Raw genomic sequence first — 57,671 nt, forward strand, 5'->3', positions numbered from 1 at the left:
GTCCCTCAAAAAGTGACTCGCTGTAAGAGCGAAACCATAAGCGGCCGTTACCGCAGCAACGGATATGTACTCAGACTCACCAATCAGTCCAAGTCACTCGCATCATGCCGCTCCCGCAACTGCTCCGAAACCTCCCCAGAAACCCGATTCACCCGACGCCCCCGCTGCACCGCAGGCCTGGCCTCAATCGCCTCCGCCCAACGCACCACATGCTTATACTCATGCACCGACAAAAACTCCGCCGACGCCCCATACAACCGGCCTTTGACCAACCCACCATACCAAGGCCAAATCGCAATATCGGCAATCGTGTACTCATCCCCCGCGATGTACTCACTCACCGCCAAACGCTGATCCAGTACATCCAGCTGCCGCTTGGTCTCCATGGCAAACCGGTTAATCGGGTACTCCATCTTGCTCGGCGCATACGCATAGAAATGCCCAAACCCACCCCCCAGGTAAGGCGCACTGCCCATCTGCCAGAACAACCACGACAAACACTCCGCCCGCGCCGCCGGTTCAGTCGGGAAAAACGCCCCGAACTTCTCCGCCAGGTACTGCAAAATCGCCCCCGATTCAAACACCCGAATCGGCGTATCGCCACTGCGATCCAGCAACGCCGGGATCTTCGAATTCGGGTTCACCGCCACAAACCCACTGCCAAACTGATCACCGTCGCCGATCTTGATCAGCCACGCATCGTATTCCGCGCCAGTATGTCCCAAGGCCAACAGCTCTTCCAGCAGAATAGTGACCTTCTGCCCATTCGGCGTGGCCAGGGAATACAGCTGCAACGGGTGCTTGCCGACCGGCAATTCCTTTTCATGGGTGGCGCCGGCAATCGGCCGGTTGATACTGGCAAAGGTGCCGCCGCTTTCGGTGTCCCAGGTCCAGACTTTCGGGGGTACGTACTCGGTCATGCTCACTTCTCCTTGGTTTCAGTAGGGGTCGATGCCGCCAGTTGAGCCACGTTCCAGCCGCCGCCCAGCGCCTTGATCAGGCCCACATTGGCGCTCAATTGCTGAGTTTGCAATTGCAACACACTGCGCTTGGCTTCCAGCGCCGCCACTTGGGCGGTCACCACATCCAGATACGCCACGGCGCCCTGGCGGTAACGCGAGGTCGACAGGTCTTCGGCGTATTGCGCCGCCGCCGCCGCATCGCGCTGATCATCCAGGGCCGCACCCAAGCCGGCGATTTGCGACAGGTTGTCCTCCACCTGCTCGAACGCACCCAATACCACGCCGCGGTATTTGGCCGCCGCCTCATCGGTGGTGGCCCTGGCGATGTCCACCTGGGCCTGGCGCGCGCCGCCATCAAACAGCGTGCCCACCAGTGACGGGCCGATGGCCCAGAACAGGTTCGGCGCGCTGAGCAAGCGGGCAAACTCGTCACTCTGATAACCGCCTTGGGCGCTCAACGTGATCTGCGGGAACCACGCCGCCTTGGCCACGCCAATCCGCGCGTTGGCCGCAGCAATGCGACGTTCGGCGGCGGCGATATCCGGCCGGCGCTGCAACAGGCTCGAAGGCACGCCGGTCGGCACATTCGGCAAGGCAATCGGCGCCACGTTCACGGCGACGCTGTAGGTCGAGGCCGACTCGCCGAGCATCGCCGCCATCGAATGCTCCAGCAGCGCCCGTTGCACCTGGCTCTGGCTGAGCTGTGATTTCACCGTCGACAACTGCGCGCGCGCCCGCGCCACATCGAGGCCGGAGACGATCCCGCCGCCGTGCAGGCCTTCGGTCAGGCCCAAGGCTTTGGCGTACGCATCGCGGGTCTGCTCCAGCAACTGGTTCTGCCAGTCGATACCGCGCAGGCGGATATAACTGTCGGCCAATTGCGCCTGCAGGCTCAGGCGTACTGAAGCCAAATCGGCCTTGGCCGCCTCGGAGTCGCTGGTGCCGGCCGCCACGGTGTCGCGCACGCGGCCCCACAGGTCGACTTCATAATCCACCTCCAGGCCCAGCGTCGCCGAGTTGTAGACATCCGGCGAAGTGGCCGAACGCAACGGTTTGGTGTCCGACTGGCGAATGCGCTGGCCGCTGCCGATGGCGGAAATTTTCGGGAACAGGCCCGAACGGTCTTGAGCCAAAAACCCTTGGGACTGCTGATAGTGCGCGAGTGCCGCGCTCAAGTCGGGGTTGTTTTTCAGCAACTGCTGCTGCATCGCGTCCAGTTGCGGGTCGTTATAAATACGCCACCAGCCATCCCGGTTGGCCTGGTCGTTGGGCGCGCCGACGGTCCACGGGCCTTGGGTATGAAACTGCGCGGCAATCGGCGTTTCCGGCACCTTGAGCGGCGGCGCCAACGAGCACGCGCCCAAGCTCAAGGTGGCGAGCAGGCCCAGCAGGTTGCGCTTAGCCATGGGGTTTGACCTCGGTCGCGGCGACGGCCAACTGCACCGAATCATCATCGGCCAGGCCGTCCGGCGGCGTGTCGATCACGCGGTCGGTGGCTTGCAGGCCGCTGGCGATCTCCACGCTGTCGCCGAAGTCGCGGGCGATGCTAACGGTCTTGAAGTGCACATGGTTGTTCGCATCCAGGGTGGCGACGCGCATGCCCTTGTCATCGAACACCAAGGCGCTGGACGGCACGCGAATCACATCGGCCTGCACCGGCAGGTCGAACTGCACGCTGGTATAGCCACCCGGCAGCAGGCGGCCACCGGGGTTGTCCACCAGCAACTGCACAAGGGTGCTGCCGGAGGCGGCGTTGACCGCATCGGCGGTGGCGATGACTTTGCCGGTGAAGGTCTCACCGCGGTATTCCGGCACGCTGAGGCGCGCCGTGGTGCCTTCGCGAATCTGCGGCGAGAAGGTCTGCGGCACCTGCACATACACGCGCAGGCGGCTGACGTCGGCCACCGCAAACAACTCTTTACCGGCCGTGCCGCCAGCGCTGATCAAGGCGCCGACGTCAGTGCTGCGCGCAGTGACCACACCCGCGAACGGCGCGACCAGATGCTGGAAGCCCTTGGTCGCGACCAACTGCTCGACATTGGCCTTGGCCGCCGTGACCTTGGCCTGCTTGGCGGTCAGGTCGCCGGTGCGCTCGTCCACGTCCTGGCGCGACACCGAGTCGTTCGCCAGCATCGCCTGCCAGCGTTTGGCGGTGGTTTCGGCCAGGTGCTCATCGGCCTGGGCCGAGGCCAGGGTGGCGCGCGCTTGCAGCAGTTGCTGGTCGAGTTCCGGGGTGTCGATTTCGGCCAGTACTTGCCCGGCTTTGACGCGGGTGCCGATGTCGACATTCCAGGATTTGAGGTAGCCGTTGACCCGCGCAAAGATCGACGCGCGGGAATACGCCTCCAGGCGTCCCGGCAGGTTGAGCACCGGGCCCTGGGCTTGCACCACCGGTTTGATCAGGTTGACGCTGGGCAACGCCTGCGCGTCGGTCCAGGTCTTGAGGTCGCGCGATTCACTGGCGCGCACGCCGATGCCGACACCAACAATGACAACCACCACTGCCGCGCCCACGATCAGCCACAGCAGGCCACGGGAAGACTTGGATTTAGAAACAGAAACGGACATGTCAAACCCCTTGGGAAACGGTGGTCGCCAGCGTGGCGTGCTGACGACGCCCGTGGACAAGACTGAAAATCAACGGAACCAGAATCAACGTCGCGATGGTGGCAAACGCCAGGCCGCCGATCACCGCGCGGCCAAGCGGCGCGTTCTGCTCGCCGCCCTCGCCCAGGCCCAAGGCCATGGGCGCCATGCCGATGATCATCGAAATGGCGGTCATCAACACCGGCCGCAGCCGGGTGAAACCGGCCTCCAGCGCGGCCTGCACCGCATCGCCGTGCACCGCCAGGCGCTCGCGGCAGAAACTCACCACCAGGATGGCGTTGGCGGTGGCCACGCCCATGCACATGATCGCCCCGGTCAACGCCGGCACCGACAGCGGCGTATGGGTGACAAACAGCATCCACACGATGCCCGCCAGCGCCGCCGGCAATGCGGTGATGATCACAAACGGGTCGGCCCAGGACTGGAAGTTGACCACGATCAGCAAGTAAATCAGCACCACCGCGCCGAGCAGGCCGAACAACAAGCCACTGAAGGCCGCGTTCATGGTCTGCACCTGGCCCTGCAGGATCACCTTGGAGCCGGTCGGCACCTCGCCGGCATGAGCGGCGATGATCTTCTGGATATCGGCGGCGACGCCACCGAGGTCGCGGTCCTGGATCGCCGTCAGCACTTCGACCACCGGCTGGATATCCGACTGGGTAAACACCGAGTTGCTGTGGCTGCGCTGGATATTCGCCAGGCCGCCCAAGGTCTGGTCGGTGGCCGCCCCGCTGCTGCCGCTGAGCGGCAGGTTATGCAGCGCCGCCAGGCTTTCGAGGCTGTACTGCGGGGTTTGCATGACGATGGGGTAGGAAATGCCGTTGGCCGGGTTCAACCAGAATGTTGGCGCTACCTGGCTGGAACCGGCGAGGTTGACCACCAGGCTGTTGGTCACGTCGCGCTCGGTCAGGCCGACCAATTGCGCACGGGTGCGGTCCACGTCGATATTGAACGTGGGCAGTTGCCGCGACTGCTGGATGCGCGCATCGACCACGCCCGGCACGCGGCGAATATCGCGCAGCAACGCACTGGCGTACGTGAAGTTGCCCGCCAGGTTATTGCCGCTGATTTGCAGGTCAATGGGCGCCGACGAGCCGAAGTTGAGGATCTGCCCGACAATGTCCGAGGCCGGGAACGAGAACACCGCACTGGGGAATTCCCGTGGCAGGGTTTCGCGCAGTATGCGCATGTATTCGGCGGTCGGGCGGTGGCCCTCGTTGAGGCTGATCTGAATGTCGCTGTCCTGGGAACCCACAGTGCCGGTGTTGTTGTACACCACGTTGATACCGCTGATGGACAGGCCGATGTTATCCACCAAGGCCTTGAGCTCATTGGCCGGGACCTTGCGCCGAATCGCGTTTTCGATGTCGGCGATCAGGTGCGCGTTGCTTTCCACCCGCGTGCCCACCGGGGCGCGCACGTGCAGCAGGATCAGCCCGGAATCGACCTCGGGGAAAAAGTTGCGGCCCAGGAACGGCACCAGCGCAAACGACACTGCGACAAACGCCAGCAGGCCGATCACCACCGTGCGGCGATGGTGCAAGGCACTGTCCAGAACGCCGTGGTAACGCTCGCGAAACCCTTCAAAACGCCGCTCGAAACCGCGCTGGAACTTCACCAGCGGATTGCGCGATGGCGCGTGCCCGTCCTCGCCGTGCACATGGGGTTTGAGCAGGTAGTTGGCCAGGGTCGGCACCAGCGTGCGCGAAAGGATGAACGAGGCGATCATGGCGAAGATCACCGCTTCGGCCATCGGCACGAACAGGAAACGCGCCACGCCGTCGAGGAAGAACATCGGCACAAACACGATGCAAATACACAGCAGCGACACAAATGCCGGGGTGACGATTTGCGCCGCGCCGTCGAGGATCGCCGTTTCCACCGGCTTGCCCTGCTCCAGGTGCCAGTTGATGTTCTCGATGGTCACCGTGGCGTCGTCCACCAGGATACCGACGGCCAACGCCAGGCCACCGAGGGTCATGATATTGAGGGTTTCACCGAGGGCCGACAGCGTCGCAATCGAGGCCAGGATCGCCAACGGAATCGAGGTGGCGATGATTACCGTCGAACGCCAACTGCCGAGGAACAGCAGGATCATCAAGCTGGTCAGCGCCGCCGCGATCAAGCCTTCACGGGCCACGCCGCTGATGGCCGAGCGCACGAACAGCGATTGGTCGCCGATCAGGTCGATATTCAAGTTGGGCGGCAAGGCGGCCTTGTTGTCGGCGAGTTTGTCCTTGATCCCGGCGATCACGCCGAGGGTCGACGCCGAACCAGTCTTGAGCACCGGCAGCAGCACCGAGCGGTTGCCGTTGACGTGCACAATGTTGGTTTGCGGCGGGTTGCCGTCGCGCACCGTGGCCACGTCGCGGATCAGCACGGTGGTGCCATCGGCGGTCTTGATCGGCAGGTTTTCCAGGTCATGGAAATCCGACGGCGAGTTGTTCAGTTGCAGGTTGAATTCGTAGCTGCCGATCTTCTGCGTGCCCACCGGCGTGATCAGGTTCTGCGTGGCCAGGGCGGTCGCCACGTCCTGCGCCGACAGGCCGCGCGCCTGCATGCGCGCCGAATCGAGGTCAATCTGCACCTGGCGGCTCTTGCCGCCAAACGGATATGGCAGCGCCGCACCCGGCACGGTGGTGAGCATCAGGCGGACCTGGTTCAGGCCGATATCGCCCAGGCGTTGCTCGCTCAAGCCCGGCCCCGACAGCGCGAGCTGCACGATCGGCACGGTGGAGGCGCTGTAGTTAAGCACCAGCGGCGGCACGGTGCTCGGCGGCAGTTGGCGCAAAATCGCCTGGGACACCGAGGTCACTTGGGCGTTGGCCGTGCTGATGTTGACGCCGGGCTGGAAGAAGATCTTTACGATCCCGTAGCCATTCATCGACTGCGCTTCGATATGGCGGATGTCGTTGACGGTGGTGGTCAGCACCCGCTCAAAAGGCGAAGTGATGCGCCCCGCCATCTGGTCCGGCGGCAAGCCGGTGTACTGCCAAATGACGGCGATAACCGGGATGCGGATTTCCGGAAAGATGTCGGTGGGCGTGCGCCAAGCCGCCAATGGGCCAATGATCAGGATGAAAATGGCCAATACCAGAAAGGTATAAGGGCGCCGCAATGCGATGCGCACGAGGCTCAGCATAGGAGGTGATCCAGACAGAGTTGGATGTTCAAGCAGGCAGAGCCGTGCCGTTTTCCCGCCTCGCCCCACACGCTTCCTGGGGATTTTGCAACGACATCCGGGTCACAAAGAGGCCTATGCCACGATATCGAATTTAGTGGCATACGCAACTAATTTGTTTCAAGCTGTCTCAGTATTCATCTACACGGCTTCTTCGGTCTGAAAGGCCTTGTCCTGACAGGTCGCGCAGGCATAATCACCGGCGTCGTGTTTTGTATCAGAGAGTATCTGCCCTTGAAATCTGCCCCGCCTTGCTCCGATAGCCCCAGCGCCTGCGTCAACGGTGCCGTGCGCCGCACGTCCCGCCGCCTGGGCCAGATCTATGACGAGGCGTATGCGCCGTGCGGGTTGAAAGCCACCCAATTCGCCGTGCTCAACCGTATCGCCAAAGCCGGTACGCCAAAAATGGGCGAGCTGGCCCAGGCCCTGGTGATGGACCTGTCCGCCCTCGGCCATACGCTCAAGCCGCTGGTGCGCGATGGGTTGGTGGAACTGCAGGTGGACGAACTCGACCGCCGCACGCGCCGCGTGCTGCTCACCGAACACGGCAAGCGCACCCACGCGGCTGCCAAGCGTATTTCGAACAAAATGGCCGAGCGCTTTGATCAGGCGTTCGGCCGTGAAGCGGCAGCGCAGTTGCGCCAGACATTGGACTTTATCGCCTCCGACGAGTTTGCCAAGACGTTGCTGGCTAACCTGGAAGACTGAAAGCGGGGCTTTTGAGTACATATCCGTTGTTTGGGTGATGTCGGATATGGGTTCCGCCCTTACGGCGGGTAGATGTGTGTGTACGCGGTCAATGTGGGAGCTGGCTTGCCTGCGATGGCATCCACTGGGTTTGCCTGATGTACCGAGGTGCCTGCATCGCAGGCAAGCCAGCTCCCACAGAAAAGCAGCTCTGCTTTTGCCCTGTGTTTGCCGATATCCGCCTTCTCGCAATTAATGGATATGTACTAAAACCTACTCGCCCAGCCCCCAGGCACCCGCACCCGCCACGCAATCAACAAAGCTGCCAGCAGCATCAAAACCCCAGCCGCAATAAACACACCGCCAATCCCACTCAAGCTGAACATCGCACCACCACCCGCAGCCCCCGCAGCAATGGCCGACTGCACCGAAGCAACCACCATGCCACCGGCGCTTTCCGCCTGATCCGGCACAGCACGCGCCACCCAGTTCGACCAAGCAACCGGCACGCCGCCAAACGCCATGCCCCATAACGCCAGAAGCAACGCCTGCCCCGGCAGCGACGCCGGTAGCAGCACCAACGCGAGTGCCGCAATGCCCACCAACACAGGCATCAGCACCAACGTGCCACGCGGGTTGCGCACCAGCATCCAGCCGGCCAGCAGCGTGCCGACGAAATTGGCCACGCCAAACCCCAACAGCATCAACGCCAACCCTTGGGCGCCAACACCGGTGGTGCTTTCCAGAAACGGGCGAATATAAGTGAACAACGCGAAATGCCCGGTATGCACCAGCACACAGCCGAACATGCCCATGGCGATGCCGGGGCGCAACAGCACCTCAAGCACGGTGCGCAAGCGCGCGGTGCCGGTCGGCGCCAGGCGCGGCAACGTGAACAGCTGAAACACCAGCGTCACCACCCCCACCGCAGCGGCCGCGACAAATGCACTGCGCCAGCCATATACACCGCCGAGGTAGCTGCCCAGCGGCACCGCGACGACTGTACCCACCGCAATCCCACTGAAAATAATCGACAACGCCCGTGGCAGCAGTGCAGCGGGCACCAGGCGCATCGCCACGGCCGCTGCCATGCTCCAGAAACCGCCAAGGGCAATGCCCAACAGGATGCGCATCAACAGCAATACGGCCAGGCTGGACGAAAACGCCACCAGCAAGTTCGACGCAATCATCAGGCTGGAAAAACCCAGCAGCACCACGCGCCGGTCGATGCCACGGGTCAAGCCCGGCACCAGCAAGCCAGCGAATAATGCCACCACCGCCGTCACCGTGACCGCCTGGCCGGCCAATGCCTCCGAGACCCCAAGGTCCACAGCCATTGGCGTCAACAGGCTGGCCGGCAAATATTCCGCCGTCAGCAGGCCGAACACCCCCATTGCCAGGGAGAACACCGCCATCCAGGCCGGGGTGGCCGGCTGCGCGCTGGCACCGACATGGGCTGCACAATCATTCATTACAAAACATCCTCTGGAAATGAGCGAGGGCCCAGTCTAGGTTCGCCCTCCGGGATGATCTATGATGCAAACCCTTGAGTTTTTGATCGAAACCCCGAGCATGACTTCAGCTGACGCGTTTACCGTCTCTTCCGACCTCATCAATGAACTGCTGCAGGGCATGCGCCTGCGCGGTGTGCAGTACCGTCGCATCGAAGCCGGGCCCGTGTTCGGCGTCAGTTTCGAGGCCAAGCCCGGGCACGCGTATTTCCACTTCCTGGCCTCGGGTTGCGCCACGTTGCGCCTGGACGACGGCAGCCTCTACGAACTGTCGGCCGGCAATGCGGTGTTCATCTCCCATGGCGGCGCTCACCAGTTATTGTCGAGCCCGGGCGAAGCGGTTCGGGATATCGGCAGCTTCGATGCTGCCTCGCTCGGTGACGCGGTGTGTGCCGTGAAGGCCTCCACCGACGCTGACGGGTCAACTGGCAGCTTGCTGTTCAGCGCGTGCATGGCGTTCGAATTGGGCAGCATCCAAGGGCTCGGTCGCCTGATGCCGGCGATGATGCTGATCGATGCGCGGGGCCAGCGTTATCCTGGGCTGATGCCAATTCTGGCGACCATGGAGCGCGAAGTCTGCAGCGCCCGTATCGGCTACGCGGGCATTCTGGCGCGCCTCGCTGATGTGGTGGCAGCGATGATCGTGCGCGGCTGGGTCGAATGCGCCTGTGGTAATGCGTCAGGCTTGGTGGCCGCATTGCGTGACCCGCGATTGGCACGCGCCCTCCTCGCCTTGCACCAGCAACCGGGCCGTGACTGGAGCGTGGCCGAACTGGCGGCGCAGGGGAACACTTCACGGTCGGTGTTTGCCGACCGCTTCCAGGCGACCCTCGGCATCCCGCCACTGCGCTACGCCACCGAACTGCGCATGCGCCTGGCCAGCCAGTGGCTGACCCTGGAGCGGTTGCCGATCGAAGAAGTCGCGCAGCGCCTGGGCTATACCTCCCAGGCCGCCTTCAGCCGCGCCTTCAAGCGCATCACCGGGCAACCGCCTGGGGCGAGTCGTGCCAGGAGCCCAGCATGAGCGACCGCCTCGACGACATCCTCGCCGACCACCTGCACGTGGTGTTCTGCGGCATCAACCCCGGCAAAGGCTCCGCCGCCCTCGGCCAGCACTTTGCCAATCGCAGCAACCGCTTCTGGCGCACGTTGCACCTGGCGGGTTTTACCCCGCATGAAATTCGCCCGGAGGACGGGCGCACCCTGCTCGACTATCACTGCGGCCTGACCACCTTGGTGGAACGCCCAACGGCGAGCGCGGGGGAATTGGCACGGCATGAATTCAAGAACGCGGCGAGCGCGTTTGAACAGAAGGTCCGCGACTGCCGGCCGCGCTGCGTGGCGTTCCTTGGCAAGCCCGGCTACAGCGCGTTGTGCGGCCAGCGGCAGATTGAGTGGGGGCCGCAACTGCAGGCGCTCGGCGGCGCCACGGTATGGGTGCTGCCCAACCCGAGCGGGCGCAACCTGGCGTTCAGCCTGGCGCAACTGGTAGAGGCTTATCAGCAACTGCGCGAGGCGATTGCGCAGCCCGGCCCCGTGCCCTTAATCTCATGAGCCCAACACCGTATGAGCAATGGAGGCTTCATGAAACTGGTCGGCATGCTGGACTCGCCTTATGTACGTCGCGTGGCAATTTCCCTGGAGCTGTACGGGGTGGATTTCGTGCACGAGGCGCTCTCGGTGTTCAGCACCTACGCTGAATTTTCCGCGATCAACCCGGTGGTCAAGGCGCCCACGCTGGTGCTGGAGGATGGCACGGTGTTGATGGATTCCAGCCTGATCCTCGACTACTTCGAACGCTTGGCGCCAACCGACAAGAAACTCCTGCCACCCAACCCCGACGCGCTGGCCAAGGACCTGCAAGTGCTCGGCCTGGCCCTGGCGGCGTGTGAGAAAACTGTGCAGATCGTCTACGAGCACCTGCTGCGCCCAGCCGAGAAACTGCACGAGCCGTGGCTCGACCGCGTGACCGGGCAGTTGCTGACCGCTTACACACTGCTGGAAAAACACGTGCCCCAGCCCTGCGGCGAACGCCCGAGCCAGGCCGCACTGACGGCGGCCGTCACGTGGTCGTTCACCCAGCTCAAACTGCCGTCAATGCTCAAGGCCGAGACCTTTCCCAAGCTGCAGCGCCTTGCGAGTCAACTGGAACAACACCCAGCCTTCAAGAAGTACGCCCTCGAATAACCGGCCTACACCCAACCGCCGTCCACAATGAAGTTCTGCGCCGAACACATCGCCGATGCGTCCGAGGCAAGAAACAACGCCATATTGGCGATGTGTTCCGGCAGCACACTGCCGGGCAGGCACTGGCTGCGGCTGATCAGCTCTTTGGCCGCATCGTCGACCCACATCGCCAGTTGTTTTTCAGTCATGACCCAACCCGGCACCAAGGTGTTCACCCGAATACGGCTGGGGCCCAATTCCCGTGCCAGTGCGCGGGTCATGCCGTGGGCGGCGGCCTTGCTGGCGGCGTACACCGGGTAGCCGGCGGAGGCCATCATCCAGCCGACCGAGCCGAGGTTGATGATGGCCCCGCCGCCCGCGCCTTTCATCATCGGCACCACGGCCTTGGCCGCGAAGAATGCGTGCTTGAGGTTGACCGCGATCAGCTTGTCGAACATGTCCGAATCGACTTCTTCCAACGCGTGACGCACATCGTTGGCGGCGTTGTTCACCAGCACAGTGATCGGCCCCAGCGTGTGTTCAAAACGCGCTATCGCGGCCTTGTAGGCGATTTCATCGGTGATGTCGCAGCACACAAACTCGATGCTGTGCCCCTGGGCACTCAACAACGCCGCCAGCCGCTCGCCCTGGCTTTGCGCGCGGTCCACGAAAGCCACCTTGGCGCCCTGCGCGGCGAAGGCGCGCACCATGAATTCACCAATGCCCGAGGCACCTCCGGAAATCAATACGGTCTTACCCTTCAGGTCCGGATAAACGGCGTGTGCAGTACTCATATAACGTGTGCCTCGATCAATTAGTCTTATTTTATTTGGCGTATCTGGCGTTTAAGGCTATAAATTCGCTGTCAACTCGACGAAATATCGCACATTAGTAGAACTATTCCACTCAAAACAACAAAAGGAAGTTCGACCATGAAGCACCCTCGACACCTGCTTTCGGGCCTCGCCTTATCCATGCTGATCGCCAGCGGCGGCGCCCAGGCGGCCGGGCTTACCAGTGAACACAAACCGTTCGGCAAAACCAATGACGGCACCGCCGTCGAACAATACATCCTGCGCAACAGCCATGGCATGCAAGCCACGGTGATCACCTACGGCGGCGTGTTGCAGTCGCTGAAAGTGCCGGACAAACACGGCAAGGTCGATGACGTGGTCCTCGGTTTCGATGACGTGCAGGGCTATCAGAGCGGCACGGCATTTTTCGGCGCGACCATCGGGCGCTTCGGCAATCGCCTGGCGGGCGGTGCCTTCGAACTCGACGGCAAGCGTTACCAGGTGCCGCTCAACGATGGCCCCAACTCGCTGCACGGCGGCGCCCAGGGTTTCGACAAACAGGTGTGGCAAGCCGAGCCGATCAAGGGCAAGGACTCGGTCGGCGTGAAGCTGAGCTACCTGTCCAAGGACGGCGAGATGGGCTTCCCCGGCAATTTGAAGACCGAGGTCACTTACAGCCTCAACGATAAAAACGAACTGCACATCGCCTACACGGCCACCACCGACAAACCGACGGTGCTGAACCTCACCAACCACAGCTACTTCAACCTTGCCGGCGCGGGCAATGGCGACATTCTCAAGCAAGTCGCAACCTTGCATGCCAGCCACTACACGCCGGTGAACGCCACCTTGATTCCGACCGGCGAGCTGGCGCCGGTCAAAGGCACGCCGATGGACTTCCTCAAGCCCACCCCTATCGGCCAGCACATCAAGGACGACCATCCACAGCTCAAGTTTGCCGAGCCGAAACAAGGCGGGTTTGACTTCAACTGGGCACTGGATAACAAAAGCGATATCAAGCAACTCGCCGTCGAGGTGCACGACCCGGCTTCAGGTCGGCGTTTGCAGCTCTACACCACCGAACCTGGCGTGCAGTTCTATACCAGCAACTTCCTGGATGGCACGGTGAAGGGCAAGGCCGGCAAGGCGTATACGCATTGGAGCGCGTTTACCCTGGAGACCCAGCATTTCCCGGATGCGCCGAACCAGCCGACGTTTGCCTCGACCCGGTTGAACCCTGGGCAGACGTATAGCCACAACACCGTCTTGAAATTCTCCGCCGATTAAACTGGGGGCTGGATTGCTGGTGAGGGGTGCTGGGACATATCCGTTGCTGCGGTAACGGCGGCTATTGGTTCCGCCCTTACGGCGGCCTTACAGCCGACCTGTTCATTGAAACTGTACTCAATCAAATGTGGGAGCTGGCTTGCCTGCGATGGCATCAACCGGTTCTGCCTGATACACCGAGGTGCCTGCATCGCAGGCAAGCCAGCTCCCACAGTTTGCTTACCTCAGTTCCACAGGCCGATTTTTTCCAGTTCCTGCTTGAAGTTGTCGCGGGTGATCAATGTCACTTCATCCATGGCGGTGTACTTCGGCGGTTCCTTGCCGGTGGTGACCCAGTCGAACATCATCTTCGCGGTGTTATAGCCTTCGATGTGCGGGCTGGGCAGCATTGAGCCGAAGAAGCCGCTGTTGGGCTTTTTCAGTTCGCCGATGGCGTCGGTGCCATTGATGCCGATGCCGATGACGTTGGCCGCGGCAAACCCGGCCGTTTCAGTGGCGCGTACGCCGCCGAGCACGGTGTTGTCGTTCATGCCGCCGATGATCAGGTTCTTGGCACCGCTGGGCAGCTTGACCAGTGCCGAGTTGGTGGCGTCCATGCTGCCTGGAACATCGAGGGTCTTGGCGGCGGTGAACAGGATGTGGTCCTTGGGAAAGCCTGCGTCTTCGAGGGATTTGACCGAGCCGTCGGTGCGTTTTTTACCGGTGTCGAGCTCGTTGAAGGTGTTGATCACCGCATAGGTGTCCTTCCAGTCCCAGCCGCGTTTTTTCGCTTCAGCCGCCATCGCCGCGCCCTGCTTCTGGCCGACTTCGAACGCCGCCATGCCCAGGTACGGCACGTCCTCCATAAAGTTGCCCTTGGCATCGACGAAGCGATCATCCACGGCAATCACTTTCAGGCCGTTGACCTTGGCCTTGGCGACAATCGCCGGGCCCAGCGACACGTCCGGTGGGCAGATCACAAAGCCCTTGGCGCCGTTGGCGGCCAGGCTGTCGATGGCCGACAAGGTTTTCTCGCCATCGGGCACGGCGATCTTGATCACGGTGAAGCCATGCTCCTTGCCGGCTTTTTCGGCAAACGCCCATTCGGTCTGGAACCACGGCTCTTCCGCCTGCTTGACCAAAAAGCCGATCTTCACTTCCTCGGCGGCCAGCAACAGGCCGCTCAAGCTCAGCGCCGACACCGCCACAGCGGCGCAACAGAGGGAACGCAAACCACGACGACGATTCATACGGGTGACTCCTTGTTGTTGTTTTCGGGTCTTGGGGTTATCCGGCAAAGCGATGACAGGGTGTGCCGGGCACCTCCACCTCGATGGCCAGCACCGCGCCGTCCAAAGGGTGATCGAGTGGGCTGGCAGCACTGGTGATGTAGAGGGTGGTGAGGTTCGGGCCACCGAACACGCAACTGGTGGGGCGGCTGACGGGCAGCTCGATGATGCGCTCGACGTCGCCGTCCGGCGTCAGGCGCAGCAGGCAGCTGCCGTCCCAACGCGCGTTCCAGATATAGCCTTGGCTGTCCAGCGCCGAGCCGTCCGGGCCACCGCGTGAATGCGGGCCGAACCACACCTGCGCCGGGTCAAGCTGGCCGTCTGCCTGGATCGCGTGCCGGTAGAGCGTGGCGTCGAGGCTGTCGCCGAAATGCACCTGGGTGCCCTCCGCGTTCCACAGCAACGTATTGGGAATGCCCAGGCCGTGCAGCAGCGGCGTGACCTGCGCATCGGCGTCAATGCGAAACAGCCCACCGGAGCGCCGCGTGATGGGCAGGTCTTCGCCCTGCTCGCCGATGTTGTTCTGCATGGTGCCCAGCCACAGGCGGCCCTGGGCATCGCAACGCGCTTCATTGCCACGGTTGCCGGGTTGCGGGTCGGCCACACACAGCAGAGTCAGCGCTTCGGTTTCCAGGTTCAGCCGATAGACGCCGCTGCTCAAGGTCACCAGCGCATCGCCGCTCTCACACGGAATAAACGCCGAGACGTGCTCAGGCAACTGCCAGATCTGCAATTGCCCTTGCATAAACCGCAGCGCCTGTTTGCCGGCAATATTGACCCAGTACAGCGCCTGGGTCGGCGCATCCCAAAACGGTGCTTCGCCCAACTGCGCACGGTGTGCGGTGACAGCGGTACACGACATAAAACCTCCTGTTTTTTACAGCGGCTCGCGCGACGGCGTGCCATCCACCAGCCGCTGGATACGCAACGGGTTGGCGTTTTTCAACGCGTCGGGCAGCAGGCTATCAGGGTAATTCTGCAAGCACACGGGGCGCAGGAAGCGGTCGATGGCCAGGCTGCCGACCGAGGTGCCACGCGCGTCCGAAGTGGCTGGGTACGGGCCGCCGTGGACCATTGCGTCGCAGACTTCAACGCCGGTCGGGTAACCGTTCAGCAGGATGCGGCCAACCTTCTGCGCCAGCAGCGGCGTCAGTTCAGCAAACTGCTCAAGGTCGGCGGGCTCGCCAATGATCGTCGCCGTCAGTTGCCCGTGCAGGCCGTGCAAGGCGGCGCTGAGTTGGGCTTGATCGGCCACTTCGACGAATACTGTGGTCGGGCCGAACACTTCTTCCTGCAGCACCGCATCGCCGTCGATCAGCAAACCCACGTCGGCCTTGAACAGCTGCGGCTGTGCCTGGTTGCCCGCTTGGGCATTGCCCGCCAAGTGCTGGATGCCGGGGTGCGCGAGCAGCTTTTCCAGGCCTTTGCCGTAACTGCTCAAGGTGCCGGCGTTCAGCATGGTTTGCGCGGCTTGATCGCCGATCAGTCGGGCGACCTGCTGAGTGAATGCCGTGAATTGCGCAGAGGCAATGCCAATCACCAAACCAGGGTTGGTACAGAACTGGCCACAGCCCTGCACCACCGAGGCGGTCAGGTCGCGGGCGATGGTTTCGGCCCGCGCCTGCAAGGCCTGGGGCAATACGATGACCGGGTTGATGCTCGACATCTCGGCGAACACCGGGATCGGCTGCGGCCGCGCCGCCGCCATATCGCACAACGCGCGACCGCCCTTGAGCGAGCCGGTAAAGCCCACGGCCTGGATCGCCGGGTGCTTGACCAGCGCCTCACCGACGCCGCCGCCGAAGATCATATTGAATACGCCGGCCGGCATCTCAGTCGCCTCGGCCGCGCGAATAATCGCATTGGCGACGCACTCGGCGGTCGCCATATGCCCGCTGTGGGCCTTGAACACCACCGGGCAACCCGCCGCAAGCGCCGCTGCGGTGTCGCCGCCGGCCGTGGAAAATGCCAGGGGAAAGTTGCTCGCGCCAAACACCGCCACCGGGCCCAGGCCGATGCGGTACTGGCGCAGGTCCGGGCGCGGCAGTGGCTGGCGGTCGGGCAACGCCCTGTCGATGCGGGCGCCGTAAAAATCACCGCGACGCAACACCGTGGCGAACAGGCGCATCTGGCCGCTGGTGCGCCCGCGTTCGCCGTTGATGCGCGCGGCAGGCAGCGCGGTTTCGCGGCAGACCAGCGCGATAAAATCTTCACCCAACGCGTCCAGTTCATCGGCCACTGCGTCCAGGAACTGCGCGCGGCGCGAGGCACTCAGCGCGCAGTACGCCGGGTAAGCGGCTGCGGCGGCTTTGGCGGCGGCGTCGACCTCGTCCGGGGTGGCCTGGTAAAAGGTTTGCGCCAAGGCTTCGCCGGTGCTGGCGTCGATACTTTGCAGGGTCACGCTACCCTTGGCGCTGCGCTGGCCGCCGATGTAGTTGTGGCCGAGAAACTGGGTCATGTTGATCTCCTTAAAGGCTGATGACAGTGCCGGGTTCGAACGCCGATTCGGCGCTGCCGACCGTGTTGATCAATGGCGCGCCAAACTCGGCCTGGCTGATCTCGAACACATCGCCCGGTTGCGTGCGTATACCGTCGGCAAATGAAAGTGTGGCGGTGCCGAAGAAATGAATGTGCACATCGCCGGGCTTGAGAAACTGGCTGTATTTGAAGTGGTGATATTCAAGATTTTCCAGGCTGTGGCACATATTGGCCTCACCACTGAGGAATTCGTTCCGCCAGATTTCCTCACCGTTACGCAGGATGCGGCTGGTGCCCGCCAGGTGCTGGGGCAACTCACCCACGCGCAACTCCGGGCCATAACTGCAGCTGCGCAGTTTGGAGTGGGCCAGGTACAGGTAATTCTTGCGCTCCATCACGTGGTCGGAAAACTCGTTGCCCACCGCGAAACCCAGGCGATAGGGTTTGCCGTCGTGGCCGATCACGTAGAGGCCGCCAATCTCCGGTTCCTCGCCCGCGTCCTCGGCAAACGGCGGCACCGGGAATGCCTGGCCTGGGCGCACGACGATGCTGCCGTCGCCCTTGTAGAACCATTCCGGTTGCACACCGGCTTGGCCGGCCGCTGGCTTGCCGCCCTCCACGCCCCATTTGAAGATGCGCATGGTGTCGGTCAGGGCGCTGTCGTCAGCGGCGTGCTGGTGCATCTTGTCGCGCGCCGAGGCACTGCCCAGGTGAGTCAGGCCGGTGCCGCTGATCAGCATGTGGGCCGGGTCCGGGTGGTCAAGGGGCGGCAGGATTTTCAGGTCGGCGAGCAAGGCCGCGTAGTCGTAGCTGTCGCCCAGGCCCAAGTGGTCGACCCGTTGCTGCAACTTCTCGCCCGCCTCGATGGCCGCCAGCGCCAATTCGCGCACGCTGCGGGCCGTGCGCACTTCTCTGAGTTTGCTGCCTTCCACCACGCCGACGCGGCGCTCACCGTTACGCAATTCGAACTGAACTAAACGCATCAATTTTCTCCAGGATTAAGTCCGCGTGGCGCCACGCGCACTGGCGGCGAATTGATCGGCGGGCAGCACGTGCTTGCGTTCCAGCACGCGGTAGACCACGCCAGTCAGCAACAGGCCAAACAGCATCACCGCGGCCAGGAAGTACAAACCCGAGGCCAGGTTGCCGGTGTATTCCTTGAGCGCGCCAATCACGAACGGGCCGATATAGCCGCCGAGGTTGCCCACCGAGTTGATCAACGCAATGCCCGCCGCCGCGCTGGCGCCGGCAAAAAAGCGCCCCGGCAAGGTCCAGAACACCGCCGTGCAGGAAAACAGCGCGAACGCCGCCAGGCACAGCGCGGCCATCTGCAGCACCGGCACACTCAGCCAGGCGCTGAAAAACAGGCCGATGGCGCCCAGCACATAGAGCACGGCGAGGTGGCCGTAGCGATCATTCAAGCGGTCGGAACTGCGCGGGATAATCAGCAACCCGACGATGCCGAAGATGTACGGCACCGCCGAGACAAAACCAGTGACCAGGTCACTGCCGCCGAACTGCTTGATCAGCGTCGGCAACCACAGGCCCAGGCCATAAATGCTCAAGGTGACCGGCAGGTAGAACAGCGCCAGCAGCAACACGCGTTTGTCTTTGAGGGCATGCAGCGGGTTGACGTGGCGCGTCTGGCCATAGGCTTGCAAGTCTTTGTTCAGTTCGCCGGTGAGCCAGGTTTTTTCGTCCGCGCTCATCCACTTGACCTGCTGGGGGCCGTCCGGCAGGAAGCGCAGCACTGGCCAGGTCAGCAGCAAGGCCGGGGTGCCGATCACGATAAACAGCCACTGCCAGCCGTGCAGGCCGAGGATGCCGTCCATGCCCAGCAAGCCGCCGGACACGGGGCCTGTGATCATCATTGCAATCGGCTGGGACAGGATGAACAGCCCGAGGATCTTGCCGCGATGGCGCACCGGGAACCACTGGGTGATGTAGTACAGCACGCCCGGAAAGAACCCCGCCTCCGCCGCGCCGAGCAGAAAGCGCATCACGTAGAAACTGTGCGGCCCTTGCACAAAGGCCATGCCGATAGTGATGGCGCCCCAGGTCAGCATGATCCGCGCGAACCAGCGCCGCGCGCCGAAGCGGTCGAGCATCAGGTTGCTGGGAATCTCGAACAGGAAATAGCCAATGAAGAACAGCCCGGCGCCCAACCCGTAGGCGGCATCACCAATGCCGACATCGGCGCCCATGTGCAGCTTGGCGAACCCCACCGCCGAACGGTCTACGTAGGCGACCAGGTACAGCAGGATCAGGAAGGGAATCAGTTTCAGCGTGATGCGCCGTATAAGCCGCAGTTCCTGGCTCATGGGGTCGATCTCCGATTGTTGTTTTTATAGAAGCTCGGGGGCCGCCGCCGGTGAAAATCCGCCAGGGTCATGCCTCATTCAGGCCGACTATATAGTATGACTATTTGCAAAACAACTCTTCCAAACCCTCGATTTTGCGCTTATGTTTAAGCGCATATAGAACATATAGTCATACAATAAGAGAGTCGATCATGCCTGATAAAAAGCCCGCCCTCCGCTCTGCCCAGTGGTTTGGCACCGCCGACAAGAACGGTTTCATGTACCGCAGCTGGATGAAGAACCAGGGCATCGCCGACCATCAGTTTCATGGCAAGCCGATCATCGGTATCTGCAACACCTGGTCGGAGCTGACGCCGTGCAACGCGCATTTCCGGCAGATCGCCGAGCACGTCAAGCGCGGGGTGATCGAGGCCGGTGGCTTCCCGGTGGAATTCCCGGTGTTCTCCAACGGCGAATCCAACCTGCGCCCCACCGCCATGCTCACCCGCAACCTGGCGAGCATGGACGTGGAAGAGGCGATTCGCGGCAACCCCATCGACGGCGTGGTGTTGCTGACCGGTTGCGACAAAACCACCCCGGCGCTGCTGATGGGCGCGGCCAGTTGCGACGTGCCGGCCATCGTCGTCACCGGTGGGCCGATGCTCAACGGCAAGCACAAAGGCCAGGACATCGGCTCGGGCACGGTGGTGTGGCAGCTCAGCGAACAGGTCAAGGCCGGCACCATCACCCTGGATGACTTCCTCGCAGCCGAAGGCGGCATGTCGCGTTCGGCGGGCACCTGCAACACCATGGGCACCGCCTCGACCATGGCCTGCATGGCCGAGGCGCTGGGCACTTCCCTGCCCCACAACGCGGCGATTCCGGCGGTGGATGCGCGGCGTTATGTGCTGGCGCACATGTCCGGCATGCGCGCAGTAGAGATGGTGCGCGAAGACTTGAAGCTGTCGAAGATCCTCACCAAAGAGGCGTTTGAAAACGCGATCCGCGTAAACGCCGCCATCGGCGGCTCGACCAACGCAGTGATCCACTTGAAAGCCATCGCCGGGCGCATCGGCGTCGAACTCGACCTGGATGACTGGACGCGCATGGGGCGCGGCATGCCAACCATTGTCGATTTGCAGCCGTCCGGGCGCTTCCTGATGGAAGAGTTCTACTATGCCGGTGGCCTGCCTGCCGTGCTGCGCCGCCTGGGCGAGGCCAACCTGATCCCGCACCCGAACGCCTTGACCGTCAACGGCAAGTCCCTGGGCGAAAACACCAAGGACTCGCCGATCTACGGCCAGGACGAAGTGATCCGCACCCTCGACAACCCGATCCGCGTCGACGGCGGCATCTGCGTGCTGCGCGGCAACCTCGCGCCGCTGGGTGCGGTGCTCAAGCCTTCGGCCGCCAGCGCTGAGTTGATGCAGCATCGTGGCCGCGCGGTGGTGTTCGAGGACTTCGACATGTACAAGGCGCGGATCAACGACCCGGAACTGGACGTGGATGCCAACTCGATCCTGGTCATGAAAAATTGCGGGCCCAAGGGTTATCCCGGCATGGCCGAGGTCGGCAACATGGGCTTGCCGGCCAAGCTGCTGGCCCAGGGCGTGACCGATATGGTGCGCATTTCCGACGCACGCATGAGCGGCACGGCCTACGGCACGGTGGTCTTGCATGTGGCGCCGGAAGCCGCCGCCGGTGGGCCATTGGCGACGGTCAAGGAAGGCGACTGGATCGAACTCGACTGCGCCAACGGCCGTCTGCACCTGGACATCCCCGACGCCGAGCTGGCGGCGCGCATGGCCGACCTGGCGCCCCCGCAAAAGCTGATCGTCGGCGGCTACCGCCAGCTGTATATCGACCATGTACTGCAAGCCGACCAGGGCTGTGACTTTGACTTTCTGGTGGGCTGCCGTGGGGCTGAAGTCCCCCGTCATTCCCACTAATTGGGATGCTATGATGCCGCCTATTTAGCCAGAGCCTCCCGTTCGTTATGGATCACCAGCCGCCCAAGCCGCGCAAGAGCATGCATGCCCAGATCGTTCAGGATTTGGGCATGCACATCGTTTCCGGGCGCTTCAAGCCCGAAGAACGCCTGCCCATGGAAGCCACGCTGTGCGAGGAGTACAAGGTCAGCCGCTCGGTGTTGCGCGAGGCGACGCGGGTGCTCAGCGCCAAGGGCCTGGTGTATTCCAAACCGCGGGTGGGCGCGGTGGTGCGCCCACGCTTGAAATGGCACTTGCTCGACCCGGACGTGTTGTCCTGGCTGATGCAGACCACACCTCACAGTGAGTTTTTCAACACCCTGGCTGGCGTGCGGCGCATCCTCGAACCGGAAATCGCCGCCATGGCCGCGACCACCGCCACCGCCGAAGACATCGCCACCATCGAAAAAGCCTACCTGGGCATGGAAACCGCCACCACCCACGACGCGCTGTTGCAGGCCGACCTGGACTTCCACCGCGCGATTGCCGACGCCACCCGCAACGACCTGCTCGCCTACATGTGCAACATGCTCTCGTTGCCGCTGCGCGAGTCGATCAACATCACCAACCGGCGCCCCGACATCCAGGGCCTGAGCCTGCCGCGCCACAAGGCGATCCTCACCGCCATCCAGAACCGCGACGCCCTCGGCGCCCGCCACGCCTCGCTGGTGCAGCTGGATGACACGCGGGTGGCGCTGGACACGGTGATGAATGTGCTGACGCCGCTGTAGATCCATCGTCTACGCTCAGGAGGTCAGTTCGAGGAACCGGCCATGTGCGGACGACTCTCGCAGTACCGCGGTATTCATGACTTTGTGGCGGCCTTGAGCATGCCCAATGCGCTGCTCAACAACGTGGGTGAGCCGCCGCTTGAGCGCTACAACGTGGCGCCCTCCACGCCGGTTGCCCTGCTGCACATGGAAAATGGCCTGCTGCATGCCGACCGTGTGCGCTGGGGCTGGCGGCCGCACTGGGCCAAGGAGCGCGCGCCGCCGATCAATGCGCGGGTCGAGAAAGTCGCCAACGGCCCGTTCTTTCGCGCGATCTGGCCGCACCGCGCGATTGCGCCAATCGATAATTGGTTTGAATGGGTGGACGAAGGCGGCGCGAAAAAACAGCCTTACCTGATTCGCCGCCGCGACGGCGCGCCGGTGTTGTGCACAGCCATCGGCCAACTGCCCGATGCCGATGAAGGCGCGAGCCTTGACGATGGGTTTGTGATTATTACCGCCGACAGTGCGGGCGGCATGGTCGACATCCATGATCGCCGGCCGGTGGTGCTGAACCCCGAGTTGGCCCGCGAATGGCTGGACCCGGCGACAAACCGAGGCCGTGCCGAACAAATGGTGCTGTTCCAGGGCGAGCCGCCCGACGTGTTTGAATGGTTCAGGGTCGACAGCGCCGTGGGCAACCCACGCCACGACGGACGCCATGTGATCGAGCCCGTCGACTACTGAGCAACCTCCACCAGCGAGATCAGCCGCGGCTCAATGCATGCCTCAACGATTTCAAGCACCGCAAGCGTCACCGGCAGCTTGAACCGTCGCCTGCCGGCGCTGCCGGGGTTGACGTACAAGGTTGCGCCGCGCCACTCGATCAAGGGCTTGTGCGAGTGGCCGGTGATCACCAGCCGTGTGTGCGGTTCGAGTAAGGCTGGCACGTCGGCAATGTCATGCACGAGCAGGGTTTGCCAGCCATTCAAATCAATCTTCAGATGTTCCGGCACCTGCTGCGCCCACGCGTCATCCTGGTCATTGTTGCCGCGCACCGCGTGCACGGGGGCAATCTGTGCAAGCTGCTCAAGAATCTCCGGCCCGCCGATATCGCCCGCGTGGATGATCTGCTCACAGCCTTGCAATGCTGCTATGGCCTCAGGTCGCAGCAGGCCGTGGGTGTCGGAAATGACGCCTACTTTCATAGGTCCTCCTTAATGATGTGGCATTGACCGCGCGCGCCTTAAACGATTCAGGTCGTTGGCGAACCTTTCCCCCCAAACCAGCGTCCGAGCTAAGGCATTGTTGCTCACCGCTCGCCGCGAGGTCCTCGTTTGAAAGCCGCCATCATCAAAAAATACCGCCTGATCATCAAGACCATGGGCTATGTGGGCTGGGCGTTGTTCTGGCTGTTGTTGTGGGATGTGGCCGTGACAGTGGACTTCATGCTGTTTCTGACCACCAAGATCAATCTGCCGCTGATGCCCTTGACGCTGTTGGGGTCGGCGCTGGTGGTGCTGATCAGTTTTCGCAACAGCAGTGCCTATAACCGCTGGTGGGAAGCCCGCACATTGTGGGGCGCGATGGTGAATAACTCGCGCAGCTTTGCCCGCCAGGTGCTGACCTTGCTGGACGACCCGGACGCCGAGGTGAACCCGGTCAAGGCCACCTTGCTGCGCCGCCATGTGGCCTATGTGAATTGCCTGGCGGCGCACCTCAGAGGCCAGCCGTGCCCGGATGAGGTGCGCGCGTTTATCCCGGCTGAGGAATTCGCACGCAATGGCGCCACCAACAACTTTGCCAATGACATCCTCACCGGTTCCGCAGCGATATTGGCCCGCGAATACAAGGCCGGTCACCTGGACAGCATTCGCCTGGCGCGGCTGGAGTCGACCCTGGTGGACTTGTCCAACGCCCAGGGCGGCATGGAGCGCATCGCCAATACGCCGCTGCCCTACCCTTACGTGTATTTCCCGCGCCTGTTTATCTCGCTGTTCTGCCTGATCGTGCCGGTCGGGCTGGTGGAATCCCTGGGCTGGTTCACGCCGCTGGCCTCGACGGTGGTGGGCTTTATGCTACTGGCCATCGAACGCATCGGCACCGACCTGCAAAGCCCGTTTCATTCCAGCGAACACCAGATCCAGATGGAAGCCATCTGCGAAACCATCGAAAAAAACCTGCAGTCGATGCAGCGTGATGCGCTGGGGGGGGAGCGTATTGGTTGAGCGGCCGCGGTTTCCGGCATTTTTAGCCTCGCATCAAGAAATTATAAGTTACGGTTCCAGTGGAACTCCATCAAGTATCAGGGCCACTAGGCACGCATAAGCATCAAGTAATATTTACTCTCATTACTGGCCTATAAGCGGGCACTTACCCTAGGAGTTTTGCATTGAACATATCCCCTTCACCCTGGACACCCACAACCTACCCATTACCCGGCAACAACCCGGCGCCATTGGACACCCCTCAGATCGAGACGCCAGTTTTAAATCGAAAAAAACGTGGCGTGGCCTCTAAAGATGATCTTTGGCCGCAGCACTCTACAATTAAAGTGTCTTTATTAGGCATGACGGAAGAACAAAAAAATTTTACAAAAAAACAAATTTGCAAATGGGCGCCGCACATAAACTTGTGCATTCAATTCACAGATCGCCCAGACGGCCATATTAGAATTAAAGCCGACAACACTATAATAGGTGGCTACTCGGAAATCGGTAAAAATTCGGTGAGCGACGAAGAGGCTTCAATGGTTATAGGCTTCCGAGACGGGATGAACGCCTTCGCCGGCGGTACTATAAAGCATGAATTCGGACACGCCTTAGGGTTGGAGCATGAGCACCAACACCCCGATACAAACCTTGATTTTAATGCAAAGTTAATACACGAGCGCGCAGTAAAAAGCATCCCAGATATAACCCTGGAAGATGTGAACGTCAACGTCATAGGAAAACTGCCACGCGATTCAGTGGTAACGTCACCCTACGACCGAAACTCAATTATGCACTACAAGTTCAGCAAAGAAGAGCTCAACGGTGGAGAGCCCGTACCGGAAATAAATGATCTTTCAGAGGAGGATATAAAATTCATTAGCTCACTTTATCCTAAAGCTTACTGCCCACCCCGTTGCCGTCCAGGTTTTGGTTATTTCCCCCCGCCAACCGTTTGAAGCAGTCATGCAAGGTGTTTTTATGTGCTGTGCTCGCCAGCCAGTCTTCAATCAAGGGCGTTGCCGCCAGCCTTAACCCTGCATAACCGCGGTCAACCTACGCTTGATCGCGGCTGCAAAACCCGGGCGCACGCAATCGGCTCGAAGCCGTGGCGTGTGGTTTGCACTACCGCCTGGTGGAAGTCTGAGAACCTATCATTTTTACCAGTGCACCTGACGCACCGTTTTCGCTAGCCTGTACCGCATCGAATCCCAAGGAGTTACAGAACATGCAGGTACGCGAAAGTTATGCCGATTTCCGTGGCTATCGGACGTGGTTCCGGGTCACCGGTGACCTGAATTCCGAGCGCCTGCCCTTGATCGTCGCCCACGGCGGCCCGGGCTGCACTCATGATTACGTCGACAGTTTCAAAGACCTGGCCGCCACCGGCCGCGCAGTAGTGCACTACGACCAGGTCGGCAATGGCCGTTCCACTCATTTGCCCGGCGCCGCCGCCGATTTCTGGACGGTGGAACTGTTCCTGGCCGAGCTGGACAACCTTGTGGACCACCTGGAAATCAGCGACTACGCGCTGCTCGGCCAATCCTGGGGCGGAATGCTCGGCGCCGAACACGCGGTGCGCCAGCCTACCGGTTTGAAGGCGTTGATCATTGCCAACTCGCCCGCGTCGATGGACCTGTGGTGCGCGGCGGCGAATGAACTGCGCCAGGCACTGCCCGCCGACGTGCAGGCGACGTTGCTGCGCCACGAAGCCGCAGGCACCACCGACAGTGCCGACTACCACGCCGCCGCAGAGGTGTTTTACGCACGCCATGTGTGCCGTATTCAACCGACACCTGCCGAAGTCGAGCGCACCAATATCGCCATCGAGGAAGACCCCACCGTCTACCACGCAATGAACGGCCCCACCGAATTCCACGTGATCGGCAGCCTGCGCAACTGGACCATCATTGATCGACTGTCACGCATCCAGGTGCCGACATTGCTGATTTCCGGGCGCTTCGATGAGGCCACACCGGCCACCGTGCAGCCGTTTGCCGATGGCATCAGCGACGTGCGCTGGCAGATTTTCGAACAGTCCAGCCATATGCCGCATGTTGAAGAGCGCGAGGCGTGCATGGCGTGTGTGGATGGTTTTCTCGCCTCCCTGGAGTGAATGTGGTGCACAGCCTTTCTGTGGCGCAGGTAAATGCAGGGGGAAACCTCAAGGGCACGAGTCAGGCGATTCCAAACCGCCGTGCGGAAAACCCTGCATGCCCACGCGGCATTTGACCACGCCTCATCTTCACAGCACTTGTAATAGTCTATTGCAGGACTCTAATGTACTAACTGGTTACTTATCTTGCTAACATTCGACCTTTAGTCACTCACATTCGAGTCCTGTCGACATGAAACGAGCATCCCGCGCCACTGGCGCCTCACGATATCTCTTGCTGGGCCTGGGCATTGTCATTGCCCTGCTCGGCGTGGCCCTGGCCGTTGGCGGCGCCAAACTGGCCAGCCTGGGCGGTTCCTGGTACTTCCTGGTCGGTGGCGTGGCCATGGCCGTTTCCGGCCTGCTGATTGCCCGGTGCAAACCGGCGGGTGCGTGGTGGTTCGCCGCCTTTCTGGTCGGCACGGCGGTGTGGGCGGTGGCGGACGTCGGGCTGGTGTACTGGCCGCTGTTCTCGCGGTTGTTCATGTTTGCGGTGATCGGCGTGGTGGTGGCGCTGGTGTACCCGCTGCTGGCCGGCAAACCCGCACGCGGCGCGTATGGCATTGCTGCGGTATTGGCGGTAGGCGTGGCGGTCGCGGCAGGCAATATGTTCGTGGCGCACCCGAGCGTGGCGCCGACCGGCAAAGGCCCTGGCATCACGCCGGTGGCGGCGGCCGATGCGCAGAAAGACTGGGCGCATTACGGCAATACTGAAGGCGGCAGCCGCTTTGCGGCGCTGGACCAGATCAACCGCGACACCGTCAACAAGCTCAAAGTGGCGTGGACCTACCACACCGGTGACGTGGCGATCAGCGACGGCAACGGCGCCGAAGACCAACTGACGCCCCTGCAGATCGGCAACAAGGTGTTCATCTGCACACCGCACAACAACCTGATCGCCCTGGATGCCGACACCGGCAAAGAGCTGTGGAAGAACGAAGTCAACGCCAAGTCGGCGGTATGGCAGCGTTGCCGCGGCATGGCGTATTTCGATGCCACCGCGCCCATCGCCCAGCCGACCCAGCCAAACAGATCGCCAATCGTGGCCGCCAGTGTGCCGGCCGGTGCGCAATGCCAGCGTCGTCTGCTGACCAACACCATTGATGCGCGCCTGATCGCGGTGGATGCCGACACCGGCAAATTCTGCGAAGACTTCGGCACCCACGGCCAGGTGGATTTGAAAGCCGGCCTGGGCGATGTGCCGGACAGCTACTACCAACTGTCTTCCGCGCCGTTGATGGCCGGCACCACCGTTGTCGTCGGTGGCCGCGTCGCCGACAACGTACAAACCGACATGCCTGGCGGCGTGATCCGTGGTTTCGACGTGATCACCGGCCAGATGCGCTGGGCCTTCGACCCGGGCAACCCGGAAGACAAACACGCCCCTGCGGCCGGCAGCACCTACGTGCGCAGCACGCCAAACAGCTGGGCGCCGATGTCTTACGACCCGCTGATGAATACGGTCTTCCTGCCGATGGGCAGCTCCTCCACCGATATCTACGGTGTTGAACGCACCCAGCTCAACCACAAATACGGCGCCTCGGTGCTGGCCCTGGACGCCTCCACCGGCGCAGAAAAGTGGGTGTACCAGACCGTCCACAATGACCTCTGGGACTTCGACCTGCCGATGCAGCCGAGCCTGATCGACTTCACCCCACCGGGCAGCGACAAGGCAGTACCGGCCGTGGTGATCGGCACCAAGGCCGGGCAGATTTATGTGCTCGACCGCGCCACCGGCAAGCCGCTGACCGACGTCAAGGAAGTGCCGGTCAAGGCCGCGAACATTCCGAACGAGCCGTACTCGCTGACCCAGCCAAAATCGGTCGGCATGCCGCAGATCGGCGCGCAAACCCTCACCGAATCGGACATGTGGGGCGCCACGCCGTACGACCAGTTGCTGTGCCGCATCGACTTCAAGGGCATGCGTTACGACGGCCTGTACACCGCGCCAGGCACGGATAAATCCCTGAGTTTCCCAGGCTCCCTGGGCGGCATGAACTGGGGCAGCATTTCCACTGACCCGGTGCACGATTTTATCTTCGTCAACGACATGCGCCTGGGTCTGTGGATCCAGATGGTGCCATCGCAGAACAAGGCCCAGGCCTCGTCCGGCGGTGAAGCGCTGAACACCGGCATGGGCGCCGTGCCGCTCAAGGGCACGCCGTATGCGGTGAACAAAAACCGCTTCCTGTCGGTGGCCGGCATCCCGTGCCAGGCGCCTCCGTTCGGCACCCTGACCGCCATCGACATGAAGACCCGGCAGATCGCCTGGCAAGTGCCGGTCGGCACCGTGGAAGACACCGGCCCATTGGGCATCCGCATGCACCTGCCGATCAAGGTGGGCCTGCCGACCCTCGGCGGCACGCTGTCCACCCAGGGCGGCCTGATCTTTATCGCCGGCACCCAGGATTTCTACCTGCGCGCCTTCAACAGCGCCAACGGTGATGAAATCTGGAAAGCCCGCCTGCCAGTGGGCAGCCAAGGCGGCCCGATGACTTACGTTTCGCCGAAAACCGGCAAGCAATACATCGTCATCACCGCCGGCGGCGCACGCCAGTCCACTGACCGTGGCGACTACGTGATCGCCTACGCCCTGCCATAACCCCGTGTTCGCGCGGTGCCTCCCCTGGCACCGCGCTTTTTGTCTGGAAAACTACGCATGACCCCCACTTCTCATCTGCCCCTCGGCCGCCTGGTGCTGGGCCTGGCGTTTGCTGCCGCCCTGCCTGTTCAAGCCGACGACACCACCTTGACCGGCGACTGGGGCGGCCTGCGCCGTGAACTCGACGAGCAAGGCATCCGCTTCACCGGCGACTACAGCGGCGAGACCGCCTACAACGCCGACGGCGGCCAACACCGTTCGGCGCGCTACTCGCAGAACATCAAGCTGGGCGTGCAGTTCGACCTGGGCAAGCTCTACGGCTTGAACAATGGCGACCGCATCCAGCTGACCATCAACGACCGGCGCGGCAACAGCGCCTCCGAAGACCTGGTGGGCAACCGCCTGCCGATCCAGGAAAACTACGGCGGCCTCTACACGCGCCTCACCGAATTGAGCTACGAACGCACGCTGTTTACCCCGGCGCTGAACGTCAAGCTCGGTTACATGGCCATGGGCAATGACCTCGGCGGCCTCGACAGCGGCATCCTGTGCAACTTCATGAACGCCGGTTTCTGCGGCCACCCGCTGAACATGTCCGGTGGCAGCGGCTGGACCAACTACCCCAACGCGCGCCTCGGCGCACGGGTGAAATACGACTTTTCGCCGCAATGGCAACTGCGCGTAGCGGCGTTCAACGTCGACCCGTCGAGCAACGGCAATTCCAGTCGCGCCTGGCACCTGGGGCCCAAGCACACCACCGGCACCGTGGTGCCGATCGAGCTGGTCTACAAACACGCGGGCACGCTGCCGGGCGAATACAAGCTGGGGTATTACTACGACAGCTCCGACGTGAAACGCATCGGCAGCAACAAAGAGGTCAGCGGTCGTGGCGGCCACTACCTGCTGATCGATCAGGCGGTGTGGGCGTCCAGCGCGTCTGCCGGTCGCGTGCTGCATGCCTTCGGCCAATACTCGGCAGCCAGTGAAGCCGCCTCGCCCTTCAGCAAGTGGTATGGCGCAGGCGTGGTGCTGTACAAGCCGTTTGAAGGCCGCCCGCGCGACACCGTCGCCCTGGGTTATGGCCGCGCAGTGCCGAACCCGCGCAGTCGCGATGTGCAGGAGTTGGCGGCATTTAACGCGGGGACGGATTATCCGAACCTGAACAATGCCGAGCAGCTGATCGAACTCAGTTACGGCTACCAGGCCACGCCGTGGCTGACGCTGCGCCCGGATGTGCAATACATCATCGAGCCGGGGGCGTTTTCCGGTGAGAACATCGATAACGCGCTGGTATTGGGTTTACAGGTGAAGGCCACTTTCTGACCGGATGAAGGCCGAGGCGCGAGCGCCAGCTGCGTCTCGCGCCTGTCAGGTCACAGTCGTTGTGTCACCATTTACCGAATCAAACGCCATCCCGACTACCCCTGCCCTCTCGAAGCGACGCTTTACCTCTTCGCTGACGATGATTGCACCCAGATAGTACTTAAGCCTGAAAATATCTCGGCCACCCACTTTTACCGGATCGATAATGAGCCTGGTAAAGCCGCGATAATCCCCCGCCCGGTCCGGCCGCACCGGATCATCCACGGCATACCGCTGATATTCCGAGCGTTGTTCATCCACGCACTCAACCTGCGTCTCGATGATCATCACGAAATAGTCCTGCTCAACGTGCGTGTTCGCAATGTGCACCGGCTCAAGTACGAGATGGTGATAAGGCTTATCCACCTCCGGCAAGCCCACTAACGCATCACGTGCTCTTGTGCTCAATACCGGAACACTGCCATAACCCGCCAGCGCGTAATCAACCTCAACCCCTTCGAACCTGACGTCGAGGGTGTAACTGCCAGGCTCCATGTAATTGGGCGGCGGATTACTGAAGTGCCAGTTATTAACGTGGCGTATGTCACCAAGCACCCATTTGTGCGGCACTGAGTGATCCGCCCTGAGTAAGTAATACCTCATGTCCTTATCCTTTTCCCCGCGTCTGCCGACATCATGAAGCCGCTGTGTGCTGATACTCACGCGGCGTACACCCAAACTCCCGCCGAAACACGGTGTGCAGGTACTGCGCCGATTTGAAGCCGCAGCGCGCCGCGATGTCGGCAATCGCCAGGGCTTGGTTTTCCAGGCCCTTGGCGGCGGCCGCAAGTTTGAAGCGCAGGATCTCATCGTGCACGCTGCAGCCGCGCGCCTTGCGAAAGTGTGATTCGAGGGAGGAGCGCGAAACGCCAACATAGGCCGCCACTTGGGCGGTCTTGATGCCCTGGCAAGCGTACTGGCGGATAAACAACAGCGCCTGCATCACGTACGGGTTACCCAACGGTTGATGCAAGCTGGACGCCTGCACATTGATTGCATCCGGCGGCACCAGAATCTGTGTGCCCGCGCAGGGTTTGCCGTGCAGCATCTGGTGCAGCAGCGCCGCAGCCGTGCGGCCCATGGTCTCGGTGCCCTGGATGACTGAACTCAACGGCACGCGCGTCAGCGTGCGAGTCAGCGGGTCATTGTCGATGCCGATCAATGCGACTTCTTCCGGCACGGCAATGCCGGCAGTGAGGCAGGCTTGCAGCAGCTGCCGTGCGCGGGCGTCGGTGACGGCGATGATGCCGATGGGCTTGGGCAAACTGTGCAGCCAGGCAATCTGCTGTTCCACAGCGCTGTCCCACAACGGTGCGCTGGTGCCCAGGCCGCGATAGACCTCCACGTGCAGGCCATCGCGTTGCAACAGACGGCGGAAGGCTTTCTCACGCTCCTGGGCCCAGCGATTGGCCTGGGCTTCCGGCAGGCTGAAACAGGCAAAACGGCGCAGCCCTGCCTCGATCAAATGCTCATACGCCAGCTTCATCAACGCACGGTTGTCGGTGGCTACATAGGGAATGCCCTTCGGGTAGGCACGCGCATCCTGATACGAGCCACCCACCGCCACCACCGGCAACTTGATGTCGGCCAGCGCCTCGCCGATCAGCGGGTCGTCAAAGTCGGCGATGATGCCGTCGCCCTGCCAGCGTTCGATGCCCTTGAGGCGACACAGAAAGTCCTCTTCAAGAAACAGATCCCAGGACACGCGCGTGCTGCTCAGGTAATTGCCGATGCCGGTGATGATGCCCCGGTCGTAGATCTTGCTGCCATTGAACAGCAAGGCAATGCGGTGAACAGGCGTTAGGGTTTTCATTGTTTTTATCCTTAAAGCCGGTCGCCACAGCCTAGACCTCCCCAGTCAAAATCGCACCATGGCTTGGTGATTTTCATAATCGGCAGTCCCGATGCCGTTGCTAGTATCGAGTCACCGCCAAGAACAATAAGGAAATCGCCATGCCGTACTTCCCCGGTGTCGAGAAGGTTCGCTTCGAAGGCCCCAGCAGCGACTCTGCCCTCGCCTTTCGCCACTATGACGCCAACAAAATCATCCTCGGCAAACCCATGCGCGAGCACCTGCGCATGGCAGCCTGTTATTGGCACACCTTCGTGTGGCCAGGGGCGGATATGTTTGGTGTAGGCACCTTCAAGCGCCCCTGGCAGCGCACCGGCGACCCGATGGAACTGGCCATCGGCAAGGCGGAAGCGGCGTTCGAGTTTTTCTCCAAACTGGGCATCGACTACTACAGCTTTCACGATACCGACGTCGCACCCGAAGGCACCTCGATCAAGGCGTACCGCAACCATTTTGCGCAAATGGTCGACCACCTGGAGCGCCACCAGGAACAGACCGGCATCAAATTGCTGTGGGGCACCGCCAACTGCTTCAGCAACCCGCGCTTTGCCGCCGGGGCTGCCAGCAACCCGGACCCGGAGGTGTTCGCCTACGCCGCCGCGCAGGTGTTCAGCGCAATGAATGCCACACTGCGGCTCAAGGGTGCCAACTATGTGCTGTGGGGCGGCCGCGAGGGCTACGAAACCCTGCTCAATACCGACCTGAAACGCGAGCGCGAACAGCTCGGACGCTTTATGCGCATGGTGGTGGAGCACAAGCACAAGATCGGCTTTACGGGCGACCTGTTGATTGAGCCCAAGCCCCAGGAGCCGACCAAACACCAATACGATTACGACAGCGCCACGGTGTTCGGTTTCCTGCATGAGTACGGCCTGGAACACGAGATCAAAGTGAATATCGAGGCCAACCACGCAACCCTCGCCGGTCACAGTTTTCATCATGAGATCGCCACGGCCGTGTCCCTTGGGATTTTCGGCAGTATCGACGCCAACCGGGGCGACCCGCAGAACGGCTGGGACACTGACCAGTTCCCCAACAGCGTCGAGGAGATGACCCTGGCAACCTACGAAATCCTCAAGGCCGGTGGGTTCAAGAACGGCGGCTACAACTTCGATTCCAAAGTACGCCGCCAGAGCCTGGACGATGTCGACCTGTTCCACGGCCACGTCGCCGCCATGGATGTGCTGGCCCTGGCGCTGGAGCGCGCAGCGGCAATGGTGCAGAACGACCGGCTGCAGCAGTTCAAGGACCAGCGTTATGCCGGTTGGAACCAGCCATTGGGCCAGGCGGTATTGGCCGGTGAGTTCAGCCTGGAGTCGCTGGCCGAACACGCCTTTGCGCACGAGCTGAACCCACAGGCCGTGAGTGGCCGGCAGGAGATGCTTGAAGGGGTGGTCAATCGGTTTATCTATACCTGACAGTGTGTGTGTGCCTGTGGTGGCTGGGCATGTTGTGGCGAGCGGGCTTGCCCCGCGTTGGGCGGCGCAGCAGCCCCATTCCAGGCGACCCGCTCTGCCTGAAATACCGCGGTGTCGGGTTTCAGGGCCGCTTCGCGCCCCAACGCGGGGCAAGCCCGCTCGCCACAACTACAGTGTTCGCCTACAGTCGTCACACCGTGTCTTTCCAACAACAATAAAAGGACGCACCACCATGAAGTCATTTAAACGCACCTTGCTCGCCACTGCTCTGGCCCTGCTCGCCCTGCCGGTGATGGCCGACTCCGCCCATCCAAAAATCGGTTTCTCCATTGACGATTTGCGCCTGGAACGCTGGTCCCGTGACCGTGATTACTTCGTCGCCGCGGCCGAGAAACTCGACGCCAAGGTCTTCGTACAGTCGGCGGATGCCAATGAGCAGAAGCAAATCTCGCAGATCGAAAACCTCATCTCCCGAGGCGTCGATGTGATCGTTATCGTGCCGTTCAACGCCACCGTGCTGACCAACGCCGTCGCCGAAGCCAAGAAGGCCGGTATCAAGGTGGTGTCCTACGACCGCCTGATCCTCAATGCCGATATCGACGCCTACATTTCCTTCGATAATGAAAAAGTCGGCGAGATGCAGGCCAGCGGCGTGCTGCAAGCGGCGCCCAAAGGCAACTACTTCCTGCTCGGCGGCGCGCCCACCGACAACAACGCCAAGGTGCTGCGCGAAGGCCAGATGAAAGTGCTGCAACCGGCCATCGACAAGGGCGACATCAAGATTGTCGGCCAGCAGTGGGTCAAGGAATGGAACCCCACCGAAGCCCTGAGCATTGTCGAAAACGCGCTGACCCGAAACGACAACAAGATCGACGCCATCGTCGCCTCCAACGACGCCACTGCCGGCGGCGCGATCCAGGCCCTGGCCGCGCAGAAACTCGCGGGCAAAGTGCCGATTTCCGGCCAGGACGCCGACCTCGCCGCCGTCAAGCGCGTGATCGACGGCACCCAGACCATGACCGTGTATAAGCCACTCAAACTGATCGCCTCGCAAGCGGCGAAACTTTCGGTGCAGCTGGCGCGCAATGAGAAACCCACCTACAGCTCGCAATACGACAACGGCAGCAAGAAGGTCGACACCATCCTGCTCACGCCTACGCCGTTGACCAAGGCCAATATCGATCTGCTGGAGACAGACGGGTTCTATACCAAAGAGCAGATTGCCGGGCAGTGACCGCCATGGCCAACTACTTGCTGCAAATGAACGGCATCGTCAAAACCTTTGGCGGTGTCAAGGCGCTGAACGGCATCGATATCAAGGTACGGCCGGGGGAATGTGTCGGCCTGTGCGGTGAAAACGGTGCGGGCAAATCCACCTTGATGAAGGTGCTGTCGGCGGTGTACCCGTATGGCACCTGGGACGGCGAAATTCTCTGGGATGGGCAGCCACTCAAGGCCCAGTCGATCAGCGAAACCGAGGCCGCGGGCATCGTCATTATCCACCAGGAGCTGACGCTGGTGCCGGACCTGTCGGTGGCCGAAAACATCTTTATGGGCCATGAACTGACCCTGCCCGGCGGGCGCATGAACTACCCGGCGATGATTCATCGCGCGCAGGTACTGATGCGTGAACTCAAGGTGCCGGACATGAACGTGGCGCTGCCGGTTTCACAGTACGGCGGCGGCTACCAGCAACTGGTGGAAATCGCCAAGGCCCTGAACAAACAGGCGCGCCTGTTGATCCTCGACGAGCCCTCTTCGGCCCTGACCCGCTCGGAAATCGACGTACTGCTGGACATCATCCGTGACCTGAAAGCCAAGGGCGTGGCCTGCGTGTATATCTCGCACAAGCTCGATGAAGTGGCAGCGGTGTGCGACACCATCGCGGTGATCCGCGATGGCAAACACATTGCTACCACCGCCATGGCCGACATGGATATCCCGCAGATCATCACGCAGATGGTAGGCCGCGAGATGAGCAACCTCTACCCCACCGAGCCTCACGAGGTCGGCGAGGTGATTTTCGAAGCGCGTCACGTGACCTGCTATGACGTGGACAACCCCAAGCGCAAACGCGTCGACGATATTTCCTTTGTGCTCAAGCGCGGGGAAATTCTCGGCATTGCCGGGCTGGTGGGGGCTGGGCGCACGGAGCTGGTGTCGGCGCTGTTCGGCGCGTACCCCGGCCGCTACAGCTGCGAAGTGTGGCTCGATGGCCAGGTGATCGACACGCGCACCCCGCTCAAATCGATCCGCGCCGGGCTGTGCATGGTGCCCGAAGACCGCAAGCGCCAAGGCATCATTCCCGACCTGGGCGTGGGCCAGAACATCACCCTGGCGGTGCTCGATACCTATGCGCACTTGACCCGCATCGACGCCGAGGCCGAACTGGGCAGCATCGACCAGCAAATCGCGCGTATGCACCTCAAGACCGCCAGCCCGTTTTTGCCGATCACCAGCCTGTCCGGGGGCAATCAGCAAAAGGCCGTGCTGGCAAAAATGCTGATGACCAAGCCCAAGGTGCTGATCCTCGACGAGCCTACGCGTGGGGTGGACGTGGGCGCCAAGTATGAGATCTACACACTGATGTGCGCGCTGGCGGCCGAAGGCGTGGCGATCATCATGGTCTCCTCGGAGCTGGCCGAGGTGCTGGGGGTTTCCAACCGCGTGCTGGTGATCGGCGACGGCCAGTTGCGCGGTGATTTCATCAACCAGGGCCTCACCCAGGAACAGGTGCTCGCCGCCGCGCTCAGCCATAACAATAATGATCGGAAGACCGCGTAGATGAACCACGTCAAACAGCTGTTCACCCGCTACAAAATGCTCGCCCTGGTGATTGCCGTAGCGGTTATCTGGCTGTTTTTCAGCTGGCAGACCGAGGGCGGTTTCGTGACGCCACGCAACCTCTCCAACTTGCTGCGGCAGATGTCGATCACTGGCATCCTGGCGTGCGGCATGGTGCTGGTGATCATCAGCGGCGAGATCGATTTGTCGGTGGGTTCACTGCTCGGATTGCTGGGCGGGCTTGCGGCGATTCTGGATGTGGTTTATCACATCCCGCTGCTGGCCAACCTCAGCCTGGTGGCACTTTGCGGCCTGATGCTCGGGCTAGCCAATGGTTACATGACCGCCTACCTGCGCATCCCGTCGTTTATCGTCGGCCTGGGCGGCATGCTCGCGTTTCGCGGGATTCTGCTGGGGATTACTGGCGGTACCACCATCGCGCCGGTGTCGCCGTCGCTGGTGTATGTGGGCCAGGGGTATTTGCCGCACAGCGTGGGTATCGGCCTTGGGATTTTGTTGTTCGCTCTGACCCTGTTCCTCACTTGGAAACAACGACGTAACCGCGCCCTGCACAGCCTCGCCGCGCACTCCCTGATGCGTGATGGGCTGCGCGTGGCGGTGATCGGCGCGGTGCTCGCCGGGTTCGTCACCACCCTCAACAGCTACGATGGCATCCCGGTGCCGGTGCTGTTGCTGCTGGTGCTGCTCGGCGTATTCAGCTACGTCACCAGCCAGACTGTGTTCGGCCGCCGCGTATATGCGGTGGGCAGCAACATGGAAGCCACGCGGCTGTCGGGCATCAACGTGCAGGCGGTGAAGTTGTGGATCTTCGGCATCATGGGCGTGATGTGCGCCCTCGCCGGCCTGGTCAACACCGCGCGCCTTGCGGCGGGTTCACCGTCGGCGGGCAACATGGGCGAACTGGATGCCATCGCCGCGTGCTTTATCGGCGGCACCTCCATGCGCGGTGGCTCGGGCACGGTGTATGGCGCGTTGCTCGGCGCGCTGGTGATTACCAGCCTGGATAACGGCATGTCGATGCTGGATGTGGACAGCTACTGGCAGATGATCGTAAAGGGCAGCATTCTGGTGCTGGCGGTGTGGGTGGATGTGAGTACGCGGGCCGGGCGGCGCTGAATCACAGCCATAAAAAAGCCACTCGAATGAGTGGCTTCTTTTTGGCCGGTCTAGCTCAGCACAACATCACGCATTGCCGGAATGTAACCGTAATCGTAGGCCTCCTGCACAAACGAACGGTCCCCCTTCAATACAATCCTCACGGTGGGCGCCTCGGTGCCGCCGATACGGTAGTCATCGCCGGTGGTGGGCACGCTGTCGATAAACGACGTCACCAGGCCATTGGGCATCACGCAATGGGAATAGGTTTGGAAAGGTTGCGATGGTGGGTTGCCAAGTACCAGACCCGAGCCATTCATCGGCGTGTAGGGACCAAACAGATGATCGCCAACAAATCCGTAGACGCCATCCGGCCCCGTCACGCCGTCGGCGTAGGTGAACTTGTGACTGATGGTGAACAGGTAGTACTTGTTGTCCTGGAACACATAATGCGGGCGTTCGGTTTGATCGTTCACGCCCACCGCCGTCACCAGTGGCGGCAGGATTTCCCATTCTTCACCGCTGAGGTCCTTGGCCACGGCAATGCCAATGCAACCGACCTGATACCGCGCACCGCCGACGTCTTCATGGCCAGGCGGCACCAGGCCGAGTTCATCCGGGCCTACTTCGTGAGTACCGCGCTCGCCCGCGACATTGCCTTCAAACACCATGTACAACTTGCCGTCATTGGGGTCGATAAACGGGCTGGGGTCGCGAAAGTTCCACGTCGCATTCTGCGCTTCGGTCTGGTAATACGTGCCATCAGCCTCGAACAGCGACTTGACGTCAGTGAAGCCCTCAAGCGTAACGCCGCTGTCCGACGTGACGACCCGGCCCCTGACCTTGGCAATCGTGGCCCCCGGCGTTACGCAGGTGTAATACAGGTCGATATCGCCGTGGTTGTTGAGCAGGATCGGCGTACCTGCCCATTCACGGGTGGTCGGCGAAACCCCTTCAGCCATCACGCGGCCACCGAAGATCCAGTCCTTGCCGGTGCGCGAATACCAGTAGCACATGCGCGCATGGCCGTGGCGGTCTTCCCAATCACGCTTGATATCGTAACGGCCATCGGCATTGATAAATTGTGGATCATGCGGGCGACGGTCTGCGGTCAACGTAAAGATAACCGACCAACCATTGACCGATACCACCGTGCCATCCAGCTCACGCAATGGCATGGTGTCCCAAATAAACACCGTGTCACTCATGACAGGAAAGTCAGGACTCACTAACGGCTGTGTAGTCGTCGGGTCATTTTCATTAACTTTTAGCGCATCGGCCCGAGTCCAGCGAGTGGGTGTGTAATTCGCAGGTTTCATGATGATGTCCTTTTACTGACGCTTTAGTGACAAGCGAAGATTAAATAACACTGACAGCCGGCAACTGGATTGCGACTGAAAAGAGCGAGCCGTAGTTGGCTCTACACGTGCGAAACAAGGTTTAACATGACGCCTATTGATGACGACATTAAGAATTATTTAAGTCATAAGTGCCACCACTGTATTTATATCCTTGATATAAATACAGTGGCACTCTTTACAAATGACAGATCAATAGACAGTTAGCTACTCAACTACCAAACACCAGCGCTACCGCCTGTGCCCCGGCGTTCTTTTGCGTGAAATCCTTGGCCTGCGCTGCGGTTTTCAAGGTGTAGTTATAGTTGGAACGCGCTGTCCACTGGGCGTTGGGCGACTTCTGATTGGTGATGCTGGGCACACTGTTGGTGTCGGTGAAAGTCCCCGTGCCTTTATCGTCCAACATGCCGTTATTCTGGCTGCCCTCGCCGAAGTAATTACTTTCAGAAAGGATATTGGCGTTCTGCGCCAGGGTAAAACCCAGGTGAAAGTTATTCACGTAATTGTTATACACATGAAAATACCCGTAACGCATCAAACCGGGCGCGCGCACTTCCATGTTGTCGAAGCGGTTATGGCACAGCGTAAGATGTGGGTAACCATTGAATGCCGCGTTGTTGTCATCGGCTGGGTGGCCGAAGATCAAGCCGTATTTGTGGTTGCCAAAAAAGCAGTTGCTGATGGTGGCGTAGTCGGCCTTTTCACCGATATACACCAGTTTATCTTCACTGCCGTCCGTGGTGGACCAGGTGTGGCCGACAAAAGAGCAATGGTCGATCCAGTATTTACTGCCGTAGTTCAGGTACACCTGGATATCGTCATTGGCCTTAATACTTGCCGAATGTTTGAAGATAATGTTTTGCAGAATAATATTCTGCGACTGCGCCGTGGCACGCAGGTGGATGTTTTCCAGCGTGCGGTTCTGGAAGGAGCCAATCAGGGTCTTGTTGGCGCCCATGTTCACTTTGGTCAGGCTCGACGCCGAGATATTGCTGTTAATCACCAGCACCCGCGGGGTGGTGTCGCCAATATTGGCCTTGAGTTGGTCCAGCGTGGTGATGCTGACCACCTGGCCCGCCCAACCACCGGTGACTTTTGCCGCAAGGGCGAAACCGGTCAAGCCGGTGAGCTTACTTTCTGGATACGACATGAGTTCCCTCTCTTTCATAAAAAGCGGCTCGACAGTGCGAGCCTGTGCATTCAAGTTAATCCGTCAACTTGCACACAGTGTTCGGCATGGCTGGTAATGCCGGGTTTGGCTGATCAGCGCTTAAACACTGTGTTTATATACAGTAGTAGACTTTCAGTATGCGGTCAACACGTGAGCACCACCAATGAGTAGGAAATGGCTTTTTTTCTGGTTCTCAAAAGGCCAGCAAGGCGCGTCGCTTTTAATTGCAGGACGTTTCCTAGACAATCCCTGCCGCCTTGTGCCTGTTGGAATCGATGGCTAGTCTGCGATCCGTCACTGCTCATCAGTGATCGGGTTTAGCAGCCTGACTTCAATAGGCACACGGTTCACTTCTGCTTTATGGCGGTTGTGCGTGGGGCACCTTCGGGTGCGCTGGTTTTCCTATTGACCGGTCTGCTAACCCGCGTACAGCTGCCACCCTCGTTTAGCAGCGTTGGCGGTAGCTCTCTTGTTCAATAGGAGTTACACCATGAATAAAGTCGTCCCCGACCCACCCCTCAGTTCAGCCAAAGCCCGCGCCGCGTTCAACCGCGCCATCGACCATTACCTGCCCACCCAAGGTGTGCCAATCGAAGAGTTGAGCTTCGAAGATGCCCTGCTCTACACCGCCAGTTTGCTCGACAGCGCTTCGGCCACGACACTCAACTGCAGTGAACTGCTGCCCAGCCCCGAGCGGGCGAAGATTCTGGCGGTGTGGCATTTGCTGGAAATGGCCAGGACCACGGTGGACCGCTCTATCGAGTGCCTGAACCCCGCCCGTTAAAAACTGTGGGAGCTGGCTTGCCTGCGATGGCGGTGTGTCAGTCAGGTTATCTGTTACTGATACACCGCCATCGCAGGCAAGCCAGCTCCCACAGTAGATTTCCCACAGTTGATCTGCGGTGATCTTGCGTTACTTGGACACCGGCATCGCAAACTCCGCGCCCTGTTCGATGCTTTCCGACCAGCGCTGCATGATCGACTTCTGCTTGGTGTAGAAGCGCACGCCCTCGGTGCCGTAAGCATGCATGTCGCCAAACAGGCTCTTCTTCCAGCCACCAAAGCCGTGCCAGGCCATCGGCACCGGGATCGGCACGTTGATGCCGACCATGCCCACCTCGATACGCCGCGCAAACTCGCGGGCAATGTTGCCGTCGCGGGTAAAGCAGCTCACGCCGTTGCCAAATTCGTGGTCGTTGACCAGTTTGATCGCCTCGGCAAAGTCATTCACACGCACGCAGGCCAGCACCGGGCCGAAGATTTCTTCGCGGTAGATGCTCATGTCCTGGGTCACGTGGTCGAACAAGGTCGCGCCGAGCCAGAAGCCATGTTCCAGGCCGGGTTCGGTGGGCACATAGTCACGGCCGTCGAGCAGCAATTGCGCACCGGCTTGCACGCCTTGTTCGATGTAACCGCTGATGCGTTCCAACGCAGCCCGCGACACAATCGGGCCCATTTCGGCCTTTAAATCGCGGCCGTCGGTGATGCGCAATGTCTTGGCGCGCTCGGTCAAGGCGGCAATGACTTTATCGCCCACATCACCCACCAGCACCGCCACCGAGATGGCCATGCAGCGTTCGCCGGCACTGCCGTAAGCCGCGCCCATCAGTGCGTCGACGGTTTTTTCGATGTCGGCGTCGGGCATCACCACCATGTGGTTTTTCGCGCCGCCCAAGCCTTGTACGCGCTTGCCATTGCGCGCACCGATTTCGTAGATGTATTGCGCAATCGGCGTGGAGCCGACAAAGCTCACGGCCTTGACGTCCGGGTGTTCGAGCAGCGCATCCACCGCTTCCTTGTCGCCCTGCACCACGTTGAACACGCCTGTGGGCAAGCCGGCTTCATGCAGCAACTCGGCCATGAACAGCGACGCGCTCGGGTCAGTCGGGCTTGGCTTGAGGATGAAGGTGTTGCCCGCCGCGATGGCGATGGGGTACATCCACATCGGCACCATCACCGGGAAGTTGAACGGCGTGACGCCGGCCACCACGCCCAGGGGCTGGCGCATCGTCCAGTTGTCCATGCCCCGCGAGACCTGGTCGGAATGCTCGCCCTTGAGCAGGTTCGGAATACCGCAGGCGAACTCGAGGATGTCGATACCCCGGTCGACTTCGCCCTGGGCGTCGGTGAAGACCTTGCCGTGTTCGGCGACGATGATGCGCGCCAGGTCGTCCTTGCGTTCGCGCAGCAAGTGCAGGAATTCGAACAACACGCGGGCACGGCGGATCGGCGGCGTATCAGCCCAACTGGCGAAGGCCGCTTGGGCGGCAGCGACGGCTTCACCCACGGTCTGGCGGCTGGCCAGCGCGACGCGGCCGGTCACTTCGCCGGTGGCCGGGTTGTAGACGTCCTGATAGCGATCATCGCGGGAAACGCGCTGGTCGTTGATGTAGTGCGCAATCGTGGTGGTCATGGCAGGTATCCCTGGTGGGTAGCGTTGGAACACACGATAGGCTTTCGGTTTGTTCCAAACCAGAGCAGAATCCAGAACTGATTGTCCTCATAGGCGAACAATAGCGTCATGGAAAAATCCGAGATCGAAGGGCTGTGGACCCACATTCATTGGCTGTCGGTGCTGGAAGAACACGGAACCTACACCGCCGCTGCCGCACGCCTGGGCGTGAGCAAATCGGCGGTCAGCCAGCGCATTTCAGACCTGGAAAAAGCCACCGGCACGCGCCTGGTCACCCGCACCACGCGCAGCGTGCGGCTGACCGATGCCGGGCTGTCATTGACCCGCGAAGTGCGCAGCGCCTATGAACATATCGCGCGCAGCTTCTCGTCGGTGCGCGACTCTGCCGGTGAGATTCGCGGGCTGGTGCGCCTTACCGCGCCGGTGGCGTTTGCGCGTCAGCAGTTGGTGCCGCACTTGTCGGAATTTTTGCAGCTGTACCCGCAGGTGCGTATCCAGCTGGATGTGTCGGATGCCTTGAGTTCGCTGGCGGCCGAAGGTTACGACCTGGCGGTGCGGCACGGCTTCCAGGTGCCGGAAACCCATGTGGCGTGGAAACTGTGCGACACCGGTTCGGTATTGGTCGCCACGCGCGACTATCTGCAACAGCACGGCGAACCCCGCGAACCCGGCGACCTCACTGCGCATAACTGCCTGTACTACCCTCGCGGCAGCGACCAGCCGGCCTGGACCTTCGAACGCGGCGGCAAGAAGGTAGAACGCGTGACCGTGCCCATCGCCGGCAGCTTTTCGACCAACAACAGTGAGGCGCTGCGCGACTCGGCGCTCAACCACCTGGGCATCGCCCTGCTCCCGGACTTCAGCGCGCAGGCCGCGCTGGCCAGTGGCACGTTGGTGCAGGTGCTCAAGGGCTGGACGCTCAAGGGCGCGTTTGCCGATGAGATTTACCTGATACGGCCGTATTCGCCCCATGTGCCGAAATCGGTCAGCACGTTAGTTGGCTATCTAAAGGACAAGTTGTCAGACGGCTTCCGGTTTAACGGGTGAGTCATAAACTCATGCATACGACTTAAGCGGAATCGTTCTCGACAACCACTTATAAATAAACTTCTTATAGCCAGCGGCAATAATCCAAATAACCAATATCCAGACCTTGTATTGAACTTGTTACTTGCGAAAGTCAGTAACAACAGCTTCTTGACACCTCAAAAAAAGCCATACAACTAATTGTAAAGTATGGATAAAACTCGCCACACACGCGGCGCTTAACCGCCGCTTTCAAACTCATACCTGCGCAAACTTGCAAAAAAACCACAACCGGCTACGTTCATGACTACCGTGAAAGCCATCAGCCATTACGCACACAACCTGCCGTACAGGCGAGGAACTCTATTGCTCTGAAAACAGCGTTTAACACTGACACGGAACTTAGTCTTAATTCTCAAAAGGGATGCTTTGATGAAGCGCAGCCGCGGGTATCGTGCGTTCTCGAAAAAGGGGCCAGCCGAACATTTCTGGCTGTCGTTGTTTGGTTTTTCAGTGCTGGTGATTGCCAGCTTCCTGTTGTTTGAACAACAGATCCAAGACTTCCTGATTCACCTCAACCTGTACCAACCTTCCACCACCGCCCAAGCCCTTAACCTGGCACTGCTGCTGATCGCCTTGCTCGCCCTCGACGTGGTGCTGCCGGTGCCGTCGAGCATGGTCGCGTTGCTGGCAGTCGCCATGCTCGGCAGCCTCGGTGGCTACCTGGTGATTTTCATCGGGCTGTGTCTGGGTGCCGCGCTGGGGTACGCGCTGGGCGCCGGTTACTTGCGCTTGCTGTCCGGCCGCCTTGGCTTGCATCAGCGCCAGCCTGGGCAGTTGGCGTATCGGCTGGGCACCTTGTCGTTGATTTGCCTGCGCGGTGTGCCGGTGCTGGCGGAAACTTCAGTGGTGGCCGCCGGAATGCAGCGCTACCCGCTGCGCGCTTTTTTGCTGATTACCACACTGGCCAACGCGGGACTGGCACTGGCTTACACGGCCATCGGCACGTTGCTGATCGAGCAGCACGCACTGCTGGTGACCATGCTCGCCAGCATGGTATTGCCGCTGGTGTTTGTGGCCGGTTACAGCCTGCTCAAACCCAAGCCCAGTGTGGAACAGCCGCTGCGCGGACGCTTCGAGGTCAGTTACGACTACCCGGTGATCTTCACCGACCATCTGTTTGACCCGGCCAACCCGTGCCTGCACCGCGAGCTCATCGCACAACACGCTGCGCCGGTGACGGTGATGGTGTTCGCCGATGAACAACTGCTGCACAGCGCCCCAGCGCTTGCGGAACAGATCGACGCGTACTTCGCCGCCCATGCCGACCTGCAGTTAAAAACCGCGCCCATCGCCGTGCCGGCCGGTGAACTGAGCAAAACCCCACAGGTGCTGGAGCAGCTCTACAGCGACATGCTGCAACACGGCCTGGACCGCCATTGCTACGTGCTGGCCCTGGGTGGCGGCGCGGTGCTGGACGCGGTGGGTTACGCCTGCGCCACCTTCCACCGTGGCATTCGGCTGATCCGCATTCCCAGCACCGTATTGGCCCAGAACGACGCCGGCATTGGCGTGAAAAACGGCATCAATGCCTTCGGCCAGAAGAACCTGCTGGGCGCCTTCTACCCCGCCACCGCCGTGATCAATGACTTCCAGCTGCTCACCAGCCTCACACGTCGCGACCAGATCGCCGGGCTGGCAGAAGCGGTCAAGGTGGCGCTGATCAAGGACCACGTGTTCTTCGAGTGGATGGAGCAACACGCCGAGGCCCTCGCCCACTTCGACCACAGCGCCAGCCGCTACGCGATTCGTCGCTGCGCCGAGCTGCACCTGGCGCACATCACCGGGGCGGGCGACCCGTTCGAACGCGGCAACGGTCGCCCCCTGGATTACGGGCACTGGGCCGCGCACAAACTGGAAAACCTCAGCCATCACCGGCTGCGCCATGGCGAAGCCGTCGCGGTGGGCATGGCGCTGGACGGGCTGTATGCGAATGCCTTGGGGCTGTTGAGCGATGCCGACACGCAACGGGTGATGCGCCTGTTGCGCACGCTGGGTTTCAACCTGTGCCCGCCGGAGCTGGCGTTGAAAGATGCCCAGGGCCGCTCACCGTTGTTGCTCGGCCTGGAGGAGTTCCGCCAGCACTTGGGCGGGCAACTGTCGATCCCGATGCTCAACCGCATCGGCCAGTCGGTGGACCTGCATGAAATCGACAGCGCGACGATGCAAGCGGCGCTGCAACGGCTGTCGAGCACAAGCGATACAGCGCCGGCCCTGGGCGAAGGTTACGCACAATGAGCCCGATGAAAACCTGGATGACCCTCGGGCGCGTCTCCAACCTGCCCACGGTGTGGACCAACACCCTGGCCGCCGCCCTGCTCGCCAGCAGCGCCGGCGCATTGGCACCGCCGTCGTCGCTGGTGTGGGGGTTGCTGCTGATCACGCTGTCGTTGCTGTACCTGGCCGGCATGCTGTTGAACGACTGGCTCGACGCCGACTGGGACCGGCAACACCACAACCCGCGCCCGATCACCCTGGGCTTGGCCAGCCGCCAGCAGGTGGGCCGGGCCACAGCGCTGCTGCTGATACTCGCCGCCGCTGCGGTGCTGGGCCTGAGCCGCCTGATCGACGAGCCGCATTGGCTGCTCGGCAGTGTGCTGCTGCTGGTGGGCTGCATTGTCGGCTACAACCTGCTGCACAAGAAATACGCCCACAGCGTGTGGCTGATGGGCGCCTGCCGCTCGGCGCTGTACCTCACGGCGGCGGCCAGCCTGGCGGTGCCGGCGGAGCCGATTTGGCTGTGCGCGATGTTGCTCGGGGTGTACATCAGCGGCCTGACTTACCTGGCCCGCCAGGAACATCGCAACCAGTTGATCAGCCGCCTGCCGTTGCTGTTGATGCTCAGCCCGCTGGCCCTGGCGCTCTATTCCAACACGCTGTGGTTCTGGCCGGTGTTGCTGCTGTGGCTTGGCTGGTTGGGCTGGCATTACTGGAAACACCTGGCCAACCCGCCACAGCGCCAGGTGCGTGCGTTTATCGGCGCTGGCCTGGCCGCCCTGCCGCTGTTCGACGCGCTGGTGCTGGCGGTGGCCAACCAGCCGCTGGGCAGCCTGTTGTGTGTGCTGGTGTTTTTCCTGCTTCCCCACTTTCAGCGTTGGATCAAGCCGACATGAACATGCGCCAGGATGGCCTCACCGAACACCTTCAAGCCCTGACCGAGCAACTGAATGCCAGCGAACTGGCGTGGTGGCAGCAGGCGCAGGCACAGCTTGCCCAACACCCCAGCGCGACCACGACGGCGTTGTTGAGCGGCCAGTGCAAGCGTCACCTGCCAGCACCTGCCGTCACGTTGGCGCGTGGGTTGCTGCTGGCCCAAGCACTCGAACACACCACGGCTGCCGAGCAGTTGCCGCTGTTGCACCAGCTGTTCCTGTGGGGTGACGATCAGGAAAAAGCCGCCCTGCTCAGCGCCCTCGATTGGCTCGACAGCGACGGGTTGTGCGTGGCGCTGGCGCTACAGGCCGGGCGCACCAGTAACCCGCAGGTGTTTGCCGCCCTGGCCCTCGACACCGCGTACCCGTCACGCCATTACTCGGAGCGCGCGTTTCACCAGTTGGTGTTGAAGGCGCTGGGCATGGGCCTCGACATCGGGCGCCTGGTCGGCCTGACCCAACGCCACGGCGTCACCCTCAATCAGCTGGCCCTCGACCTGCTCGACGAACAGCTCGCCGCCGCGCGCACCGTGTCCCCCGGCCTGCCCAAAGTGATCGCATTCGACCTGCTCAGCCCGGCGCAACTGCAACGCTTGCGCAGCCTGCGCCTACCGCCGGAATGGCACGCCTACCTGAACTGACACCGCCCAACGCCGCCCTTTTCCTTGACGAGGATTCACCATGCTCAAGTACTTCGATCCGCATATTCATATGGTCAGCCGCACCACCGACGACTACCAGAACATGGCCGCCGCCGGCATTACCGGGGTGATCGAACCGGCGTTCTGGCAAGGCCAGGCGCGCACCAGCGTCGGCAGTTTCGTCGACTACTTCGACACGCTGCTGGGCTGGGAACGCTTTCGCGCGAGCATGTTTGGCATTCATCACTTCTGCACCATTGGCCTGAACCCCAAGGAGGCCAACGACCTGTCGATTGCCAATGAAGTGCTGGAGATCCTGCCGCGCTACCTGGTCAAAGACGGCGTGGTCGCGGTGGGCGAAATCGGCTACGACGACATCACCCCGGAAGAGGACCGTTTTCTCGCCGCGCAGCTGGAACTGGCCAAACAATTCAACCTGCCGGTGCTGGTGCACACCCCGCACCGCGACAAAGTCGGCGGCACCAAACGCACCCTGGCGGTGATTCGCGAGGTCGGGATCGCCGAGCACCTGGTGATCATCGACCACCTCAACGAACTGACCTTGCCGCTGGTGCTCGACAGCGAGTGCTGGCGCGGCCACTCCATCTACCCCAACACCAAGATGTCGGAGCAGCGCATGGTGGCGCTGCTCAAGGAATACGGCACCGAGAAAATGGTGGTCAACAGCGCGGCCGACTGGGGCATCAGCGACCCGCTGAAAGTGCCCAAGACCGGCCAGGCGATGTTGGCGGCAGGCTTCACTGAAGCCCAGGTGGAACAGGTGCTGTTCCACAACCCGGTGGACTTTTTTGCCCAAAGCGGCCAGCTGGACAAGGCCCTGGTCAGCACGCCGCTGCCGATTGACCAGCGCAAGCAGTGGCAGGAAAACTCGGCCCTGCGCGGCCAGGACCCGGTGGTCAAATGAGTGCCGGCAGCGGCTGGACGGCCGCGCAGGTCGGGTATTGCAGCAACGTGCACCCGACCCGAGACCTGGCGGGGTTAAGCGCCTCCATCGAGCAGCACTTTCAAGGCGTGCGCCGCCTCCGTGGGCTGCCGGAACAGGACAGCGGCCTGTGGATTTGCGCCCACGCGGCGGCCCAGTTACAGGAACATTCGGCGCGTGCGCAGTTTCTGGACCTGCTCAATCAAACGGGCCTGCGCCTGACCTCGCTGAACGGTTTTCCCTACGGCGAATTTCATCAGGGCGCGGTGAAAGCCGAGGTCTACATGCCCAACTGGGCCGAGCCGCAACGCCTGGCCTATAGCCTCGACCTGGCGCGCATCCTCGCCGACGCCTTGCCGCACGATTGCCGCCAAGGGGTGATTTCCACGGTGCCGCTGGGCTACGCCGCCACCTGGACGCAGGCGTTACAAGCGCGCGCCGATGCGCACTTGAGCCAACTCACCGCCGCCCTCGCCCGCCTGCATGGGGAAACCGGCAAGAAGATCGTGTTCTGCCTGGAAATGGAGCCGGACTGCGTGTTGGAAAACACCGAGCAGGCCATCGCGTTCTTCCAGCGTCGGCAAGCCATCGACCCCAATCATGCCTACCTGGCGCTGTGTTTTGATGTGTGCCACCAAGCGGTGATGTTCGAAGACTGCTACCAGTCGCTGCAAAGGCTGCATCAGGCGCGGGTGCCGGTGGGCAAGATCCAGCTGTCCAACGCGATGATTTGCCGCCTGCCGCCAGAAGCCGACCCGCACCGTGCAACCGTGCTCGCCACCTTGGGCAGCTTTGCCGAAGCCACTTACTTGCATCAGGTCAAAGCCCTGGATGCCCAGGGCCGCTTGCGCGCCTGGCCGGACCTGCCCGCCGCCCTGCACACCTGCGCCGGGTTCAGCGAACTGCGCATTCACTTCCATATCCCGCTGTTCAGCGAACACCTGCTGCTGCCCGAACTCAGCGGCAGCCGGGTGGCCCTGGCGCAGACGTTCGATTACCTGGCGGCGCATGCTGATTTTCGCCCGGTGCTGGAAGTCGAAACCTACAGTTGGGGCGTGCTGCCCGCTGAGCTGCGGCCCGCCACCGAGCCTGCCCAGCTGGCGGGCATTGCGGCGGAATTGCGTTGGGTCGAGGAGCAATTGCGCCAACGCAACCTGTTGCGCCCCCTGGCGCAGGAGGCGTACGCCGATGCCCTCTGAGCAACCGCTGCTGCTGATCAACGTAGTCGGGCTGACGCCGTCGCTGTTGGGTGACGCGACGCCGCATATCAACGCCCTGCTCAAGACCGCGCAGATGGCTCATCTGCAACCGGTATTCCCCGCTGTGACCTCAACGGTGCAGGCTTCGATTCTTACCGGCGCGCCGCCGTCGCAGCACGGGATTGTCGGCAATGGCTGGTACTTTCGCGACCAGGCCGAGGTGCGCTTCTGGCTGCAACCAAACGCGCTGATCCAGGGTGAAAAGGTCTGGCATACGCTCAAGCGTGCGCTCCCGGGCTTTCGCTGCAGCCAGTTGTTCTGGTGGTACAACATGTACGCCGACGTGGACGCCGCCATCACCCCGCGCCCGCACTACCCGGCCGATGGGCGCAAGCAGTTCGGGCTGTATTCGTCACCGCCCGGTTTGCATGAGCAGATCGAGGCGCAAATCGGCGAGTTCCCATTCCCCGGTTTCTGGGGGCCGGCGGCGGGCATTGCATCGAGCCGCTGGATCGTCGAGTGCGCAATGGCCGAGTTCCAGATCAATCGCCCGCACCTGCAATTGATCTACCTGCCACATCTCGATTACAGCTTGCAGCGCGTGGGGCCGGATCACCCGTCGATTGCCGAGGAAGTGCGCGCCATCGACGCCGAGGTCGGGCGCCTGCTGGACTTCGCCGAAGCGCAGGGCGCGGCGGTGATGCTGCTCTCCGAATACGGCATCGAAGCCGTCACGCAATCGGTGTCGATCAACCGCGTATTGCGCGCCGAGGGCCTGTTGCACGTGCGCCAATCCCTGAGTTGGGAATTGCTCGACCCGGGCGCCAGTGCGGCGTTTGCCGTGGCTGACCATCAAATCGCGCATGTGTATGTGAAGCAGGCGCAGGACATCCCTCGGGTCAAGGCCTTGCTGCAACGCCAGCCCGGTATCGAGCAGGTGCTGGACAAGGACGAACAGCGCGCCTGGCAGCTTGATCACCCCCGCAGCGGCGAGCTGGTGGCCGTGGCCGCAGCAGGTTACTGGTTCGATTACTACTACTGGCTGGACGCGCGCAAGGCCCCGGATTTTGCGCGCACCGTGGACATCCACCGCAAGCCCGGCTACGACCCGGTCGAGCTGTTCGTCGACCCGGCGATTCGCTTCCCCACGCTGAAAGTGGCGCGCCGCCTGCTGCAAAAAAAACTCGGCTTTCGCTACTACATGGACCTGATCCCGCTGGACACCACGCTGGTCCGCGGCAGCCACGGCCGCCTGCCGAGCAGCGTGCAGACCGGCCCCTTGCTGATCACCAATTGTGATCTGGCGTTACCGCAACAGCTTGCGGCGACGGCAGTGAAACAACTGCTCCTGGAACATTTCCTGGGGCGCCCCCACGTTGAACTGGCCAATGCCAAGGAGCTTCCATGCGGCGAGCCTTATCTATCACTGTCCTGAGCGCACTGGCCGGTTTGGCCCATGCCCAAGGCGCAAGCACGTCGTTCGACTGCACGGATTTTCTGCAGTTTGGCGGCAATATCGACAAGACCCGAACCACCTTTACCCAAAGCCCCGAGACTTTGGCCTGGAACTGGTTCGTCTGCCTGAACCAACCCGCTGCCTCGCAAAGCGCCGATCTGGTCTGGGAAACCATGAAGCCTTCGGACCAGGTCTACCTGGCCAACGGCGCGCAACCGCTGCCCTACGCCCAACGTGTGCCGGTGCCGGCCGCCGTACTGACGCAAGCCCAGGCGATGGGCATGAACGTCAATCGCACCTTTCACAACCTCAACGCCACGCAACAGGTGGACGGGTTGATCCTGGAAATGGGCGGGCAGGTGCCGCCCGCCCAGCAAGGCCAGGCCGTGCGTTTCCAGCTGTTGATGGGGCCGGACACCTTCAACTACATCGTGCAGCAGAAGGTCTACAACGTGAACGGCCAGGCCGCGTTGACCAGCGACTTGAACTTCCCCTCCAGCGCCTGGGAGTTGAAGGCCGCCTGGCTGTGGATCGGCAACAACCCGACCTATCAGCAGCAACTGGCCAACGATGGTTACTACATCGCCCAGACCTACTACCAGCAGGGCAACCAGTACGTGGTCGGCTATGCCGCGTTGAGCGGCTTGCATGTGATCAACAAACTCAACCCCGACTGGGTGTGGACCACGTTTGAGAACCGCAACAACAGCAAGTACACCGTGACCAACGCGGTCCCGCCCACGCCGATGACCAACAGCACCGGGCCGACGGCGGCGGCACAACCGGTCAATAGCAGCTTTCAGGCGAGTTACCCGACGCTGGCGCAGTACGAGCTGATCGGCGTGCAGTCCAACACCACGCCCACCCTGCTCGCCAACTCCCAGCTGGAGTCGGCCTTCCAGAGCATGTCTTCGTGCTTCGCCTGCCACGGCACCGCCGCGTATTCACCGAGCAAGGGTTACTTCAATTTCGCCCTCAACCAGAAAGGCGGCATCGTCTACCCCACCACCGTACTGCCGGCTTCCGACTTTGTCGGGTATCACAAACTGGACTTTGTCTGGTCGCTCAAACGCGCCCAGTGGCAACGCTAAGGAGCATGACATGAGCGTATTGAATTTCCCGCGTATCTACATGGGCGGCCATATGTTCTGGAACCCGCCGACCGCCAACAACAACGACATGTACCCGCTCTACGATGCGGTGAAAATGCAGATGAACTGGCCGTTCCTGAAGGCCTTCGACATCACGCCGTTGAATGCCGCCAGCACCCTGCTGCCGTGGACGATTGCGCCGTTGGCGCCGGCCAGCGTGCCCAACTATGTGATGCAGGTGCCCGGTAACGCCGGGCAATTGAGCTCGCCGATGATTCCCGGTGAATGGAACCTGTTCGGCGACAACGCTTGCGGCACCGTGAGCTACAACCAGACCCAGTCGGTGATTACCGGGGGCGAGTTGCCCGACGGCGGTTACGTGAGCCAGGACCCGCTGATCAACCAGAGCTATCAGCTGCTCGGCAATCCGTTCGGCGGCGCACCTTCTTCTCCTGCGCGCTTTGTCGATGTGAGCCCGTGGCAGAACACCTTCACCGCGCTGTACTTCGACAAACTGGTGCTGGGCAATGCGCAATGCGGCCTGACGCTCAACCGCGAGCACCGCATGCTCGACCGTTTCCTCAATTTCAATTGGGCCAACCTCGGCGGCCTGGCCTACGTCACCACCACTTGGCAGACGTGTTTTCCCAAGGCAAACCTTGAATGGGTGATCGGCAATTCGGCCTTGCTGCAAAACCTGCAAGCGCAAATGGCGCAACAAAACGCCAAGGGCTTGATGTTCCGCTTTACCACTTACCTGACCTGCTACGACAAGAACGGCATTTTCAACGACTACCCGCCTATCGACACCCACAGCTCTACGCCTGCGGCCCAGGCCAAGGTGCAGGCCATGTATCAACAGGCGCTGGACAATGTCGGCGATATTTTCTTCAACCCGGCGTATAGCCGCACGGTGGGCAGCCTGGGGCTGTGGTTTGAGGATGAATTCCCCACCGCACCGGCAGGCAGGCGCCTGGTGCCGGCCGCCAAGGTGCCGATCTACAAAACCTCACCGGGTACCACCAGCCAGGTGCAACTGGGCGTGATCTCGGCCCAGGCCCATGGCACTACCTTGTCCCTGGACCTGGGCAACGCCTTCCCGTTCTATCCCGTCGATAGCAAAGCCGACATCCCCGTCGCCGCCAAATACCAGGCCGGCAACTACCAGATTGGTATCCGCCAGGGCACGCAATTCAGCCCACTGGCCAGCTTCGGGTATGAGGACTATCAACAGTTGGCGTTCGACAAACGCGCCGGCATCCTCGACCTGCCGCTGACCGTGCAAGCCCAGGCACAGCTGCAAACCGGCACCCTGGAACTGCAACAGCAAGGCACCACGCCGATCATCGCTGCGACCCAGCAACTGTGGACCGCCGAGGTGGTGCAGAGCGCCGGTTTTATCGACGTGGGCGACACCAAGACCCTGCAGGTCATGGTGCAATACGACGGCCAGCCGGCGCCGGAAGGCACAGTGTTGTGGGTGGCCGAATACGGCAATGCCTACATGCTGTGCACCACGGATTACTACCTGGCGTTCAGCAACGCGGCGGACTTCACGCTGTTCTACAACGACCCGCAGAACCCGGCGAATAACAGCCCGAACCTGCCGCAGTTTTGCGGTGCCAAGGCCGTGCCTGGCCAGATCACCGAGGGCACCGGGCGCCAGCTCATGGCCACCCGGCTGGCAGTGTCGGCCGATCAGACGACGCCGGTGACTTACCAGCAATTTCTGCCGACACCGGCTGCTGTAGCCTTGAGCCCAACGCTCACGTTCGCCAACCCGATTGCCATGCAAGGCACGCTGCAAGACCCACTGAACAGCCCGGTGAACTACAGCCTGGCGCAGATCAAGACCGATGCCAATGGCATCGCCAACCTGACCGTCACTGCCCAGGCGCCGGGGTTTCCGACCTTGCGTTTCTTTGTGCAGGACGGCCAGCAAGCGCCAGTGATTCCGTTCAGTTTCCCACTCAACCAGGCCTTTACCGACTTCCTTGCCCCCCTGCGCGTGCTGCCGCAGGAACCGCAGATGCAGCAGGACTTCGTGAATGCCTGGAACCTGATTTACCAGCGTGCAGACGCCGGCAAGTTGATCTGGGAGACCTTCATCTACCCATTCATCCTGCAGCCGTTCTACTACCTGTACCCGATCATGAGCAAGTACATGCCGCTCAATAACCTGACGCGCATCGAGGGCGCCGTCGACCAGTTGATTGTGCTGATCAGCAAGGCATACCAGGAGGAAAGCACCCTGGCGATGCCGATCACCCGCGACATGCCGCAAAGCCGCCGCGCCGTGCTGGAGCTGTGGGCCCAGGCGCTGGTGAAGCGCAATTACCCGCCCGTGCCGCTCAGCATGACCGACTACCAATAAGCCGCACACAGGACCACCGGGGGACGCAGCGGATGCTGCGTCAACCCTGACCACAAGGACGTATCACCATGAAAACACTCGTGAGTGTGATGTTACTCGGGCTGGTCAGCTTGTCGGCCCAGGCGCGGGAAGCGCCTGAGCCGTCGACGCTGGCCACCCAGCTCAACTGCCAGCCGCCCAGCAGCGCACCGGCGGCCAATGCCAGCCAGGATCAGTTCGATCAATACAGCTGGCAGCTGTTTATCGCCTTGAACTGGCCGGCCCAGGATGGGCAGCGCGGCACGCCCAATTGCAACAAGCAGCCCGGCGACCCCGGCTACACCGTGTGGCAAACCTACAAGACCGTGAGTGAAATTTTCTTGCCGGGCGCCGCCAACCCGGGGCCGTGGAACAGCCCGCTGACTGCCAGGAGCCTGGGCATCATCAACATTGCGGCGCTGAAAAACAGCTCGCTGGTCAACTCCATCGACCAGGCGGTGGGCGGCTGGCTGATCGACCAGGCGGGCAACCCGACCTACTACGATATCTCAGCCAACCAGGCGTCTTACAACTACATCGTCGGCAATACCTTCTACAACGCGAATGTGGTGTCCAAGGCCAGCACCATCAACTTTCCCAATGGCGTTATCGAGGTCAAATCCAGTTGGCGGATCCTCACCGCCCGTGACAATGCCAGCCATTACCTGACGCAGTTTGCGCGGGTGGCGCGGTTCAACAGCCAGGGGCAGCGCATCGGCGTCGGCGAGGCGTATTTGGGGCTGGTGGGTTTGCATATCATCACCAAGGTCAATGGTTACCCGCAGTGGATCTGGTCGACCTTCGAGCAGGTCGAAAACGTGCCGCCCAAAGCCAAGGTAAACGGCCAGTGGGTCGACCAACCCGTGGCCGGCACCGCCTACTCCTACTTCAATGCCGCCGCCCCCGCCGCCGCGCTCAACCAGTCGCCCTGCAACTGGCAGACCCAAGGCACGCAACTGGTGTGCGTGCCCAAACCCGGCACCACCTTCCAGACGCCCAACCCGCTGAACCGCGTGACACCGATCGCCGATGTCACCGGCTGGGTCAACAACAACTACCGCACCCACCCCGGCCTGCAACGCAGCGTGTTGAAGTACTACCAGTTGATCACCACGCAGCGCCCGTTGCTGCCCAACAACCCGAGCAACCCGTTGGGCCAGCCGACCCCGGCACTCTCGGCCAACGTGACCATGGAAAGTTATATCCAGCCCAACAGCAGCTGCATGAACTGCCACTCCATGGCGACCCCGGTGAAGAGCCCGTTCAAGTCCGATTTCTCGTACCTGTTCAAATTCGCCAACCCACCGTTTACCCCACACGCCACGGACAAGGAATAGACCATGAGCATCCTCAACGGACCACGACTGAATTTCTGGGGCGGCATCCGCACGGACGTGAGTCTGCCGAACAATTCGCCGACCATTCCTTTCAATGGCAATGATGACTGGCCGCTCTTCGACCTGACCACTTCAACCCTGGCGCCGGGCGCGCAGTCGTATACCGACGACCAGCTCAACAGCATGATCAACGCGCCCACTGGCAACTACTACACCGCAGGCGGCTGGAACCACTACGGCCAGCATGTGGTGGACATGCAAAACGCCTTGATCAGTTCACAAGGCAACCCCGGCAGCGTCAGCACCACGGGTGACCAGGTCGGTCAGCCGGTGTACCTGCTCGGTTCGGTGGACCCGGTGACCGGCCAGGGCCCGGTGTCCGGGCCGATGATGGTCGACCTCGACCCCAGCGCCTCGACCACTACACAGATTTTTGTCGGCGGCCTGCAAATCGGCAGCAACGACAATATCCAGCTGCTGATTCGCTGCAATGCGGTGTGCAGCAGTTTCGACGTGACCACCCGTGTGCTGGAGCCGGCGAAGATGGATGCACCGGGCTCGTTTCACGCCAGCGGCACGTTTCAACTGACGTTCCCATTGAGCAGCATCGTCAGCTGGAACAAGAACAGCAGTGGCCTCAAGGCGATCATCCAGGCGCCGGGCGCAACCGGCATCGTCTTGCGGTTTGTGATGTTCGAAATGTGCCCGCAGATGACCACCGCGCAACTCGACGCCGATTACGCCGCCGGTAAATACACGCCCAACCCGAGCATCGGCCGGGTCATCGGCACACTGGCCCCGGCGTTTGCCGGCGAACCGCTGAGCTGCCAACCGGGTCGGCAATTGGTCAACACGAACACTGAAAATGCGGCTTATGCGGCGGTCGGCAATACGGGGGTGCTGAGCCTGGACATGGTCAACGTGATTCCCAAGCAAACCTTTCGTGCCGTGCGCGACGACATCACCAGCCCCATCGGGCCGAATGCGAACTATGGGCCGGTGACGATTTCGGCCGGCACCACCGCACTGCTCACCCTCAACCCGACCGCCAGCCCGTTGGTCAATTACTACGTGTACGGCGGCATTGTCGACTTGCCCCTGGATGTGAGCCAGCAGCAAACCGTCAATACCGCACCGCTGAAGATCACCGCCCCCAACCTCGTCGCGGGTAAGTCGCTTAACGCCACCGAATCGATCTACCGGGTATATGCCGACCAGCGCAACGTGTACCTGGAGGACTACCCCAACGGCCTGACGATCAACCTGCAAGTCCGCTACCTGGGCGGGCCGGTGCCGAATGCCACGAGCATCAGGCTGGGGGCCAGTGCGCCGGGGGTCTACGATCAGAAGCAATACATCGACTTCCTCAACTTCCCGCCGTCGCTGACGGTGAACGCCGGTCAGCAGGCGGTGAGTTTTCCGGTCACGCTCAAACCGGGCAGTGCCGCCCAGGCCGGGTTCGTCGCGCTGACTTGCACGGCCAATGGCGTAGACGCCGGCGCGTTTTTCACCAACTTTCGCAAGTACGCGCAGACCGATTTCGGCATCGCCAGGGGCAGCACCATCACCTGGCAGCAGGTGTACCCCAACGTGCTGCGTTTTCACTACCTGGCCTTCCCTGCCATGTCGCGCTATGTGCCACTGAACCAGCCCGACGCGATCATGGCGGCGAAAAACGCCATCCTCGCGCGCACCGCCGACGCCTACAAAGGCACCACGCTGTTCATGCCGGTGGTGCGCTCAATGTCCCCCGCCCAGCGCGCACTGCTGCGTGCCTATCTCACCGGCAGCCCATGGCAACCGCCGCACTAGGAGGCAAACACGATGACCCTGCATATTCCCGCCCAACCTATCGACAACCTGCGCCCGAGCACCTTTATCGCTGAAGGCCTGCTCAACCCGCGTGGTGTGTGCCTGCAAGCCGATGGCAGCCTGTTGCTGGCCGAAGCCGGTTCGGGTTTACCGGACCAACCGTTCAGCGGCCGCATCAGTCG

The 57,671-nt window shown here is 61.7% G+C and carries 47 protein-coding genes (1 of these 47 running past the window's edge); 30 read left to right on the forward strand and 17 right to left on the reverse strand.

The features are described from left to right. Positions 1-83: 83 nt before the first annotated feature. The 4 genes from yghU to L8I05_RS25480 are packed head-to-tail and all read right to left on the reverse strand — an operon-like array spanning position 84 to position 6,711. On the reverse strand, positions 84-920 hold the full coding sequence (gene yghU / locus L8I05_RS25465; protein WP_242172909.1) for a glutathione-dependent disulfide-bond oxidoreductase: 837 nt from the start codon (positions 918-920) through the stop codon (positions 84-86). A 2-nt stretch (positions 921-922) separates the two neighbouring features. Further along, a complete protein-coding gene (locus tag L8I05_RS25470; RefSeq protein WP_242172913.1) occupies positions 923-2,368 on the reverse strand; it encodes an efflux transporter outer membrane subunit in 1,446 nt (481 codons plus the stop codon). After that, the gene (locus L8I05_RS25475) at positions 2,361-3,530 is read right to left on the reverse strand and encodes an efflux RND transporter periplasmic adaptor subunit (RefSeq protein ID WP_242172928.1); all 1,170 of its coding nucleotides are present in this window, start codon (positions 3,528-3,530) and stop codon (positions 2,361-2,363) included. The genes L8I05_RS25470 and L8I05_RS25475 overlap by 8 nt, the downstream gene beginning before the upstream one ends. 1 nt (position 3,531) lies before the next feature. After that, the gene (locus L8I05_RS25480; protein ID WP_242172931.1) at positions 3,532-6,711 is read right to left on the reverse strand and encodes an efflux RND transporter permease subunit; all 3,180 of its coding nucleotides are present in this window, start codon (positions 6,709-6,711) and stop codon (positions 3,532-3,534) included. Positions 6,712-6,984: 273 nt separating this feature from the next. Between L8I05_RS25480 and L8I05_RS25485 the strand changes: the two genes are divergently transcribed. After that, on the forward strand, positions 6,985-7,458 hold the full coding sequence (locus tag L8I05_RS25485; protein WP_232109255.1) for a MarR family transcriptional regulator: 474 nt from the start codon (positions 6,985-6,987) through the stop codon (positions 7,456-7,458). Between the two features lie 245 nt (positions 7,459-7,703). On the opposite strand, the gene L8I05_RS25490 is transcribed toward L8I05_RS25485, so the two are convergent. Further along, positions 7,704-8,909, reverse strand: a complete 1,206-nt coding sequence (locus L8I05_RS25490; protein ID WP_242172947.1) for an MFS transporter — start codon at positions 8,907-8,909, stop codon at positions 7,704-7,706. A gap of 64 nt (positions 8,910-8,973) precedes the next feature. On the opposite strand from L8I05_RS25490, the gene L8I05_RS25495 reads away from it, so the two are divergent. From L8I05_RS25495 to L8I05_RS25505, 3 genes are read left to right on the forward strand one after another with little or no spacing between them, the layout of a single operon-like run. Beyond that, positions 8,974-9,972, forward strand: a complete 999-nt coding sequence (locus tag L8I05_RS25495; RefSeq protein ID WP_242174363.1) for an AraC family transcriptional regulator — start codon at positions 8,974-8,976, stop codon at positions 9,970-9,972. Continuing rightward, positions 9,969-10,502, forward strand: a complete 534-nt coding sequence (gene mug / locus L8I05_RS25500; protein WP_242172964.1) for a G/U mismatch-specific DNA glycosylase — start codon at positions 9,969-9,971, stop codon at positions 10,500-10,502. The genes L8I05_RS25495 and mug overlap by 4 nt, the downstream gene beginning before the upstream one ends. A 30-nt stretch (positions 10,503-10,532) precedes the next feature. Continuing rightward, on the forward strand, positions 10,533-11,135 hold the full coding sequence (locus L8I05_RS25505) for a glutathione S-transferase (RefSeq protein WP_242172967.1): 603 nt from the start codon (positions 10,533-10,535) through the stop codon (positions 11,133-11,135). A 5-nt stretch (positions 11,136-11,140) separates the two neighbouring features. Here L8I05_RS25505 and L8I05_RS25510 read toward each other — a convergent pair whose 3' ends face one another. Next, positions 11,141-11,908, reverse strand: a complete 768-nt coding sequence (locus L8I05_RS25510) for an SDR family oxidoreductase (RefSeq protein ID WP_242172970.1) — start codon at positions 11,906-11,908, stop codon at positions 11,141-11,143. Between the two features lie 138 nt (positions 11,909-12,046). Here L8I05_RS25510 and L8I05_RS25515 point away from each other — a divergent pair, with 138 nt between their 5' ends. After that, positions 12,047-13,195, forward strand: coding sequence for an aldose epimerase family protein (locus L8I05_RS25515; RefSeq protein WP_242172973.1), 1,149 nt, complete (start codon positions 12,047-12,049; stop codon positions 13,193-13,195). Between the two features lie 224 nt (positions 13,196-13,419). Here L8I05_RS25515 and L8I05_RS25520 read toward each other — a convergent pair whose 3' ends face one another. From L8I05_RS25520 to L8I05_RS25540, 5 genes are read right to left on the reverse strand one after another with little or no spacing between them, the layout of a single operon-like run. Next, the gene (locus L8I05_RS25520; RefSeq protein ID WP_159955763.1) at positions 13,420-14,424 is read right to left on the reverse strand and encodes a substrate-binding domain-containing protein; all 1,005 of its coding nucleotides are present in this window, start codon (positions 14,422-14,424) and stop codon (positions 13,420-13,422) included. 37 nt (positions 14,425-14,461) lie between these two features. Continuing rightward, entirely contained in the window at positions 14,462-15,325 is an 864-nt protein-coding gene (locus L8I05_RS25525) for an SMP-30/gluconolactonase/LRE family protein (protein WP_242172989.1), read from the reverse strand. Positions 15,326-15,340: 15 nt separating this feature from the next. Then, on the reverse strand, positions 15,341-16,921 hold the full coding sequence (locus tag L8I05_RS25530) for an aldehyde dehydrogenase (NADP(+)) (protein WP_242173002.1): 1,581 nt from the start codon (positions 16,919-16,921) through the stop codon (positions 15,341-15,343). Positions 16,922-16,931: 10 nt separating this feature from the next. Further along, positions 16,932-17,924, reverse strand: a complete 993-nt coding sequence (gene araD1, locus L8I05_RS25535) for an AraD1 family protein (protein ID WP_242173006.1) — start codon at positions 17,922-17,924, stop codon at positions 16,932-16,934. A gap of 15 nt (positions 17,925-17,939) precedes the next feature. After that, the gene (locus tag L8I05_RS25540) at positions 17,940-19,262 is read right to left on the reverse strand and encodes an MFS transporter (protein ID WP_242173010.1); all 1,323 of its coding nucleotides are present in this window, start codon (positions 19,260-19,262) and stop codon (positions 17,940-17,942) included. Positions 19,263-19,453: 191 nt separating this feature from the next. On the opposite strand from L8I05_RS25540, the gene L8I05_RS25545 reads away from it, so the two are divergent. The 3 genes from L8I05_RS25545 to L8I05_RS25555 are packed head-to-tail and all read left to right on the forward strand — an operon-like array spanning position 19,454 to position 22,686. Then, positions 19,454-21,190: an IlvD/Edd family dehydratase gene (locus tag L8I05_RS25545; RefSeq protein ID WP_242173013.1), complete on the forward strand. Its 1,737-nt coding sequence runs from the start codon at positions 19,454-19,456 to the stop codon at positions 21,188-21,190. Positions 21,191-21,237: 47 nt separating this feature from the next. Next, positions 21,238-21,960 (forward strand): FadR/GntR family transcriptional regulator, encoded by a 723-nt coding sequence (locus L8I05_RS25550; RefSeq protein ID WP_242173017.1) that lies wholly within the window; start codon positions 21,238-21,240, stop codon positions 21,958-21,960. Between the two features lie 42 nt (positions 21,961-22,002). After that, positions 22,003-22,686 (forward strand): SOS response-associated peptidase family protein, encoded by a 684-nt coding sequence (locus tag L8I05_RS25555; protein WP_242173033.1) that lies wholly within the window; start codon positions 22,003-22,005, stop codon positions 22,684-22,686. Here the strand turns inward: L8I05_RS25555 and L8I05_RS25560 are convergent. Further along, a complete protein-coding gene (locus L8I05_RS25560) occupies positions 22,680-23,147 on the reverse strand; it encodes a metallophosphoesterase family protein (RefSeq protein WP_242173036.1) in 468 nt (155 codons plus the stop codon). The two genes, L8I05_RS25555 and L8I05_RS25560, sit on opposite strands and share 7 nt — an antisense overlap. A 129-nt stretch (positions 23,148-23,276) precedes the next feature. Here L8I05_RS25560 and L8I05_RS25565 point away from each other — a divergent pair, with 129 nt between their 5' ends. The 5 genes from L8I05_RS25565 to L8I05_RS25585 all read left to right on the forward strand — a co-directional run bounded on the left by L8I05_RS25565 (position 23,277) and on the right by L8I05_RS25585 (position 30,229). Then, positions 23,277-24,167, forward strand: a complete 891-nt coding sequence (locus L8I05_RS25565; protein WP_159955745.1) for a bestrophin family ion channel — start codon at positions 23,277-23,279, stop codon at positions 24,165-24,167. Between the two features lie 164 nt (positions 24,168-24,331). After that, positions 24,332-25,108 (forward strand): M12 family metallopeptidase, encoded by a 777-nt coding sequence (locus tag L8I05_RS25570; RefSeq protein WP_242173038.1) that lies wholly within the window; start codon positions 24,332-24,334, stop codon positions 25,106-25,108. A gap of 269 nt (positions 25,109-25,377) precedes the next feature. Next, complete coding sequence (locus L8I05_RS25575; RefSeq protein ID WP_242173055.1) at positions 25,378-26,265, forward strand: proline iminopeptidase-family hydrolase; 888 nt, start codon at positions 25,378-25,380, stop codon at positions 26,263-26,265. Between the two features lie 232 nt (positions 26,266-26,497). Beyond that, positions 26,498-28,906: a glucose/quinate/shikimate family membrane-bound PQQ-dependent dehydrogenase gene (locus L8I05_RS25580; protein WP_242173057.1), complete on the forward strand. Its 2,409-nt coding sequence runs from the start codon at positions 26,498-26,500 to the stop codon at positions 28,904-28,906. Between the two features lie 57 nt (positions 28,907-28,963). Then, entirely contained in the window at positions 28,964-30,229 is a 1,266-nt protein-coding gene (locus tag L8I05_RS25585) for a carbohydrate porin (RefSeq protein ID WP_242173061.1), read from the forward strand. 45 nt (positions 30,230-30,274) lie between these two features. Here L8I05_RS25585 and L8I05_RS25590 read toward each other — a convergent pair whose 3' ends face one another. Continuing rightward, on the reverse strand, positions 30,275-30,871 hold the full coding sequence (locus tag L8I05_RS25590) for a DUF1629 domain-containing protein (protein ID WP_242173077.1): 597 nt from the start codon (positions 30,869-30,871) through the stop codon (positions 30,275-30,277). Positions 30,872-30,902: 31 nt separating this feature from the next. Further along, positions 30,903-32,081, reverse strand: coding sequence for a XylR family transcriptional regulator (locus L8I05_RS25595; RefSeq protein ID WP_242173096.1), 1,179 nt, complete (start codon positions 32,079-32,081; stop codon positions 30,903-30,905). 140 nt (positions 32,082-32,221) lie between these two features. On the opposite strand from L8I05_RS25595, the gene xylA reads away from it, so the two are divergent. The 4 genes from xylA (at position 32,222) to L8I05_RS25615 (ending at position 37,459) form a co-directional block, all read left to right on the forward strand. Further along, on the forward strand, positions 32,222-33,538 hold the full coding sequence (xylA, locus tag L8I05_RS25600; RefSeq protein ID WP_159955733.1) for a xylose isomerase: 1,317 nt from the start codon (positions 32,222-32,224) through the stop codon (positions 33,536-33,538). Between the two features lie 232 nt (positions 33,539-33,770). Further along, positions 33,771-34,772, forward strand: a complete 1,002-nt coding sequence (gene xylF / locus L8I05_RS25605; RefSeq protein WP_242173100.1) for a D-xylose ABC transporter substrate-binding protein — start codon at positions 33,771-33,773, stop codon at positions 34,770-34,772. A 5-nt stretch (positions 34,773-34,777) separates the two neighbouring features. Beyond that, complete coding sequence (gene xylG, locus L8I05_RS25610) at positions 34,778-36,322, forward strand: D-xylose ABC transporter ATP-binding protein (RefSeq protein ID WP_242173118.1); 1,545 nt, start codon at positions 34,778-34,780, stop codon at positions 36,320-36,322. Beyond that, complete coding sequence (locus L8I05_RS25615) at positions 36,323-37,459, forward strand: sugar ABC transporter permease (RefSeq protein ID WP_159955727.1); 1,137 nt, start codon at positions 36,323-36,325, stop codon at positions 37,457-37,459. A 50-nt stretch (positions 37,460-37,509) separates the two neighbouring features. Here the strand turns inward: L8I05_RS25615 and L8I05_RS25620 are convergent, their stop codons facing one another. Next, positions 37,510-38,757, reverse strand: a complete 1,248-nt coding sequence (locus L8I05_RS25620) for a glycoside hydrolase family 68 protein (RefSeq protein WP_242173121.1) — start codon at positions 38,755-38,757, stop codon at positions 37,510-37,512. A 250-nt stretch (positions 38,758-39,007) separates the two neighbouring features. After that, complete coding sequence (locus L8I05_RS25625; RefSeq protein WP_242173124.1) at positions 39,008-39,946, reverse strand: pectate lyase; 939 nt, start codon at positions 39,944-39,946, stop codon at positions 39,008-39,010. A 511-nt stretch (positions 39,947-40,457) separates the two neighbouring features. On the opposite strand from L8I05_RS25625, the gene L8I05_RS25630 reads away from it, so the two are divergent. Then, positions 40,458-40,751 (forward strand): hypothetical protein, encoded by a 294-nt coding sequence (locus L8I05_RS25630; RefSeq protein WP_177015778.1) that lies wholly within the window; start codon positions 40,458-40,460, stop codon positions 40,749-40,751. A gap of 129 nt (positions 40,752-40,880) precedes the next feature. Here the strand turns inward: L8I05_RS25630 and L8I05_RS25635 are convergent, their stop codons facing one another. Next, positions 40,881-42,380 carry a CoA-acylating methylmalonate-semialdehyde dehydrogenase gene (locus L8I05_RS25635; protein WP_242173127.1) on the reverse strand — a complete coding sequence of 500 codons (1,500 nt, stop codon included), beginning with the start codon at positions 42,378-42,380 and terminating at the stop codon, positions 40,881-40,883. 108 nt (positions 42,381-42,488) lie between these two features. Here L8I05_RS25635 and L8I05_RS25640 point away from each other — a divergent pair, with 108 nt between their 5' ends. The 12 genes from L8I05_RS25640 to L8I05_RS25695 form a co-directional block, all read left to right on the forward strand. Continuing rightward, positions 42,489-43,427, forward strand: a complete 939-nt coding sequence (locus L8I05_RS25640) for a LysR family transcriptional regulator (protein ID WP_159955721.1) — start codon at positions 42,489-42,491, stop codon at positions 43,425-43,427. Positions 43,428-43,838: 411 nt separating this feature from the next. Then, positions 43,839-45,704 carry a 3-dehydroquinate synthase gene (locus L8I05_RS25645; protein ID WP_242173144.1) on the forward strand — a complete coding sequence of 622 codons (1,866 nt, stop codon included), beginning with the start codon at positions 43,839-43,841 and terminating at the stop codon, positions 45,702-45,704. Positions 45,705-45,709: 5 nt separating this feature from the next. Continuing rightward, positions 45,710-46,579 (forward strand): UbiA family prenyltransferase, encoded by an 870-nt coding sequence (locus tag L8I05_RS25650; RefSeq protein ID WP_242174365.1) that lies wholly within the window; start codon positions 45,710-45,712, stop codon positions 46,577-46,579. Further along, the gene (locus tag L8I05_RS25655; protein WP_242173147.1) at positions 46,576-47,259 is read left to right on the forward strand and encodes an EboA domain-containing protein; all 684 of its coding nucleotides are present in this window, start codon (positions 46,576-46,578) and stop codon (positions 47,257-47,259) included. The genes L8I05_RS25650 and L8I05_RS25655 overlap by 4 nt, the downstream gene beginning before the upstream one ends. Before the next feature lie 40 nt (positions 47,260-47,299). Beyond that, positions 47,300-48,184 (forward strand): TatD family hydrolase, encoded by an 885-nt coding sequence (locus L8I05_RS25660; RefSeq protein ID WP_242173151.1) that lies wholly within the window; start codon positions 47,300-47,302, stop codon positions 48,182-48,184. Further along, positions 48,181-49,401 (forward strand): metabolite traffic protein EboE, encoded by a 1,221-nt coding sequence (eboE, locus tag L8I05_RS25665; protein ID WP_242173308.1) that lies wholly within the window; start codon positions 48,181-48,183, stop codon positions 49,399-49,401. The genes L8I05_RS25660 and eboE overlap by 4 nt, the downstream gene beginning before the upstream one ends. Further along, the gene (locus L8I05_RS25670; RefSeq protein WP_242173311.1) at positions 49,391-50,836 is read left to right on the forward strand and encodes a nucleotide pyrophosphatase/phosphodiesterase family protein; all 1,446 of its coding nucleotides are present in this window, start codon (positions 49,391-49,393) and stop codon (positions 50,834-50,836) included. Before eboE ends, L8I05_RS25670 begins: the two co-directional genes overlap by 11 nt. Then, positions 50,806-51,948: a hypothetical protein gene (locus L8I05_RS25675; protein ID WP_242173314.1), complete on the forward strand. Its 1,143-nt coding sequence runs from the start codon at positions 50,806-50,808 to the stop codon at positions 51,946-51,948. Before L8I05_RS25670 ends, L8I05_RS25675 begins: the two co-directional genes overlap by 31 nt. A gap of 10 nt (positions 51,949-51,958) precedes the next feature. Then, a complete protein-coding gene (locus L8I05_RS25680) occupies positions 51,959-54,322 on the forward strand; it encodes a hypothetical protein (protein WP_242173332.1) in 2,364 nt (787 codons plus the stop codon). Between the two features lie 68 nt (positions 54,323-54,390). Continuing rightward, entirely contained in the window at positions 54,391-55,677 is a 1,287-nt protein-coding gene (locus tag L8I05_RS25685) for a hypothetical protein (protein WP_242173335.1), read from the forward strand. A 3-nt stretch (positions 55,678-55,680) separates the two neighbouring features. After that, complete coding sequence (locus tag L8I05_RS25690) at positions 55,681-57,489, forward strand: hypothetical protein (protein ID WP_242173338.1); 1,809 nt, start codon at positions 55,681-55,683, stop codon at positions 57,487-57,489. A gap of 12 nt (positions 57,490-57,501) precedes the next feature. Further along, positions 57,502-57,671 carry the start of a hypothetical protein gene (locus L8I05_RS25695; protein WP_242173354.1) on the forward strand. Its footprint extends 880 nt past the window's final position, so only the first 170 of its 1,050 coding nucleotides appear in the window; it begins with the start codon at positions 57,502-57,504; the stop codon falls past the right edge of the window.

The organism is Pseudomonas sp. MONT-RG-20F-20-E-7-02 (genome assembly GCF_022662395.1).
GTDB lineage: Bacteria > Pseudomonadota > Gammaproteobacteria > Pseudomonadales > Pseudomonadaceae > Aquipseudomonas.

What these genes read in the sequence shown, in the direction of transcription:
- yghU (WP_242172909.1), bottom strand. Translation starts at nt 920, where the DNA reads ATGACCGAGTACGTACCCCCGAAAGTCTGGACCTGGGACACCGAAAGC.
- L8I05_RS25470 (WP_242172913.1), bottom strand. Translation starts at nt 2,368, where the DNA reads ATGGCTAAGCGCAACCTGCTGGGCCTGCTCGCCACCTTGAGCTTGGGC.
- L8I05_RS25475 (WP_242172928.1), bottom strand. Translation starts at nt 3,530, where the DNA reads ATGTCCGTTTCTGTTTCTAAATCCAAGTCTTCCCGTGGCCTGCTGTGG.
- L8I05_RS25480 (WP_242172931.1), bottom strand. Translation starts at nt 6,711, where the DNA reads ATGCTGAGCCTCGTGCGCATCGCATTGCGGCGCCCTTATACCTTTCTG.
- L8I05_RS25490 (WP_242172947.1), bottom strand. Translation starts at nt 8,909, where the DNA reads ATGAATGATTGTGCAGCCCATGTCGGTGCCAGCGCGCAGCCGGCCACC.
- L8I05_RS25495 (WP_242174363.1), top strand. Translation starts at nt 8,974, where the DNA reads ATGCAAACCCTTGAGTTTTTGATCGAAACCCCGAGCATGACTTCAGCT.
- mug (WP_242172964.1), top strand. Translation starts at nt 9,969, where the DNA reads ATGAGCGACCGCCTCGACGACATCCTCGCCGACCACCTGCACGTGGTG.
- L8I05_RS25505 (WP_242172967.1), top strand. Translation starts at nt 10,533, where the DNA reads ATGAAACTGGTCGGCATGCTGGACTCGCCTTATGTACGTCGCGTGGCA.
- L8I05_RS25510 (WP_242172970.1), bottom strand. Translation starts at nt 11,908, where the DNA reads ATGAGTACTGCACACGCCGTTTATCCGGACCTGAAGGGTAAGACCGTA.
- L8I05_RS25515 (WP_242172973.1), top strand. Translation starts at nt 12,047, where the DNA reads ATGAAGCACCCTCGACACCTGCTTTCGGGCCTCGCCTTATCCATGCTG.
- L8I05_RS25520 (WP_159955763.1), bottom strand. Translation starts at nt 14,424, where the DNA reads ATGAATCGTCGTCGTGGTTTGCGTTCCCTCTGTTGCGCCGCTGTGGCG.
- L8I05_RS25525 (WP_242172989.1), bottom strand. Translation starts at nt 15,325, where the DNA reads ATGTCGTGTACCGCTGTCACCGCACACCGTGCGCAGTTGGGCGAAGCA.
- L8I05_RS25530 (WP_242173002.1), bottom strand. Translation starts at nt 16,921, where the DNA reads ATGACCCAGTTTCTCGGCCACAACTACATCGGCGGCCAGCGCAGCGCC.
- araD1 (WP_242173006.1), bottom strand. Translation starts at nt 17,924, where the DNA reads ATGCGTTTAGTTCAGTTCGAATTGCGTAACGGTGAGCGCCGCGTCGGC.
- L8I05_RS25540 (WP_242173010.1), bottom strand. Translation starts at nt 19,262, where the DNA reads ATGAGCCAGGAACTGCGGCTTATACGGCGCATCACGCTGAAACTGATT.
- L8I05_RS25545 (WP_242173013.1), top strand. Translation starts at nt 19,454, where the DNA reads ATGCCTGATAAAAAGCCCGCCCTCCGCTCTGCCCAGTGGTTTGGCACC.
- L8I05_RS25550 (WP_242173017.1), top strand. Translation starts at nt 21,238, where the DNA reads ATGGATCACCAGCCGCCCAAGCCGCGCAAGAGCATGCATGCCCAGATC.
- L8I05_RS25555 (WP_242173033.1), top strand. Translation starts at nt 22,003, where the DNA reads ATGTGCGGACGACTCTCGCAGTACCGCGGTATTCATGACTTTGTGGCG.
- L8I05_RS25560 (WP_242173036.1), bottom strand. Translation starts at nt 23,147, where the DNA reads ATGAAAGTAGGCGTCATTTCCGACACCCACGGCCTGCTGCGACCTGAG.
- L8I05_RS25575 (WP_242173055.1), top strand. Translation starts at nt 25,378, where the DNA reads ATGCAGGTACGCGAAAGTTATGCCGATTTCCGTGGCTATCGGACGTGG.
- L8I05_RS25580 (WP_242173057.1), top strand. Translation starts at nt 26,498, where the DNA reads ATGAAACGAGCATCCCGCGCCACTGGCGCCTCACGATATCTCTTGCTG.
- L8I05_RS25585 (WP_242173061.1), top strand. Translation starts at nt 28,964, where the DNA reads ATGACCCCCACTTCTCATCTGCCCCTCGGCCGCCTGGTGCTGGGCCTG.
- L8I05_RS25590 (WP_242173077.1), bottom strand. Translation starts at nt 30,871, where the DNA reads ATGAGGTATTACTTACTCAGGGCGGATCACTCAGTGCCGCACAAATGG.
- L8I05_RS25595 (WP_242173096.1), bottom strand. Translation starts at nt 32,081, where the DNA reads ATGAAAACCCTAACGCCTGTTCACCGCATTGCCTTGCTGTTCAATGGC.
- xylA (WP_159955733.1), top strand. Translation starts at nt 32,222, where the DNA reads ATGCCGTACTTCCCCGGTGTCGAGAAGGTTCGCTTCGAAGGCCCCAGC.
- xylF (WP_242173100.1), top strand. Translation starts at nt 33,771, where the DNA reads ATGAAGTCATTTAAACGCACCTTGCTCGCCACTGCTCTGGCCCTGCTC.
- xylG (WP_242173118.1), top strand. Translation starts at nt 34,778, where the DNA reads ATGGCCAACTACTTGCTGCAAATGAACGGCATCGTCAAAACCTTTGGC.
- L8I05_RS25615 (WP_159955727.1), top strand. Translation starts at nt 36,323, where the DNA reads ATGAACCACGTCAAACAGCTGTTCACCCGCTACAAAATGCTCGCCCTG.
- L8I05_RS25620 (WP_242173121.1), bottom strand. Translation starts at nt 38,757, where the DNA reads ATGAAACCTGCGAATTACACACCCACTCGCTGGACTCGGGCCGATGCG.
- L8I05_RS25625 (WP_242173124.1), bottom strand. Translation starts at nt 39,946, where the DNA reads ATGTCGTATCCAGAAAGTAAGCTCACCGGCTTGACCGGTTTCGCCCTT.
- L8I05_RS25630 (WP_177015778.1), top strand. Translation starts at nt 40,458, where the DNA reads ATGAATAAAGTCGTCCCCGACCCACCCCTCAGTTCAGCCAAAGCCCGC.
- L8I05_RS25635 (WP_242173127.1), bottom strand. Translation starts at nt 42,380, where the DNA reads ATGACCACCACGATTGCGCACTACATCAACGACCAGCGCGTTTCCCGC.
- L8I05_RS25640 (WP_159955721.1), top strand. Translation starts at nt 42,489, where the DNA reads ATGGAAAAATCCGAGATCGAAGGGCTGTGGACCCACATTCATTGGCTG.
- L8I05_RS25645 (WP_242173144.1), top strand. Translation starts at nt 43,839, where the DNA reads ATGAAGCGCAGCCGCGGGTATCGTGCGTTCTCGAAAAAGGGGCCAGCC.
- L8I05_RS25650 (WP_242174365.1), top strand. Translation starts at nt 45,710, where the DNA reads ATGAAAACCTGGATGACCCTCGGGCGCGTCTCCAACCTGCCCACGGTG.
- L8I05_RS25655 (WP_242173147.1), top strand. Translation starts at nt 46,576, where the DNA reads ATGAACATGCGCCAGGATGGCCTCACCGAACACCTTCAAGCCCTGACC.
- L8I05_RS25660 (WP_242173151.1), top strand. Translation starts at nt 47,300, where the DNA reads ATGCTCAAGTACTTCGATCCGCATATTCATATGGTCAGCCGCACCACC.
- eboE (WP_242173308.1), top strand. Translation starts at nt 48,181, where the DNA reads ATGAGTGCCGGCAGCGGCTGGACGGCCGCGCAGGTCGGGTATTGCAGC.
- L8I05_RS25670 (WP_242173311.1), top strand. Translation starts at nt 49,391, where the DNA reads ATGCCCTCTGAGCAACCGCTGCTGCTGATCAACGTAGTCGGGCTGACG.
- L8I05_RS25675 (WP_242173314.1), top strand. Translation starts at nt 50,806, where the DNA reads ATGCGGCGAGCCTTATCTATCACTGTCCTGAGCGCACTGGCCGGTTTG.
- L8I05_RS25680 (WP_242173332.1), top strand. Translation starts at nt 51,959, where the DNA reads ATGAGCGTATTGAATTTCCCGCGTATCTACATGGGCGGCCATATGTTC.
- L8I05_RS25685 (WP_242173335.1), top strand. Translation starts at nt 54,391, where the DNA reads ATGAAAACACTCGTGAGTGTGATGTTACTCGGGCTGGTCAGCTTGTCG.
- L8I05_RS25690 (WP_242173338.1), top strand. Translation starts at nt 55,681, where the DNA reads ATGAGCATCCTCAACGGACCACGACTGAATTTCTGGGGCGGCATCCGC.